A 56,489-nucleotide genomic window follows, 5' to 3' on the forward strand; every position below is an offset into this window, starting at 1 on the left:
ATCAGAAACAGACAACATGCTTTCCATAGGCGATTGACCTTCTTCAAGCGTCTTTTTGACATCCTGACAGTCTTTCACTTTGACACTGAATTCATTCATGGCATTTGCTGCGGTGTTCTGTAATACGTTGTACAAAGCTGGCATGGATTGCTGAAGTTTATACATCGGGAAACCCGCTACAGAACCCTTCAGGTTATCAATAACACCACCGGGAATATTCATGGCTGAAGATTTCATATCCTGAAAAGTATTGGTAATTGAAACCACTGGATTAAATCCGTTACAGGTAAATCCCAAGCGAGTATCAACATTACCGCCAATAGTAATAGTCTGGTCATTATTCACAGGTGGCACATAAAGATTTGATGAGCCTCCCAGCTTGTAATAATAGTCCGACTCATTGGGTAGCAATGAACTGGCAAGTACAGCCTGTGGAAGTATCAATGCTAATAAAATCATAGTTAATTTATTCATAACAGTTCCTATCGTTTTTGAGGTTGACCCACTTTGGGGAAAGACAAGGCACGCACCAGCTTTCCTTCATGCTGAATACAGCCCCTGTATTTACGCCAGACGACAAAGATATAATTGCCGTTCCCTGCTTTTTCATCCTCGATACCCATATCACTGGAATCATTAAAATTGATATTGCGGTTTTGGGGGTATACTTCCTGCCAAATGACATTTTTGTTATTGGCATCAAATATGACATTGGAAACCACACAATTAGAGCCGCAGGTATTGCTGGTACTTTGGGTAATATGCAAACTGTTTTTGTTCGTCACAATGTCTGCAGCATGAAGTGCGGCCACCATTGATGCCCTGAACCGTGAAGGATGAGTTACCCGCATGAGTCGAGGAATTTCATGACCCCACACTTGAGTTGCGCTGCCAATATCATGGTTAAACAATAATTGCGGATGGGTTGCCATATAAGTTATTTCAGCGATTTCAGTACGGTCAGCAACAGCATCGGCTTCGCTCAGGTAATAAGGATAGCCAAAACGTGTTTCACTCCAGTGCGACAGATAAGGAAATCGATATAAGCCTGCCGGGCTTCCTATTACATCCACTACACGAGTACGTTCTTCATTGATGTGCATAGTACTGGTTTGCCCGGCATCATCACCAAATCCAAGTTCAGAACCAGTCGCAAGTTTATAGGTTTGCTGATATAACGCCTGACTCGCTGGATTTTCATAGAGAGCTTTAGCCTCAATCCACGGATTGGTTTCAGGGCGATTGGCTACTGTCACAATCAAGTCAGGAAGAAATTGCTCGACTGATGGTACTGGAACCAGCTTGGGCGGAAGTTTTCCCACTGCCCAGGTGCAATTACCTATGATTTTATAATGACTATTGGTAAAGAGTTTACTAAATACTTTCGTTGCAATACCAATACTGCTTATAGGATGAGGCGGTTCAATGCTTTCAGCAGCGTGTAGTGAGCTTGCGCTAATCATCATAAAAGCAATCATCATGGCGTTGCTTTTGTGGTTTATTTTCCAGTCTTTGGGCAATAAGTTCAGCGGCTTTAAGGACATCATGTTCTTTCTCCAAGGTATATCGTTCTGCTTTTTCTGATTTTTCAGTCATTAAAAGAGCCAGCAGATAACGGGGTGGAATCACACGAAATAATCCTTGATAACGTGAACCTAACAAAACGGCTTCTGCATACAATCCTTTTTGTGAATCAATATCCCTGATTAAGGCTTCCTGTTGTGGGGTTAAATGTTTGAATTGCTTTACATCATTGATTTCTTTTTCATCCAGACCCAATAAAATCCATGTTTCTATCAGTGATAGAATTTTGGTGGCTTTCTCCGAATTCATATCGGTGACGTTTTGGGTAATTGCTACCAGCCACAATCCAAGTTTTCTTGCTACCTTTGCTACCAGCAAGCAACTGGTGACTACGCTTGGTATTTGAAATTGAAGATGGGATTCATCAATAAACATAAAAGTAGATCGGTTATCATTTTGAGTCGCTTCTGCCATAGCAAGGATGCGTGGCAACAAAGACACCATAACCAGGGCAAGTTTTCCGGTGTCATCTTTAATAGCTGAGATATCAATATGGAAAATATCAAAATCACCCAGTGGTTCAGTAGGTACGTTAAAAAAACGTGATTTGGAACTGTTAATGACGTAACTTTTCAGGCGGTCGTGCATATCAAGTATCCGGTCTTTCTTGCGTGCAACCGTTTCCCTGTTCATACGCCGTTCAAAGGCAGCGACCACATGTTCCGTAAGCATTTGTGGCACATCATTTTTAAACGACGTTAAAATTGCATCACTTAATACTTCAATTAACAATGTTTCATCGGCCTGCGTAAATTGTTCTTCTTCAATCGCATTAGCTTCGGTAATCATGGTACGAAGGGCAAGCGACAGTTCTGCAAGATAGCTGCGAGAGCCTTCATCACAGGCTTGCTCTAAATGGTTGGCTTGTTCTGCCAAACCTGATTTGATATCCATAATTTTTTGAGCGAGCTGGGTTGCCTGTTCTTCACTTAAACTTTCACTGATTTCGGATAAGGCTTTATAGGCTTCACAAAAAGGATTTAAAGGAACGGCTTCTCCTTTTTTATTGCTCAACAACAATTGCTTAGTTTTTTTGCCGTGGGCTTTAGCATGAATCAGCATCCTGTCGAATGAGTTTCCCATTTCAAAAAGCACAATACGGGCATTTTTAGTCGCCATCAGAGAATTAATCATCCAGCCTGTTGCCACTGATTTTCCACCGCCGGAATTAGCAAAAAGCGCCATGTGCGAGTTCTGGCTGATAAAGTCATGATGTAACACATCAAAAAGGACTGGTTCACCCAAACGGTTGAAGAAGGTAAAACAAGGTAGATGACGCGCTCCTTGATTACGCCCATAAACCGGCAACAAAGCTGCAAGTTCTGAGGCATACATCAGCCTGTCAAAACGTAAATATTGACGGGCATATTGAGGTATGAAGTTAAAAGGCAACGCGTTAAGGTAACTGTTTAGAGGATGAAGGTCGTAACAAGATGGAATGAGTGGTATTTTGGCTTCAATAAATAGTTCTTTTAAATCCTTTTCAATCTGAATGGCTTCTGCATTGGTTTTCGCTCGGTAGAATATGGCTTGATTAACCCAGAACAAACGGTTTCCCATGGATAATTCATCACGCGCTGTTTTGATATCATCACGTACCTGTTGTGGTTTTAAACTGGTACCTACAATACCTTTTTCCAGCTGCATCAAATGGACATCAAGTGCTTCATCGTTACTGAAAGTCACCTGTATGCTGTAAGTTGCACCTTCCGGCAATTTGTCTAAAAGCGCATAACGATGTTTGGGATTGGCTTGTGACTTTTCACGTGACAAAAGTCCAATTTCAGGGGCTTCTCTTAATCCGTCAATATAGAGAACTCGCTGCTGATAACCATCAAATACAAACCCTTGTTCACTACTCTGAGGTTCATTAAAAAGAATAGCCTGGCTTAGGGAAAAGCCCGCCGGTTTTTGGCTTGGATAAGGAAATCGTGCCAGTAGTTCTTCAATGTTACCTTCGGTTATTTCAGGATTGGGATTAAACCAGCGAATCCACCATTGATAGTAATCTTTTCCTGTCAGTTGTTTCAGTTGCAGACCGGGTGATTTTAGTTTGCTTTCAATTTGTGCCATCACTTCCTGATGTTCAATGATTGCTTGCTCACGAGTGGTTTGTATCTGTTGGTACAGACGATAAAACAATACCCGCACGCGTCTTCTTCTGCCGCGATAAGGCACATCAGTTTTAGGATCAACAAATAGCCCTTCCGGTCTTGTCATCTTGGTAAACAAATCATCGAGACGTGAAAGATAGTCTTGTGTAAATGGCGTATTGACGATAGTGGGTTGTATGCTCTTTTCGATATGATGCAACACGGGTTTCAGGCTGTAATCATCATTAACATACATTTGCATTACCCAGGGATCTTCCTTATGTAATGGCACAACGGCTGCAAAAGTATCTCTGATTTTGTTAAAGATGGATTCCAGATGAGAAGGAGAAGCCGCTTCGACAGGTATGCTTGCCAGTTCAAACCCGGAACCAATGCTTACTCCGTCATTCAATAGGAAGATGTTGCGCTCATCACAAAAATCAGCAACCGCCAGTTGATCTGAAAATGACGGCTTCTGATTTTCAAATCTTTTTTGAATGGCTTTTTCAGTGATTGCGGTATTATTTTTTTCGCTCACCAGCCAATTACTTATTTGATTGAATATCTGTTTCATAGGTTCCCCTTAATACTGCTCGGATGCCAAGGCAAACTGGTTTTGTTTATAGAGGAAAAATCCAGTGGTATATCCCGGCTTTAATAATTGCTCATCACCAATCAAAGCCACATGCGGGAACACGTAAATAGGAATTTGCGGGTTGTCCAACGGTTTAAACAGATTTTGAATCTCGTTAGACGCATCACGTGTGTAACCGGCATAATTAACTGGCTTGGTTTGTGTTCGTTTTACTGACCAGCTTTGCATGGGTTCGCCAAGGCTTTGCTGATAAATCTGGCTTACTGTCAGACCTCCTTCGGGAATGGCAGTAGAACTAATTGAGTTGGAAGCGCAAGCACATAAAGCCATCGTGCTACCTAAGACTAAAATCGTGTGCAGTTTGTTGTAAATGGCCATAATCTAATACTCTCCCATTGGTTTCTTTATCAAGGTTGATGGTTTGTGTGATATGAAATGAAAGTCTGGTTGGTTTGTACCCAATCGATGCGGGAACAAAAACCATGTCGAAGCTGCCCTGAATTCTTTTTTCAAGCCAGTCGGCAGCCTTTACCGTGCCTTGGGATAATGCGCCTCCCAAAGCGTAGTTACCCATAGAGCCTGTTGGTGTACCAGTGGCGCCATTGGCATTAGCGCTGTAGGTCATTTGCCATTGAGACAGCGCATTACCAAATCCTTTGATTCCGTCTGAGGCCATAAGTGCTGTAAGGACTCTGGGTGCATTGGTAAAATACTGGCCTTTAATGCAAGGATTACCAAAAGCCGTGGTTAGATACCCCAGACTTTCGTTATTCACCATCTCAGCGGTTCCGGTCATTTGCTCTTTGCCTACAGTGACAAAATGGCCATCATCAAAGACGAATAAAGCAGAGGTCACATAAGCTCGAACACAACTGATATTATCCAGAAATGATCCCACGCCTATGGCATAACCATTAACCTTCATGCCTGAAATATCAGGTGGTAAGGGAATGCCATTGGCAGCCATTAAATCCCCGCGATTAATAATGGCGGAAAATGGAAATAGCGGTTGCATTAATTTTCCCTCAACCGGTACTTCTCCAATCAGGGCAGATAACAAGGTAGTTCGACCAAGATCGGAGCCTGCTGGAATGGTGTAATAAGGGATAGATTTTTTGCTTTCACTTTTGGCTGTATCAGATTTGGTTTGGTGAGTAAGTGCATCGCCTTTTTCTTTCAGTCGTTCCCAATAAGCCAGTTCCGTCTGATTGTTTTCGTGCTTCATCAATAGGAGATCAATGTCTTTAATATTTTTCTCTTTTTCAGGCGAAGCCGCGGTTTCACCATTAACGACATAAGGTTTATCCTCTTGTGGCGTTTCATTAGCTGTTTTAAGCGAAGCGATTTCCTCTTTCAGTTTTTCCAAATCTTTGATGAGATCAGGATTGCTGTTTTCTGTTATCTCTGAATTGTTTGATTTAAGCCTGTTGTTTTCAGACTCAAGGCTTGCCAGTTTCTTCTCAGTTTCTTGTAACCTTGCAGCAACATCACGAATGTTGTCGTTAAACTGTCTGGCAATGGCTTCGTTCAGATTATTGGGATCGCTCTTTTGTTTGGCTGGTTCATTGGAATGATGGTTACTGTTCATTAAAATGAGTGCAGCCACACCAATCACAACACCTGTTAACACTTTTAATCCGGCATTTTTTTTCATCGTACATACTCCCGACTGTTGGCTAATGCCGTACTAAATGGTCTGTCAGAAACCAGAAAGACCGTGGTTGTATCTTCCTTGCCGCGTGCTGCTAAAGTATTGCTGGGGTAGAAAGTAGCGGTTTGCCAATTACCTACCATACGGCGAGGATCAACAATGACTTCCTTGTTTAACAGATTTTTCAGTTCCACTGCGGTGACATAAAAAGTGCCGCCATGCCATGAAATCAATGGTCGCGCTTCAATGCTCGCGCCATAAAACAGATTGATTTGCCGTCTGGTTTGCATGGGTGTTCTGCCTATACCTTCAGGAATCACCAGTAATCTTTGTGGTGCGTACAATGACTGAATAGCAAAACGGGTAAGCGTGATGGCATTTACATCAAAGGTATTAGCCGATTCTTGTGTGGCTGTTTCTTCCTTACTATCAAGCAGAATTTCAACAGGTTTTCCTGCAACGACTTTTTCTTTGACGGTGAGATTGAGGATAATGACTTCACCTTGGGGCATAAGCTGTACCAGCAAGCGTTTGTTTTCAAAAGCATCTTTACCTTTAAGGTATAAAGTATCCTGAACCTTGAGTACTGCAATTTTATTGCCTGCCTCATTGTCCACAATGCTGATGGCTTGTGGGAAATGTACCAGCCGTTCTTCGCTTAAAGATAAATCCAGTGGAATGGGCGTTTTATCCCATAACACATGCTCTGCATCGAGCGCGAAGGATTGAATACTGCAAGTCATGCTCATCAAAGCCAATAACCGTTTAAACTTTTTCATGTTGTTTTTCCTCCAAGTGAGTAGCTAACAAATCTTTAACCAGTGTTTCCGGTTGGGTATACCCATCAATGGCTAGCTGAAAGGGGTTTTGCAGGCGAGACAGCGTTACTTTGACCACACGAATATGGTAATCAACCACCTTGTCGGCAATGACCATGGGGCTGTCGTCTTTTAATCTTTGAGTTACTCGCAAGACCAAATGGACTTCCCAGGTATTATCATCCAGCGGTTTTACATCCCCGTCTTCCATGAAGCGATAAAGGCTTGCGACCTGAGAGCGGTTAAAGAGTTGAGCATCCTTATAAGCAATCATTGTTTTTTCCATTAATTGCTGATGGCGCGGGGTAAAATAATAATGAAAGCTGGCAAGGTTATTGGCGAACTCTGTTTTTCCTGTATTGGACCAGGTATTCAATGCAGGGATTAAAGTAGCAACAAAACCTTGCACATACTCTTTGGGAACCTGATTTTCTTTAATTAAACCGCCATTAATCGTCATGGCCGGTGTGAGCCAAAACTCAAAGCGATTGGGCAGCTTGGCAAGCGTAATAATCAACCCTGCTACAATCAAAATGAGTACGGTGACAAATGCCAGTAACAAGCGATTGATATGATTTAAACTGTCTACTTTTTTCCAGTAATTAAACATGGGATTTCCTCACGATTTTGGATTTTTGCCATGTACCGACATGGTGATGATATGGAGAGCGCTTTAAACCCAAACGTGTCAAAGTCAGGATGGTTTTTTTCATTAAATAACCATGGGGCTTTCCTGATTTCAGACGAGCGACACGTTTAGGGCATACGGTAATTGAGACAATAAACCCCACTAAAAAACCAACGCAGCCACAAGCCAGGGGAAAACCTGTAAAGGAACCGGCCAAGCTAAACAGAAGGCTCATAGATGGAGTGGTGACAACTACTATCCAGAATAGCTCTCTTAGGCTTAGCCCCTTGTATGCCTCATAATCATGAGACAAATGACGTGATGACGGTTGGTTCATGGGTTGGCACCTTAAATCTTGAACTTGGTTATCATGCTGTAGCCCACATAGCCTGCAACAATACTGATGGCAAGATATGTAATCCCCATGACAGCGAAGGTTCCGAAAGCGACCATTGAGCCATCATTTTTCTTGGATTCCTCAATACCATGCTGTACGGTAGTAATGAATTTGATAAAACTCATAACGGCAGCAATAAACAGCAATAATCCCAAGCCTTGTCTGACGTAATTTCCGGTAACAGTCATCATGCTTTTATTGCCGTCACTGATGTCATCTGCGTTGGAAATCTTCGGAAACCAGTTGTCAGCAAATAAGGCTGGCGCATAATTTAAGGCCATAAGCCCTAAACCCAGCCTTTGCCCCCATTGCTTTACTGTGGCGATGGTATTGTTCATAGTTAACTCCCCTTGACGATTAAAATAAGAATGAATAAACAAAATCCCGGAACGATGCGGATTAAGCGTGAGCCGAGAAGCACAAGAAAACCTTCCTGCTCTTTTTCTGTATGACTCATGAAATGGTTGATGCACCACATCACAGCAATAATGACCAACATAATGGCGATAAAACGAATGCAACCAGAGTAGGCACTTGCCGCAGTATCTCCTGCGGCCTGTTTGAAACTTGCTGCGAATGTTTTAGCGATATCAACTTTGCTCATGATTACTTCCCGATAAAATCAAGCGACAGCGGCTTAATTGTTTTAGGTTCAATGGCTGGCTTGTTGATGTAGTCAATCAAGGCATTTCTAATGGCCAGTAAATCGTTGCGAAGACCCGCGTGAGTTTTGCCATCGGCTCCTTCAAAAGATTCGATGTGCAATTGAATACGGGTGTTGGGTTCAATTTCACTTTGTGCTTCATCCAGTAAAGGCATGACTGCATTGATTTGGTTAATGACTCTGACCAATGTTTGGTTCAAGGCTTCTTCGCTGGCATGAGAGGCAAAAGGCAGACTTAGCATGAGTACTAACAAGAATCGTTTCATTTTTTCTCCTCACAAATATTTCTTAAAGCGGCTTGCGGTGACAGAAACCATCACACTCAACAAGATGCTGACTGGTACAAATACAAAAGCAGGTGTAATACTCACAGGGATTGCCAGCCATAAAGCCAGCAACATCAATAAACCACGTTTGAAGTAATAATTGAGTCGATGAAAAACATAAGAAGATTCGCGCCCTAAAGAGGCTGTGCGAATGGCGCGTTGATTAAGCCCATCAATAAGACCCGAAGTCATAGCCAGTATGAATAAGGGAATAGCTGCCAAAAGAATGAGGAGCTTTATCAACATGACCTGTATCGTAAGACTTATCAGCAACCAAACCTGTTTGCTGATATGAATTAAATCGTCTGCAATATCGTTTAATTCAGAAGTTGGTTCAGGAAGTACATTATTCAGTTCGTTTTTAATTAACAGTTGTGCTTGAGTTACCCTGTGCGTTACTTCATGCGCAGGTATGATTTCTAACCATGATTTAAGCTTCTCGGCTATCGCAATATCATTAAAATCAGTGATAGCCGTTGTTTGTTTTTGAGATAGCGTGGTTACCGAATTAAAAGCTGTATCAAAGCCTGAGCAGCACCAAAGACTTAAAACCCAACCCAATAAAATTAACCAGCCCAATAGAACAAGTAATAATAGGCTCATGATGAATCTTTTGGATTTTTTTTGAGTTTGAGTCTTTATTGCCATAGTTCCCCCTCGATAAACGCAAGTGGGTAATGGCTTTCTTGAAATATGGCCATTACGTCATCGACATTAGCGGGTAACAAAGGAGCTTTGGTCAGTTGTTGAAGCGCTTGTAATTGTTCGCTTTCTGTTATATTGGCAACAAATCCCAGTGCATTTGCTCCCTCTAGTTCCGCTAAATGCTCCTTAAGCCATTGGCGTGAAACAGCATCATCACCGATGATAAAAACAGGATTGGTAAAGTGGGTTAGTTCGAGTTTTCGTCTTTCCACTTTGCCGACAGTTGCCTGGCTTGATACAGGTAACCTTGCATCGAGTTTTTCCTGTAGCCTTAAAGACTCCTCAGTCAATTGGGATTGAGCTTCTTTGATATATTGTTCTGTATTGATGACTTGCCATGCGTAGCAAGAAGTAATCATCAATACACCTGCAATAATAGAGAGTTTTCTCATACTAAAACCTCCCCAAATCAACAATGCTGGAATGGCCGTTTTTGGACAGTAGCAATAATGGAGATGTTTTCTTCGCAATTTTGAGTGCCTGATAGCTGAGTTCACCATGGTTCAAACTGATTCGACCGCTATTCACAAGATGTTGTGGTATTTGGTGCTGATTAGCCCATATCTGGATAGACGCATCATCAAATCCCAGCAACATCAAATGCAGGCGTGTATCAGGTGTTTGTTCTATTGCATCTGTGAGTAGTAATAAAATGGTCTTGGCGGCATCAGCTTCTTTCACGAAGAAATAAAGCGTGTCGCCTTGAGTTAACTGCACTGGCTTTTGGGCATAAGGTGAATAAGGCGATGGATCAAAATCACCGACCACAGGCACATTGGCAAACAGCTTGTTATACGCTTTGTAAAAAGCATTGTTCCATGCAATATTCTTGCTGACCTTCTGTGCTTCTTGTGTTGCTGCAAGATCTGCAAAATGGTTACGTTCAGTTTCGTTTTTGGCATTAAGCCCCAGAACATCAATGGGTGTTTGTCTTAAACCTTCATAATAGAATTTGCTTTTGTTTTGCATGAGCAAGACATAGCGCTTTTCTTCATCAATCGTTAATCCCCATACCTTGGCTTCATGAAGCTGACTGTCGGTGAGCTTGATTTTATTGATGTCTTGTTCCGAGGTCAGATCATCTTCATTAATGGTTAGGCCTGTTTTAGCCAAGGTTTGATCCTGAATAGCCATAGTATTCAATGACTGCTGATTTAAACCTGGAATATTCAATTCAGCGTGTGTTGCTTCACACGCAAATAAAGCTAACATCAAGACTGAATATTTAAGCATTTTGATCACCAAGGTCAGCTTCCATAGTGACAACAACACGCTCTTTACTGCCGTTTTCAAGCTCTATACGTTGTTGGCCAAAATCAATTTGTAAAACAGACCAACCGGCTAATTTATCGCTCTTTTCAAGCGGAATGGTTTTAAAGTCATAAGTCACAGTTGCAACACTGACTTGCTGGATGCTGTCTATGCTGATGACCTTAAAAGGCAATGCGGTTGCAGGTAGGTATTTAACGGGATGTTGCTTTTTATCCAGTGAATTAATTACCTCGTGAAGTGCATCCAGTTTGTGAGATAGTTCTGCACGATTCTCGGTGATAAGCTGGTTTATTGTGTTGTCATCTTTGGATTTGAGTTCTTCAATCAGGGTAGCCAGTTTATTGAAATCCTGATTAATGGCGCTTAAATCCACTTTCTCATCAGGTTTTCTTGCTGTCTGTTGCAAGTTGCCGAGTTGAGCCTGAATATCATTTAAACGGGTACTGATAATCTCGGTATCGTTTGTTTTTCCCATATAATGGCATTTGATAAGAACAACACCGCCAATGAGAGCCAGACTCAAGCTCGCAATGCTAAGCTTTGTGATTAATTGGCGAGTAATCATTATTTACTCCTTGGTTTAACAGTTGGTTTTAATTGAAAATTCACCTGCCGTAGCAATGAGTCTTCAATCAGGGTAAAAACTTGTTGTCCAACAAGGACTTCCAGACCATCTCTAACGGTTAATGGCCCGAGGTTTCTGTCAATCTGAGGCAAAGGTTGGCGCATAACTGCTTGCAGGCTTTCAGGCTGTTTCTCTTTGGCAACCAGTGTAAATCCTGAGTATCTAAGCCACCATTCAACAGCTTGACCTATGGTTTTAACTTCTTGAGGAAAATGAATTTGTTGTACCGCTAATAAAGGATTTATCTGAGCAGCCAGTGGTTTATTGGCAACAGTGGCATAGCGATTAACTTGTGTGACATTAGCTGCATGAGTAGTTAAGGCAATGAAGCCAAGAGAAGTAACAAATAATAATTTCAACATAACAAGCTCCAGCCGGGCTTCATGCCCGGTTCTGATGATTAATTGGATTGCGGTGCCATTTCTTGACTGGTTTCATTCTGCGGATTTGCCAATTTCCTTAAATAAATTTCCTTGCGATCTACTTCTATACTGGATGGTGCTTTGATTCCTACAGCGATATGACCTTTGCGGACATATAAGATTTTTATTTCAATTTGACCTTTGTTTATGAAGATTTGCTCTCCAACGCGGCGGGTAAGTACTAACATAACAAGACTCCTGTTTTGATTATTTTTTTAAGAGAGAAAACATCGCTTTGATATTTTTTTCTGCGACCTCCATGTTTCGTGGTTTATTGGAATCATCTTTTATTCCGCAAGGGGTTTGACGATTTTTGAGGGCTTTACAACATTCATAGAATTGAGGAAGTGTTGGGGGATACTGCTTCTGAACACGGATCTGCAATAAAGCATCTTTTAGAACAAGGCTATCGAAGCATTGCAATGTTTCCGACCATTCTTTTTTAGCGAAGGCTAAGGCTCGTTCATTTTGATAAGCATTCGCCCATACATGGCCATAAATACCCCCTAGTCGGCTAAACAAGGTGTCGATGCGTTTGTCATAATCAAAGTTTGCTGAACTGGATGACATTTGCAGTTCCTTGCTGGGAGTTTGTATCGCTTTCGAAGTCGAAACTGGCTTCACCACATGACCCCCAGAAAACTGAAGAACCTTTTTTTGATTGATTATTTGTTGCATACTTCGCATTACATTTCTCCTTTGCTGTACTTGTAGTAATTTCATCATTCCAGCATTTTTGGGCTAACCAATTGGCAGGGTATTTCCAGGGAGGAAGCCATTCCCCAGCAAGTTGTTGTTCTTCTCTGTTTTTGATTTGTGCTTGAATAGCAGTGATGATGTGAGTGGTTAGAGCTTCATCAGGATTGATTCGTTCAAATTCATCCCATGCTTTCTGCCTAGATTTTTTATTGGGATAAAATGACCAAAAATTTTCGAATCGCTTAAATAAATATAAATAATCATTATTTATATGAGGTGTGTCGGCTTTATTGAGATCAGATATGAGCACATCTGTTTCATTTGATAGAAATTCTCTTTTATTTTCAATGAGATTATTGTTTTCGTAAGTGTTCTCTTGGTGTGACTGGTTCGTGACTACTTTTTTTGATACATAATAATTCTGACTTGCTAATAAACATTTTAAAATTAACTTGTACTCATCCGATTGAAATTTGATAAGCCCTACCCGTTCCAAGGCACCAAGAGCACGCCGTATTTGAGCTTTTGAGTAACTGACACTTTTAATTCCTTGGTGAGGCTCAATATACAATTGCTCTGCAATAGATTGATAGCTAATACCTCTCTCAATTCCAACCATGCCTGTTTTCACATTCATGTATGGCCTTATTCCTCGTAAATAAGCCAATTGCTGGGCATGGGGTAAACCACACAAGGCAGCCAACTCATTTTCATTAATAACAAAATCCATATTTTTCTCTAAATCCGGTTAGTTATATGATTCGCAATTTTTGATAAACTGCATTACAAAAAAACTCTATTCGAGCATTAATGCACGAAACGAGCACCAATAATTACAAACTAACACATTTTGATAATGAGTCAATATCTGTTAATATCTATTTTGAGTATTTTTTTAGCGTGGGTCAGGATGAATATTAAGGAAAAAATTGGACAAAGGATTAAGCAGGAACGTACTTCCAAAGGCTTAACCAGAAAAGCATTAGCAGAATTAACTGAAACTCTAAAGGTTTCCCGTATAAACAATTATGAACGTGGAGAAAGAACTCCGGGACCGGAAGAAATCAAACAACTGGCGCAAGCGCTAGAAGTAGCACCGGCGTTTTTAATGTGTCTATCCGATGATAAACAGGGAAAATTAAGTAAAATTCCAGGTCTGGGAATGCTTGTTCCTGTATTAGATTACAAACAAGCAGCCAATCCAGAGCCTTATATCATGGAAATAAAAAGCGCAGAATATTCTGAAAAATTGAGCTTTATTCCTGTTAGCCCAAATCTTGCAGAAAGGTTAAGTGCAAATGCATTTGCCTTGGAAGTTAAGGATGAGAGTATGCTTCCTGAATTTAAGCTAAATGATATATTAATTATTGAACCATCATTATCACCCAACCCCAGTGATTATGTTGTTGCAAGATGTTCTTCTGATGATGAAATAGTTATAAGAAAATATAAACAATTATCTGTTTCTAAAGCCCATCAAAAATTTGAGTTAGTGGCTCTTAATAGCGATTGGGCCAATATAGAAATTAATGAAAATTTTGAAATTGACTTAATTGGTTGTGTTATTAGTTTAAATAGGACAATTAAATTATGATTAATAATCAAAAATTCAGATTATTTAATGAGCACCCCATATATGATTTTCTCAGGCTAAATGATTCCCAAATTGAATATGAAATAGATAATACAGAGAAAAATGAGATATTAAATGCTGATCAAACAGCATATGTAAAATATTTAATTGAAAAATTTACAATCGAATTGCTGAATCTTCACATCGAAGACATATCTGTGGACCCAGAAGAGAGAGACATTCCTGCAGAACGTCATCCAAGAGATTTCACTGTTTGGAATTCTGGAATGGGTTCAGCCGCTATAAAACGTATGGTACTTAAATATTGTATTCCCTTTTCAGGTAATACAGAATTATTGCGTATACAGCCGAGTAGTCACTCAATGAGTTCAAGAGAGTTTTATATTCAAGACAATAACTTATGTTTCGATATAATCGATTTTTACAATAGTCCCCAAAAAATAAAAGATGAAGCTCAAATATATTTAAATTACGCTAAAGAATTTTCTTCTTATTTGAACAATGATATTAGAGGTTTCAATAGTGCTTTAGAAAATAAAATCACTCGACTTTTTACAGAAAGAAAAAATAAGCTTCTACAACAAGATAATATATTAGGGAGTCTTGGAGTACCAATTAAGAAAAAAGAATCAGGGCTGTTAAATATTCCTGTCACAAGAAGAAAAATCGTTATTAAACCAGTGCCAAATTTAAATGGATTTACACCTGAGCCAGCAATTAGTAATTCAGATTATATGTCAATATTAGGCGTAATAAATGAAATAGGGAAAAGCTACGAGAGATTACCCTCTAATTATACTGGCAAAGATGAGGAAGGCTTAAGAGATTTATTTCTCAGTCATTTATCTTTAGCTTTTGAATCAGCCTCTATTACTGGAGAAACATTTAACAAAAAAGGAAAAACTGATATTTTAATAAAATATCAAAATAATAATGTCTTTGTCGCTGAATGCAAATTTTGGCGTGGACCACAAAAACATACCGAAACAATAGATCAATTACTTTCTTATTTAACCTGGCGTGATTCAAAAACCTCTCTTATTTATTTTGTTGATAACAAAAATTTCCAGCCAGTTCTCGATGCTATAACTGCTGGTACCCCGCAACACCCATGTTATGTCAAAACTGTTGGAAACACTAACGAGGCTTGGTTTAATTATCATTTTTCAATGCTAAATGACCAAACGCGGGGAGTAGAAATGGGTATTCTCGTTTTCCATTTTCCTAAATAACCAATTAGCTGTTAATAGGAGTATTTAAATAATTGAGATGGATATTATGTCAACTATAAGCCCAGAAAGAGGAAAAACCACTTGATGAGCTGCTCTGTTTTTGTACTGTCCAGATAGTCTTTACCACTTAAAACCATGCTCAATAATATAGTATTACAACCGAGAACTTCTGACAGGGATATTAAATCATATCCACTATACGTTAACAAAAACTCTATAATATATTTCTGAACCTCTTTTTCACATTTAAAACCAACACCATTATCTGATGCCAAAAATTCGGCTATACATCCCATGTAAAACTCTCCAAATAAAGCATAAATACAGGCAGTTTAATACCTTATATCTGGAGTAAAACATAATGATGATGTTTATAAAATTAGTTTTTTTATATCGAAAAAATCAGTAATAAAATGCAAAAATGGCCATAATTAACACAAATAATTCTTATTCTTAAACCGTAATTTCCTCAGTCTTAATTTCTTCTTCATTATCAATAAGATTTTTAACCCTTCCCGAAATGAAATATAAGAATATAGCGCCAACCAAAGCCCAAATAGCAAGTTGATTAAAGACATGTAAAAAATCATTATTCGTTACTATCGGGTCTGCGGCCTCTGTTTTTACCATGGCATTAGAGAAATAATGAGATAAAGATGCAGATACCCCAGAAACCATCATCCAGGTTCCCATTAGAATACCTTGCAAATTTGTTGGCGAGATTTTCCCGATCATGGCATAGCCCACAGGACCAATTAATAGTTCTGCTACTGACTGTGTAATTAAATGCAATATTATCCAGCTTAAACTACTAAATCCCTGACTATCAGCAAATTCCACACCAATACTAAGAAAAAGGAACGATACCGCTAAAATCAAAAAAGCCCACACAAATTGCATTGATATTGAGAGATTAACTCCCTTTGCTTTCAGTCTATTAATAATCATAGACACAATAGGCGCACCGATAATTATTACAACAGCATTAATATTCATGATCCATTGAGTTGCTATTTCATAACCCAAGAAGTGTTTATCTACATTATTTTTTATAAACAAGGTTATACCCATAGGGCCAGTATAATAAATCATCCAAAAGAGAATGGACGTAATAGTTAAGATCAGAAAAGCTTTAATTTTTTGAAAGTCAGCTTTGTCCTTTTGTCTTTTACCCAGAAATAAAATCACCAAAAGCATGATACTGCTTAACACCACAACTACAGCATTACTCAAATGTGAAAAATGAAAACATACAATCATTAATGGAACCAGAACGGCAGTACTGACTATCCCTGCTAACTCCCTTTTTTTTCTACTAATCGACTTCGTTACCGCTTTTAAAGGAGTATGATTGTCTTCAAAACAAGACCAGTAAAAAAGTAAAATGAATGCCGTTATAAGACTGGTAGCGATGCTAATACAAAATAACTCTTGATATTCATTGGAATAATCATAAAAACCACTAAGAATATATCCTGAAAAAAAGCCAACATTCATTGCTGCATAACTAAGGAAAAATGCTTTATCACGTTGCTCTTCATCTTCCGGCTTAAAACGCTGGGTCAGTATACTGTTATAACAAGTGGTATTAAGCCCACATCCAACCAAAAAAAGACTTAGCCCAAAATAAAGCATGGAATGACCTGGTAAGATTAGAACCAAAATTCCAGCGCCCTGCATAATATTCGTGATAAAAAATAGCAATCGATTGCTTAGATATCGTCCGCCTAACACCCCACCCCATAAATGTAATACATAATTAAAGGCTAAAAATACACCGACAATATTATTAGAGATTGTATTACTGAAACCTAATTGTTGTGTGATATAAAGGGATAGAGAAGAATAGAGGATCGCAAAAGAAAAGGTGGAAAATGCTTGTATAAAATATAGGGGGGTTACTCCTTTTGGCATTTTTTTTGAAACATAACTCATTTTTGTCCATCCATTCCTTTTTTTGGTGACTCTATCATTAAAATTGGCTAATATTAAGTGTTTTTTAATCAGGTATGGATACTGTGGTAGCTGTTTTGTAGGAATGTAAGAATGAACAAGATTTGTAAAGTTTCATGGAAGGAAATAAAAAGTAAAGTTCTTGCAATCAACCCTGCGATTTATGCCGTAATTGAACAGATTATACCCGACAATGAAAATATACCGTTCTTTCTAGCAAAATATGATTACGGCGAACACTTCGGAATTAAAAACCAGGCATATTTACCCACATCAAGTGGTATCGTTGCACCCATTGACAGTAAGCACACTGATTCTGAATTATTTACACATCTAGGATACGGAAAAGAGAGTTTACCTTTGGGAATGATCCTCGATAAATTCTGTGAATGGCATTATATAGGGGAAAACAACCGAATATTTCCGGATTGCGTACAAGGTCCTGGTGCTATTTTTAACATGCAAGTAGTTTTTGACGAAGATAAAACTGTTGAAAATAATGTACTATCAGTATCCGCTGGTACTCTATCAGCATTTTTACTACCTAATATAGGATGCAAAAGGAAACATTCTAAAATACAAAAACAATTTAATGTTTCTGTACAGGCACCTAAATCACCCTATGAGCATCATCAAATATTTAAAGAGATCTTTCAAAACAAAAGCATTCATTCAGATTGGAAAAGCGAAATACTATATTTTTCAGAGCAATTTGTTAATGAAGTCAAATATAATGAAAAGTGGCTTAAATTAAAATTATTTTTTTCTGAAGCACTTAGGAAAAAACTGACTCAAAACACTTATGATGCATCGTGCTATGAGCTTTTTTTAAGCGCAAAAAAAATTAATCGATTTCGTCCTACACCTTTTATAATGGATACAGCCAAATATATTTTCAATATATGCATGGGATCAGGTATAGGTGTCAAACCAGCTATAAACGAACAATTCATTCCAATAAATGATATTCAGAATATTTATCATGAGTTTTACGGCCTAGAATACACCCCTACTGTAATGGTACCGTCTGCGCTTAATGAAAATGATAGTGTATATTTCCCCTTGCAATGTCCATTCACAAAAATTAATACCTTTAAAACAAACCAAAGCAATAGCACATTAACGGAACTGGAAACTTTAAAAAATGTTATATTAGCCTACCAGGAAGAGTTTACAGATGAATATAGTGATGCGTTTGGGAGCCCATTATACCATGTGAGCAAAAATACAAATTTTTCCTTTTATCATTATCAATCAGTTAATAATAATGGCATTAGACATCCGCAGTCTCTATTGGAAATGGATGAAGGCTTTTCCTTTTCTTATTGTTCGAAACCCACAGTTTTTTCCAGTGATGCAAAACTATTTCGTGGGTGTGTCCGGCTTAGTAGATAATTTAAAATCCTGCGTCTCAATATCTAACAGAGTGAGATATTTTTTACTCAGTATTTTTTTAGGAACCGGGGGAATATAAATAGTGGAAACTGAATTAATTTTAACATAATTTAATTCATGTAATTTAATCCAATCCATACGAGCTGATTTCAAAGGTAATGTAGATGCCTCATAAATACACATTGATTGTTCATCAGTGTAATACTCCCTTAAATAACTACTCAAAACATCAATTTTGGAAGTTTTCTGGGTATTACTCATTCCTAGATTGGCAATTTGCCAAAGGATCAAATGAGCATATACATCAATATGTCTTTCATAAATTAAAAGTTCGGTTACATCAATTGCAAAGCAACCTTGATCACCGGGATCTATTTCCAGATCTGCAAAAAGACAATCCATTGAGGAGATGGCCGGCAATATAATAGCCTTACCATTTTGTTCTTTAATTCTTCTCACAGCATTGAGAGCTGATTCTGCAAAAACGGTAGGATGGCCATAGAAAACTACACAGAGATTTTTAACTTGCTGATAAGTGTCAATAATATAATTAGTAATGTTAAGATAAGCGTCCACTCTTTTTGGAGTAGCAAAATAAATAGGTTCAAGGGATTCTGATTCTTTAGCTTCTCGTAGAATCCAGGATTTTAAATTATTCTCATTAACCAGAAACAACACCTTATCAGCTTGCTGTATAATTTTTTTTGTTTCTTCAGTTAAATGAGAAACAGATTTTATTCCTGATCCTACAACAATTAACATGTATACCTATCTGATGATTACAATTTTATTAGCATCAGGTTGGACTATTGAATCCAATTCAATATCTAAGACTTGTTTTTCAATGCCTAAATCCGAAAAATTTAGAGCATCAAAATATTCTGCGCCAACTGCAATTTCAATAAAATCCAAAGAGTTCATCCTTAATTCCTATTTGTATATATCCTGTAGTGCATTGTATAAACAAAATACTCAAAGGTATAGCGATTTTGACAATATATTAATGAGAATTAAATTTTCAAAAAAAGCAAACAATGCAATAGAAATCACAGACCAACATTAGCTGCAAAAGACTCATATTTTACATATAGCCTATTCGTAATGCTCTCTCATAAATGCTTGAATGTGTGACATATCCAAACCCTTGGATATTGAAAACTCTATAAGGTCCCTTTCCAAAGATAATGTTAGTGAATGAGCTTGTTCAGTGATACCTTTGATTTTCTCGAAGAATCTATAATTACCCCTTTTAGAATACCCAGGTATAATTTGATGCATACTTTTATGTACTAACCAGTTCCTTTCCAATAAGAAAAGTTCCAGTTCATGTTGTAATGATTCATGATACAGCCCCTTTTTTTTAGCCAGCTTAACCGCTCGTCCGAGAGTATACGTACGATAACCATCTAAAAGCTCATTGGCTTTTTTTAAAGGTACGCTATAAGGTTTTTTAACATCATTTTTTAAAATGATTGAATGATTAAGTGCATCCTCCAAAAATTGAATAGTGCATAAAGCCTCTCCAATTAATGAATACAAATTAACTTCATCTGAATTTGCAGGTCTGATTCTGGAGTTTGGTGACATGAAAGTTATCATTGAATATCAAAAAAATTAATAAGGATACGATAATACAATTTAATCAAAATAACGGCTATTATAGCGGACTTAAAAATGACGAAAACGTGACGTAACTGTGACCGCGCTACGCCGTTTCAGGCAGTTTTAGACCGTTTTTCCGAGATTTGACGCATCGGAAGTTGTTGATTTTTAACGAATTTAAAAGTCGTAGACAAGGCTTCGAACCAAGGTGTCGTGGGTTCGAGTCCCTCTGAGCGCGCCATTTAAAATCAATCAATTAGCTCTAGTTTGTGGGATCATAGAGCGTGGCGCCATATGCTACAAACTTAAATTAAATACTTTCTATATTATTGTGAATATACCTTAAAATATTTTGAATATGCTTCCTCGGTAGAATACTCAGCTGTATCAATTTTTAATATTGCAGAATCCCATGCTTCATAATCTCGTGTTCTTATCTCCTCTCAAGTGGGCAAGTTATGGCCAACTATATCTGGGGCTCTTGTTTCTGCTCTTTTTTTATGCTCATTGAGATCTGAACAAATAATCTCAATCTCCAGAAATTTCACATTAATAGATTTTGCTCCTTACTGCCAATCTTGGCGAGTTATTGCAATGGGATTTACGGAGTCTGCAATAACTGTAAGACCTAAGGCTAAGTTTTCCTTAGCTATAGCGTAGCTAATCAAATATCCTTCTGGCCCTATGAAATCCATTTCTAAATATCCAGAGTTCTTAATAGCTTGCTCTTACAGTATCAATACGCAAATAAACTGCTTTTAAATGCTTTGCAAGCTCTCTTGCAATAGATGATTTCCCTGTTCCGGGAAGACCACCAAAGATAACGAGCATAGATCTGTATTCTCCTTTAGCCTCTGTAATAATATTTCCAATAAATGCGGTTTTACCGAAATTATCGATTTTGGTATGATTTAATCATTTAAGTACTCTTAAACATACAGTCTTATGAATAATACCCATCTTTCTACAAACGATCATCATGCAATAGACCGATTATTCGAAAAAGCTGCTTCTTATGTTGAAGAGGCAAGAAATCGTGTTCAACGTTCTATTAATTCTGAAATGGTGCAAGCCTATTGGTATATCGGAAGGGATATTGTTACAGAGCCAATACTCTGTTAAAATTTTGGACGATCCTAAAACATTTGGTATCGGGACAAGAGCTTTTAGTGTTCCTGATCTCTCAGGGAATGAGGTTGTATTTACTTACCATCCATCTATGATATCTGATTGACTTGAAGGATGACAGAATTTCAATAAACTATTCAATTAATTAAATCTCCTTAATAAAGCCACTGGACTGGTGTGTCCAATAATTATAATAAGCGCCCTTAATCGCTAACAATTCATTATGTGTTCCTGACTCTACAATATGACCATTTTCAAGGACTATGATTTTATCCATTGCTTTTAGTGTAGATAATCGATGGGCAATAATGAGAGCAGTTTTATCTTCCAATAATGTTTCCAATGCCTCCTGTATCGCTTGCTCCGTTGCGGAATCCAACGCAGAGATTGCTTCATCAAACAATAAAATAGGGGCATTTTTTATAATAGCTCTCGCAATTGCAATTCGTTGTCTTTGGCCACCTGATAGTTTTACACCCTGCTCACCGATAATGATTTCATATTGATGTTCTAATGAAGTAATAAAATCATGACATTTGGCTTTTTGGGCAGCATTAATGACTTCCTCTTTACTAACATTCTCACAACCATAAGCAATGTTTTCAAAAATGCTACGATGAAATAAGTTTAAGTGTTGGGGAACAATCGCAATTTGTCTACGCAAAGAATCCTTAGTAAAATCAGCGAGGTTGATGTCATCTATCTTAATACATCCCTGATTATTCTAAATAGTTAAGTATGATGCAAGGTCAATTTAATTTTGCATCATGATTTTTAATCTCGATTAAACCCATTGTATAACTAGTAGTCGCATTTTATACCACTATACCTAAGAACGAGCCAATACCTGCACTTACAAACATCGCTATTGCTCCCCAAATTACAACACGAAATGATCCCAATAATATTCGAGCACCACCAACCTTTGCAGCCACCGCTCCGAGTAATGCCAAAAATAAAACCGCCATTATTGATACTGAAGGAATAAGATAGGCTCTAGGAACAAGAAAAATGATTAATAGCGGCAATAACGAACCAAGAGTAAAACTGCAGGCGGAAAAAATTGCTGCCTGCAGTGGACGTGCACTTGTTACTTGTGTAATACCAAGCTCGTCGCGAGCATGTGTGCCTAATGCATCCTTAGCCATCAATTGCTTTACAATTTCTTCAGCAAAATCACGCTGCAATCCACGATTAATATAGATAGTGGTTAATTCTTCTATTTCATTCGGTAAATTTTCTTGAAGTTCTTCCTTTTCACGTTTTAAGGCAGCTTTTTCGGTATCTGCTTGAGAGCTTACGGATATATATTCACCTGCAGCCATAGACATGGCGCCAGCAATTAATCCTGCAATACCTGCTACAAATATTCCATTATAGGGTGTATGAGCTGCAGCAACCCCAATCAATAAGCTCGCAGTTGAGATAATACCGTCATTTGCACCCAATACCGCGGCACGTAACCAGCCAATTCGTTCAATTCGATGATATTCTTTATGTTGCATATAGATCAGAACTCCTATATGGAATCAATCTTCGTCAATTTATTTTAGAGTTACTCTTGTGGCGTATCAGATTTCTGTTTATATGCCGCATTTCTCGGGATATCAGTAGCTGAATAGACGCTAATTATTTTGAATGGCTTCTTCGCATTGAGATTAATAAAATTATGAGGAACACCCTGAGGGATAAAAATCATATCACCCGCTGTAACCGTTGAGGTTTTGCCATTAAGAACAGATTTAGCTTGCCCCTCAACAATAAATATGACTTGATCAAATTGATGTGTTTCGATCCCAATCTCATTGTTGGGGTTGGTTTTAGGAGTGATATTCATGAAAACAACCTGCGCATCTTTACCTGTCACCAGTGCTGATTTCCAGTTTTCATTCTTTTTTGCCATTTCAAAAACTTTGGGGGAAATGACTGCGTTTATTTTATTATTAACGGCAGTTTCTTTAGAATTTGCGTATAACGATGGTGAGATTAAACCTGATACTAATAATGTACCGATAAATGCTATTTTTATTCCGTTTGTTCTCATAAATGCTCTCCATAATTTAAATTTGCTACTTACAATATATCAATTTATGAGCTTGTTTAAAACTGATAGATATCTTAACCTATAAAGATGGCTAAGGATTAAAAAAACAGGTTGAAAAGGAACTATCATGGAGAACAATAAAAATTGGCATTATGACACCATCACTAGATTGCTTCATTGGATAATAGCGTTCCTTTTGATAGGGTTAATCAGTTTAGGTTGGTATATGATGTCCATCGAAGATCAGCCTAATAGTGGTTGGTATTTTAACCTTCATAAGTCATTTGGCCTTATCGCTGCAATGCTGATTTTTTTTAGATTGATATGGCGGTTAACACATAAACCGGCCCGACTTCCATCAAGTGTTCCACATTGGCAAGCCATTGTATCAAGAGTAATTCATTTGCTGCTTTATTTGTGCATGCTCATAATGCCAATTACTGGCTTTATTGGAGCTTCATTTAGCAAGTATGGTATTAATTTTTTTGGAGTAGAATTTCCAAATTGGGTCAATCAAAGTCATGCTATATCAGAACAGTTTTTCGAAGTGCATGAGGTGGTTGCATGGATTTTAGTTGGATTAATCACACTTCATATTCTTGCTGCAATTAAACATCTTATTATTAACCGAGACAAAGTTTTTCAACGTATGTGGTTATAAGAATACAACTTATACCATCCAGGGAGTGAAAGGAAGATATTGATTCTTTGGTCGTTCAATGACTATCTATGAGGAGGTTCATCTTCAAAAGCATTATGCAAATAATACCTTTCACACCCATTTTTTAAGAAAATTACGCTCCATTCTTCCTGAGAACTGTCGTCCTATCGTTGTTACAGGTTGTGTCGCAAAAATTTTTCCAGAAGCTAAACGAAATTATTTTGAACGTAGTTAAGCCGCTAGTCCGTAGAACTGTTCAAAAATAGTCATACTCCTGATTTCTGATGTTGGTTTTTCCTCTACATATGGTGTAGCCTATTGGTATATCGGAAGAGATATTGTTACAGCGGAACAAGAAGGACAAGCTAGAGCAGCCTATGGAAGCCAATTACTTCAAGAATTGCCTACTCGATTAACAAAAAAATATGGTAAAGGGTTTAGTGTCAGTACACTCCGAGATATCAGACAGTTCTATCTTGTTTATCCTAACATTGAAATTCACCACGCAGCGCGTAGTAAATCTTCTAATGAATTATCATTAAGCTCTAATCTAGAGCTGGATCCACTATCGCGCATTGATCGCCAGGAAACAAGACAATTTTATACAGTAGAAGCTGAAAAAAATGCATGGAGTGGTCGAGAATTAGAGCGACAAATTAATAGCCTACTGTTTGATCGTCTAGCCAAAAGTAAAGATAAAGAGGGATTATTAGCTTTGTCTCGGGATGGCCAAGAAATCAATCAACCTGAGGATGCTATCAAAGAGCCTTTGATTCTTGAGTTTTTAGGATTGCCTGAGCCACACCGTTTGGTAGAATCGAAGTTAGAAGAAGCTTTAATCAATAATCTGCAGAAATTTTTGTTAGAATTAGGCACCGGCTTTTCATACATTGGTAGACAAAAACGATTAACTTTTGATGGGGATCACTACTACGCCGACTTAGTGTTCTATCATGTCATATTAAAGTGTTATATCATAATTGATTTAAAGACCCGAAAGTTAACTCATGCTGATCTCGGCCAAATGCAACTTTATGTAAACTATTTTGACGCAGAGATAAAACAGGAAGATGATAATCCCACTATCGGTTTAGTCCTATGTCACAAAAAAGTAAAACAATGGCTAAATATTTACTTGGCGAAAAGACAAAACAAATCTTTGCTAGCAGATATCAATTACATTTGCCCTCAGAAGAAGAACTTAAAAAAGAGATCAAACGAGAAATCGATATAATACAAAATACAGAGACCAACAAAATCAACAAAAATTGAATGTGGGGATTTTGAGTATTTAAGTACAACGTTGCTGTAGCAAATGAAGATATCTGAGACGACTATGAAAATCCGTGCAACTGATGAACGAAACTGGATAATATTAAAAGAAATTTGACTCGCGGCCCTTCTTGATAGCCCAACGGCATTCGGTGTAAGTTACCAAACAGCTATCACTTATAGTAATGAACAATGGAAACAACGCGCATCGTCCGAAACACAACCTAAATTTTGGTTGGCCTTCAAGGATGAGAAAGCAATAGGAATGATTGGTGCTGGCGTGGACCCAAAAGACCGGTACAATTTGATCGCTATGTGGGTTGAACCAGCATCACGTGGATTAGGTATTGCAGATCACTTAATAGATGCAGTCAAGTTTGGTATTAAAAAAAATCCTTATATTCAATTTAAGACAAAATGATTAATTTTTTACTGTGATCAAAACGTGTCTCAACTGTGGCGACACTACGCTGTAGTAGGCAGTTTTAGGCAGTTCCTGATGAATTTAACGCTTCACAATGCATTGATTTATAACGAATTTAAAACAAGAGCATCAGGCTTCGAACCAAGGTGTCGGGGGGTTCGAGTCCCTCCCAACGCGCCATCGTAAAATCAAGCACTTAGCTGGCTTTCCCCATTTAAGGGGCAGATTTAATCACCCACAGAGCACCCTAACACGTACTCTATAATTTTCAAAATTTCTAAAACCGTACGCCCTTCGCTGAATGAGTTTCATTTTGCGATGAAAGCATTATGTTATTCCATGTGACTTATTAAAACGCCACATTCTGGCGACCCCATCTTTCCAAGAACCAAGTGTTTTTCCTAATGAGGCTAACTCTTTAAATGCGCTCTGCTTCAATTCAACACGCATATCCAAGAATGTAGGAATTACTTTACGGCATGCTCATTAAGTTAATACCCTCTTTTGATAGATGAATCACAGAGTTAGATTATTATAATCCGGTTAAAGTGCCCCTACATTTGGCGTAGAGCCCCATCATTTCTTCTAGACTTATCAATTTTTTTGATATGACATATAAAATAATCTAATTGGTCAAATATGAGAAACATTGTTCTAATTACCCCACCAAGATCCAATCAAGAGAAATGGAAAAAAGATGACGTTTGAATTATTTAATCAATTACCACCAGAGCTTAAAATAGAAATATCAAAATACCTAACACCCGATGATTTAGTACATCTCGCAAAGACTTCAAAAAATCATTGGGCTTTATTTCAACCTTTGGCTGAAGTGCCTAAATTCTTGCACTATGTTGTACGTGGTGAGCATGAAGCAATCAAGTTGATGCTACATAAAGATATTAGTCTCATTTTTAAAAAAAGTAGTGTGACTGATTGCTCGGGACGAATTTTTGAGAAAATCAGTGGTTTTGAGTATGCGCTGTGGGCTCTGGATAAACACATGTGGACGATAATGCTTGAGTGTATTTCCAAAAATGAAGAAGATAAAGATGAACGAAATAAAGTAGTTGCAAAATTGATTGCCCAATACAACAAAGTCCACTCAGACGGAGTCACGTACAGACATAATGGAAAAACAAGCATTGAAAAGCATTTTGATTTCGAAAATACCATCATTAAAGAATTGCAAACGCAAGTGGATTCGATTTATGGGCCTGGGGCTATAAATTGGGGTGTCATTGATAATCAGTGGCGAGTAGGTGTTGGTGGCGCACAAAAGTTACTGCCTCTGCATGCTGTTTATGAGTATTGCTCTGAAGAGGCTTTGTATCCTCTACCTAAATTTAACGCTCAGCCAAAATCATCGAAACAATTTTACAATTGTACTACTGATAAGTATGAAGATTGGTTTAGTGCTCACTCTAAATTAGGTCTCGATTTCGCTATATATAAAGGATGGCGCCAGCCATGTTCTTGCCCGGGTCGCTCACAATCACGCGCGTTTTTTTTGCATATCGATTTGGATGCTATGAAGGAATTATACAAAGTAAGAACAAACGATTTTATCAATCTAAAATCAAAACTTGAAGAGCAAGCAAGCTTGGATAATTATCGTCGATTTGCTCCGATGTGACGCAGTTGAGCGTGTGTCGATGATAGATCCACGCGGCAGCTGCCTCATGCTCATCATCGCATACCTCCAAAAACTGTTAAATACTAATTACATTTCATGGTACATATTTTGTATTTTAATCAATGCTGCTCGCTTTAACTTATTAATGCTCTCCCTGCTGAGTTTTAATAACTCAACCGACATATTTTTAATCTGTGCATTCATCTGGATGATGTCTTGATTTTTATCAACAACCGTAGTCAACAAAATAAATTTGTTAATCATATATGATTCCTTCCGGGGTATCTTGTCAGTATTTATGGATTAATTATTTAAATTAAAAATCTTCCAACTAATCTTTCATTATTGTTAAAACATTTTTTTATTTTTTAATCTAATTCATAAACTTATTGAGGATAATTACATGCAGAGATACAATTATTCTAGAAATTAAATACACTATTTCATGGACACGGCACTCTTCGAGCAGCTGATTTAGCTCTGCTCCACAAGTAAAGATAGAATACTTACTTACCTATAAATCTATGGGAGAACATAGGCTTTACAATGTGTCTTTCTTTAAATAAATGAACAACCAAACAGAAAAAGGAATTATTTTTGAAGAAAAGGATTGCAGTAATTGGCTCGGGAATTTCTGGTTTAACGAGTTCCTATTTATTAAGCAAAAACCATGATGTTTCATTATTTGAAGCAAATGATTATCTTGGTGGTCATACACATACACTATCTGTAGAAATTGAGGGGGCGAGTTACTCAATTGATACGGGCTTCATCGTTTTTAACAAAAGAACATACCCCAACTTCTGCAAATTGCTTAAAGAGTTAAATGTACCAATTCAATCCAGTGAAATGAGTTTTAGTTATCGCTCTGATCCTCGAGGACTTGAGTACAGCGGCCATAACTTAAATACTCTTTTTTCAGATCGTCGTAACCTATTTAAATTAGACTTTTATCACCTAATCAAAGACATTATTTTATTTAATTCCGACGCCAAAAAATTCTTGGGTCGAACAAGCGATCTCGAAATAACTATTAATGACTTCATCATCGAAAACAGGTACTCAGAGCAATTTAAAGAATGTTATCTTATTCCAATGATGGCAGCTATTTGGTCAAAAAACAAAGAAGATGCCCTAAATTGTTCCGCTTCCTTTATATTACAGTTTTATAACAATCATGGACTTCTAGATTTGTTCAACCGTCCTATGTGGTATGTAATTCAACAAGGCTCAAAAAACTACATTATACCGATGGTTGAGCGGCTAAAAGATCAAGTTTACCTAAGTTCCAAAGTAGAACGAATAATACGAGAACCTAATAATATCAAGATAATCGTGAATTCTGAAGAGCTCATCTTTGATGCGGTCGTATGCGCTACTCATAGCGATCAAGCATTAACGATGCTCGAGGAGCCTACTCCTGAAGAAATCAACATTTTGTCAGCAATAAAATATACTGAGAATGAGGTGGTTCTTCATAAAGACAGAAACGTAATGCCCAAAAATAAAAGGGCATGGGCAAGTTGGAATTACCTCGATAACCTAAGCACTGCACCAACACTCACCTACTATATGAATCGATTGCAATCAATTTATTCCAAGCATGATTTTTTTGTATCGGTTAATCTTGCAAATGAAATTGCTGACAATCAAATAATCCAATCATTCAACTATGCGCATCCCTGTTTGGATGTGTCAGCGTTAAAAGCTCAAAAGCAAATTAATTTGATTAATGGGATGAATAATACATACTATGTTGGAAGTTATTGGGGTTATGGCTTTCATGAAGACGGCGTCAATAGTGCGATTCATACTTCTAAGCTGCTAGGAGTCTAGAGGATGAAACATCTCACTTTTACAGGTCATGTACGACATCGGCGCTTTTCTCCAAAACAACATGAATTTTCATATAAGTTATTTATGTTCTGCTTTGATCTGGCTAGCATAAACACCACCTTCAAAAACATCAAACAGGTTTCCATAGAGAAGTTTAATTGGTTTTCATTTAGACGAAAAAATTATCTGAATAAATCGACTATTCCTCTTGATGAATATACTCGTCAATTAGTTATGAGTCGGTACGGAACTTACCCAAAAGGAAAAATCTATTTATTAACCCAACTGAGTTGTTTAGGGTATTGCTTTAATCCCATCAGTATTTATTTTATTTTTGATGAAGCAAATCAAAATTTGGATTATTTAATTTTGGAGGTCACCAATACCCCCTGGGGAGAACGACATAATTATGTGCTGAAGCATTCGGCTAAACCTAAAAATGAAATTTATTCGTATCAATTTCAAAAGGAACTGCATGTATCTCCCTTTATGTCCATGAATTATACTTATCAACTAAATTTAAAATTTAATAAACAAAAAATAGTGATTCATATGGAGAACTATTGTGAGGGAAAAAAGGATTTTGATGCGACATTAAGTTTAAAAGCTCAAGAAAACTCATCAGTGGATAAAGTATTATGGCACTACCCGCTGATAACTTATAAAATTGCAACGGCAATTTACTGGCAAGCATTAAAACTATGGATTAAGGGCACTCCATTTCATGCTCATCCAGGCTCAAATAAAAGGACGTCTGATGGACAAAAATAATCATCAATCTACCCAGAGCGCAAGACTTTCCAAAAAGGTATTTTTCAAGTTATTAAATGGCATCACCCACGGAACCATCAAAGTCAATGACGTGAATGGTAGCTATGTATTTGGTAATGAAAATGAGAAAAATGATTCCATTGCTTCCATCACTATAAACAACCCCAAGGCCTATAAAGCCATTCTCGTGGGAGGATCTGTTGGTGCTGGAGCAAGTTACATAGCTGGTGATTGGGATACAGATGACCTACAAAAATTAATTGAGATTATTATTAAAAATGACTCCCTCTTCAATAATATTGAAAGTCCAATCGCCCGTTTGTTTAATCTCATTAGAACAATACACTATAAATTAAAATTTAACTCAATTCGTCGTGCTAAAGAGAATATTTTAGCCCATTATGATTTGGGAAATGATTTCTTTAAATTAATTCTTGACACTTCGATGATGTATTCATGTGCTCTTTATAAGCCCTCGGAAATCAGTTTAGAGGAGGCTTCTATAAAAAAAATTCAGGCCATTTGTACTGCATTGCAACTCAAACCCAGCGATCATATTTTGGAAATAGGTACAGGATGGGGTGGATTTGCATGTTTTGCCGCGCAAGAATATGGATGTAAAGTCACCACAACGACGATTTCAGAAAAACAATATCTTTATGTCAAAGACAAAATCAATCAATTGAACTTAAATCATCAGATTGAATTATTAAAAGAAGACTACAGAACGCTTTCCGGACAATATGATAAAGTAGTTTCAATCGAGATGATTGAGGCCGTTGGACATAAATATTTTGATACTTTTTTTCATCAGTGCCATCAGCTGCTAAAACCTGAAGGCTTATTTTTCTTACAAGCAATTGTAATTAACGATCAAGTCTATGAAGCTGCAAAAAATGAGGTTGATTTTATTAAGAAATATATTTTCCCTGGTGGATGCCTTCCCTCAGTGTGCTCCATAAGTCAATCAATTGCCAGCCAAACAACACTGCAATTGTTGTCATTCGAAGATATAGGCCATCATTATATCTCTACTTTGAACGATTGGCATAAAAAGTTATTAGCAAACAAACAGGAAATTTGTGCCCAAGGATTTCCTGAATCGTTTATTCGCACGTGGGAATTCTATTTTTGTTATTGTGCTGCAGGCTTTCAGACCAATTACATTAGCGATATCCATGCCTTGTGGCGAAAAAGACGATGAATACATTACATTACCTAATTCATACAACGGCCTATTATTTTGCTTGGTTTGCATGCATCACTCTTGCTGCTCGCGGATATGCATGGATAAGCCCTCTTATCGTTGTTGTTTGTGTTGTGTTACAATTGTACTGGCAACATCAATCAGGAAGAGCCCTACAAGGGTTATGGCTTTTATTAGCGATAATCGTCTCTATCAGTACTCTAATCGATAGTGCTCTAGTTTATAAAGGAATTGTAATTTATGCAGCAAACCCCTTTTCTCCATATTTTACCTCTCCTTGGATGATAACAATATGGATAAGTTTTACGGTTGTTTTATATGCCACATTAAGTAGCCTATTTGATCACCTGTTTTTGCTCGGTTTATTGTCATGCGTAGGTTTTGCCTTGGCATTTCGGATTGGGGCAAGCTTGAGCGCTGCTTTCTTTCCTTATGGCAGCAATACGACCTGTCTTTTTATCGGGGTACTTTGGTCTGTTTTATTGCCATTTTGCGTATACTGTTATCAAAAGATAAAAGGATAATCAATAATGTACTCTATTGCTGTTGTAGTAATTTATCTTTTTTTACAAATGAGTTTTATGTGGGGATTATATCGTATTCTAAAAAACCCTTCTGTTGTTGATGTCTCTTGGTCATTAGGATTAATGGTTTCAGGATTAATTTATTTAAGCGTTACATCTTTAAGTTTTCGTACTCTGATTATTGGCATTCTTCTCATTCTATGGGCTTTACGCCTGGCATTCTATCTATGGTACACACGAATAAGAAAAGGACATGTTGATAAGCGTTATCTAGAGCTGAGCACCAATTGGAAAATAAGCCCTTCTCTTGGTTTTTTTATTAACTTTCAACTCCAAGGGCTACTCATTTTTATTATTTCAAGTGGATTTTTTCTGATTAGTAAATCAGGACTGACTCATATTACCATGATTGATATCCTTGCATTTTGTATTATTGCAGTAGGAATAATCGGGGAGACTTTAGCAGATTTGCAACTGCAACGTTTTAAAATGCAACATAAAGGTGAAGTATGTCACATAGGATTATGGAGTTACTCACGCCATCCCAATTATTTTTTTGATTGGTTGAGCTGGATGGGATTCGCTTTATTTGCGATACAGTCCAACATAGGATACCTGTTCTTCCTTTCCCCTTTGATGCTTTATGTTATTTTTACCCGTATGACAGGCCCCTTGACAGAAAGAGGCTCGATACAATCAAGAGGACAAAAATACATTGAGTATCAAAAGCAAACTTCAATGTTTTTCCCTTGGTTTAAGAAAAAAATCGGTTCTGAATGAAGACAGCAAATAAACTACTTAGTCCACATAAAAGCATTCCCCAAATAAAGTCGATTATTGTGATCTTCCAGGGCCAACTCGCAAGAATTGAGTAATTAGTGAAATCATAGATACCATAAGTGACAAACCCAAGGACTACTCCTCCAGCTAGTGCTTGCAGGTAATTACCTTGCGCGCCAGGCAGGACAAAATAAATGATGCCTAAGGTAATGCAGACATAAACAACTGCTGCTGCCCACCAAATAGGCGCCATGCCCTCGCCTGATGTACGTAGCAACGTGCCGATGTTTTCTGCATATATAGTTTTGGCAATGAAACCTAGCCAAATCATATCCAAGACAAAGACCCAGATCATCGTCAGAAAAAAAAGCCCTATAAGTTTCATCATAGTTCCCCATAAATATCAGCATCTATTGTTTCATCAAGTTCTGCTTTAATACAGATTTGGGCACCGATTTAACATCCCAGACGATACCCATGAGTTCTAAAAATTTGATTAGGTAATAAGTAATATCAATTTCCCACCATCGAAAGCCCTGACGCGCTGATGCGGGGTAATGATGGTGGTTATTATGCCACCCTTCACCAAGCGTAATAAGAGCAAAAAACAGATTGTTTTTACTGTTATCCGACGTTTCATAACGCCTTGTACCATAGACGTGGCATAGAGAATTGATAATAACAGTTGTATTAAACACTGCCACTAGGGAAACGCTGAAGCCCCAGACTAACATTTCACCAATACCAGTATTCCATTGCGGTTGATAAGTCTGGAGCATCCAACCGATCATGAAAAGAACAAGAAATAATAATGCTGGCATTAAAATATCATAACGCTCAAGAAAAACGAGTTCTGGATATTGCTCTAAATCCCTAACTCGCTCCGGATTGTAGTGATAATGCTTTTTTGTTAGAAACCAACCCACATGACTGTACCAAAATCCATGTTGCACTGGTGAATGTGCATCCTCTGGCATATCAGACACCATATGGTGCTGCCTATGATGTGCTGCCCACCAAAGAGGTCCGCGTTGGGCTGATGTCCCTGCAAGAGCCGCAAAAATGAATTGCCAAAAGCGATTGGTTTTGAAGGCCTTATGGGAGAAGTATCGATGATAAAAAGCACCAATGGTAAACAAACGAAAAAAATACAGAATCATTGCGGTACTAATGGCAATCCAGCTGAAGCGTACATAGAAAACCAGAATACAGCTAAGATTGATGAGAAAGAAAGGAATCGCTCGAATCCAATCAATTTTATTGCTCAATGGCTCATCAGGGTTGTACTTATTTTCACTGACAATCCAACTGTGTATCAAATTTCCTAAAGACTTCATCAAATTAATCCCTAATTTTTTTCTAAATCGAAACCATTCATCTACTTAATAACTAATTATTTTTAGTGTGCTTATTCTTTGAATAAAGAGGTATATAATCAAAAGTCTGTGGCCCACTTTCTGAGCCACATTCATCGTAAGTATTATCTGCACACAGAAAAAAATCCTCTGCACCATATTCTGCTGCTCGAGACATCGCTTCGTCAATAGAATTAAAATGCCAGAGCTCTTTTCCTTTATGAATAAATTCATCAGAATCTTTAGCAATAATTTCAACAATATATTCATGAAGTTCGATTGGTGAATATATCAAAGCGATTACTTTAGAACCACTCTTAGCCTGGTTAATTAAATTTTCACGCGTTTGATTTGCCATGATTCTATTCCTCATGAAATGGTATTCTCTAAATTATAGCTGCCATTGAGCATTGAAACCGTACCTAATGGTAATGCTCCTCTGTTTTACCTCTGAAAAGAAAATAGGCATATAAGGTATAAGCAAGTAATATAGGCAGCATAATGGCGACACCGACTAATATAAATGTAAGTGTCGAAGATGGGGCTGCCGCTTCCCAAATGGTAATCTGATGTGGAATCAAATAAGGATAAACACTAACAGCTATGCCAATGTAAGAACACAAAAAAATGATAATGCTGTAAATAAATGGCTTGCGTTCGTTATTAGAATTTAAAGACAGGTTTCTCCAGGTTAGATAAATGGCAAATGCTGTAATCAAAGGAAGTGGACTTAACCATAAAAAATTAGGAAATTGATACCAGCGATTAAAGACTTCTTCACTGTGCAAGGGGGTCCAGATGCTAACAAAAGCTAAAAAGAAACTCACACTAATCAGTAACCCTCGGGCATAGTGGACCATTTTGGCCTGAAGTTTGCCGCTGCTTTTGATAATCATCCATGTAGCACCAAGAAGCCCATAACCACTTACCAGAGCAACCCCGGTAAATAAGCTAAACGGAGTTAACCAACTGGATTGAGTAATTGCCATAGTCTGAGGATTCATTGAAAACCCTTGGACAAAACATCCAAGTATGACCCCTTGGAAAAATGCTGCTGCAATCGAACCGATGGCAAATAGCCAGTTCCATACAGGCTTCGACTTATCGGCTTTAAACCGAAACTCAAAACTAACGCCGCGGAAAATCAAGGCAATCAACATGAACATGAGAGGAATATAAAGAACGGGCAAAAGAGCCCCATAAACCTGAGGAAATCCTCCATACAATATGGCGCCGCCAAAAACAAGCCAGGTTTCATTGCCATCCCATACTGGGGCAATTGAATTCATCATCTTATCTCTTTCCTTTTCACTGCTGGTAAAAGGAAATAAAATACCAATCCCTAAATCAAAACCATCCAAGATAACATACATCATGACAATAAAAGCAAGTAATACAGCAAATATAAGTGGAAGCATTATTTTTTCTCCACATTTAAATCAGTCATGTATTGAAATGCATGATGTTCGACTTGATCTTGCTCAATGACTTCTGGACCTAAACGAATGAGTTTCAATAAATAATACATGTAAAACCCAAAAACGACTCCATAAGCAAGCACAAGCAGTATAAAAGAGATTATCACATCCTCGGCACTGATTGCAGAGATTGCATCATGAGTTTTTAATAAACCGTAAACCACCCAGGGCTGTCTTCCAATTTCAGCAGTGAGCCATCCCGAAATACTGGCTATAAAACCGAGTGGCGTGATTGCAAAACACCAATAATGAAACCATTTTGCCTGATAAATTTTGTTTTTATAACGAAGGAATAAGCCTAAAATTGCTGTTGCAAACATCAGAAGACCGATGCCTACCATAATTCTAAATGAGAAAAACACAGGGGCAACTCTTGGTTGCTGGTCAGGTGCCACGGAGTCTAAACCGACCATTTTGCCATCCCAGTCATGAGTATTGATAAAACTTGCAAGTCCAGGAATTTCAATAGCATAGTTATTTTGTTGTTTTGCCTGAGAAGGCCAAGCAAATAATACTAAAGGTGCACCGTTCTGCGTATGCCAAAGCCCCTCCATGGCCGCTGTCTTAAGGGGTTGATACTCTTTAACCATAAGCCCCACAATATCACCAACCACAATTTGGACAGGAACAAGAATCAAAGCAGCCCAAAGCGCAAAAGACATAGTTTTCCTTGCTACATTAATTGCTTTTTTACGAAGCAAATAATAAGAAGCCACCCCCATGATGACAAAGCAAGTTGTCACATAAGAAGCTAGAATCATATGTATAAAGCGAGGCATAAACGATGGGTTCATCACTACAGCCCACCAACTGGCAACTACGTATTTCCCAGCAACCATCTCATATCCACTGGGCGTTTGCATCCACGAATTAGCAGACATAATCCAGAAAGCAGAAATGGTTGTCCCAATGGCGACAAGTAAAGTCGCAATAAAATGCAGTAGCGGTGGCACTTTTTTCCAACCAAAGAGCATTACTCCCAAAAAACCTGCTTCAAGAAAAAAGGCTGTTAGTGTTTCATAGGCAAATAATGCACCTAAAACGTTGCCAAACTCGGTGATAAATGGACCAAAATTCGTTCCAATCTGGTAAGCAAGTACAATGCCTGAAACAACACCCATTCCAAAGGTAAGAGCAAAAATCTTAGTCCAAAGTTTACATATCTCGAAATAAATTGGATTTTTCGTTTTTAGCCAAAAGAATTCCATGATGACTAAAAAGACGGCCAAACCCAAATTCAATGTTGGAAATAAAATATGAAATCCAATACTAAAACCAAACTGGATGCGTGACAGAATTTCCACAAGCATTTCATCACTCCGCTCATTACTAACTGAGTTTTGTAATACAGCTGCTTATATATAATCAGGAAGGGGCATTTATTTATGAAAATGCCTATCTGCATTTTTTATAATGCAGAATTACTGCATTACTGTATCTAATGTTAAATTATCGTATAGGTACAATAAATTATCAAATATGTGACCGCTATTATTTAAAATAAATAATTAATAATCTTAGTATGACAAGAACTGTCACTCCTATATGCATCTTAAAATAGGAACCGTCCTTATATTTGTGCTTAAAAAGCAAATAATCCAAACCCCAAAGTAGCAAGTAAATTGGCACTAAAGATAGGGAATAAGCCAATGTCTTACTACTGATCCACAAAATATAGAGAATTAAAATAATTATGGCACTTGCAAAGAAAATCAGGTTGCAATTTTATTTTGATAAACTCTAAAATGAATTAACTGTCCTTTTCAAGTTAACAAAAAATATTGAACTTTTAAATTTCATCAAGCATAGTCAATCTAATCATCTTAATTATGAGATTTACTATGGCCCGTTACTTGATTATCGCGGCAAGCAGTGCAATTGGACAATCGCTTACCACTTTTTTGATAAATCGTGGCGACACGGTATTCACTACCGCAAGGGATAATCGTAAAATTAATCCGGATTTTTTACTTGATGCCTGTGATTTTGATGCAGTCAGTGATGTTTTTCGCAATATTGGCAACATTGATGGTGTAGTTAATTGTGCAGGTTCATTACTGTTGAAAAGTGCCCATGCGACAACATTTGAAGAGTTCCAGGCCTGCATTAACGCTTCGTTAACCACTGCATTTGCAACAATTCGCGCTGCGGGTTTGATGATGAAAAAAGGCGGCTCAGTAGTATTAATTTCATCAGCAGCAGCATTGGTTGGACTTGCAAATCATGAGGCGATTGCTGCAGCAAAAGCGGGAGTAATAGGTCTTGCTCAAGCTGCAGCAGCTACTTATGCCCCAAATAACTTAAGAGTTAATGTTGTAGCGCCAGGAATGGTTAGTAGCCCCTTAACCTCTTCCATATTAAATAATCAGTTTGCTTTTAATGCATCCAAAGCGATGCATCCTTTGGGACGTATTGGAACACCAGAGGATATCGCTCAAGCGATTATTTTTTTATTAAGTCCAGAAAATAGTTGGATAACTGGGCAAGTTCTTGCAGTGGATGGGGGCTTAAGCCATGTTCGCCCCAAAATGAAAATTTAGCTAACTAAGAAAAAACAATTTATGACAAAACTCTGCTTTATTTTAGGCGATCAATTGAGTGACACTTTGTCTGCACTTCGTGAAATCAATAGACATGATGATGTTGTCTTGATGTGTGAAGTGACAGAAGAGGCAACGTATGTCCGTCATCATCCTAAGAAAATTGCATTTTTGTTCTCTGCAATGCGCCACTTTGCTCAAACACTCACGATTAAAGGATATGATGTCCGCTATACAAAGTTTGATGATCCAGACAATCAAGGAAGTCTGGTCAAAGAACTGATGCGAGCCGTTGAAGAAATAAAACCTTCAACAATAAATCTTACTCAGCCAGGGGAATGGCGCGTTCTTAAAATGTTTGAGGACTTGAAAAGTAAATTACCCGTTCCATTAATAATTTACGAAGACAATCGCTTTTTATGCACTATAAATGAATTTAAAGCTTGGGCCAAAGGAAAAAAACAACTACGCATGGAGTTTTTTTACCGGATGATGCGTCAAAAATATCGCATTTTAATTGATAGTAATGATAATCCAATCGGGGGCTCCTGGAATTACGATGCGCAAAATCGTAATCCTGCAAAACACATTCCCTCATTTCCAAAACGCTTGAATTATCCAGAAGATGAGATTACTGTCGAAGTTTTGAGATTGGTGAAAAAAAAATTTCAAACAATTTTGGGCAATTGATTCCCTTTGAATTGGCAGTGACTCGTGCTGATGCCTTATCGGAAGCACATTATTTCATTGAACATTGTCTTATCTCTTTTGGCGACTATCAGGATGCGATGTTAACCCATGAAACCAGTTTATTTCATTCAAGATTGTCGTTTTATCTTAATGCCGGACTGTTATTACCTATAGAATTATGTCGTATTGCAGAACAGGCTTATCTGCAACAAAAAGCACCTCTTAATTCAGTAGAAGGATTCATACGTCAAATTCTAGGATGGCGAGAATACATTCGTGGTATTTATTGGTATTTTATGCCTGCCTACAAAGAAATGAATCACTTTCAAGCAACAAGGGCTTTGCCTGCTTTTTTTTGGGGATCAGACACTAAAATGTTTTGTATTAAAGAAGTAGTTCGCCAAACGTCGGTAGAGGCTTATTCGCATCATATCCAACGACTCATGATAACCGGTAATTTTGCGTTACTTGCAGGCATCAATCCCAAAGAAGTCTGTGAATGGTATCTTGCTGTTTATGCTGATGCCTATGAGTGGGTAGAGCTCCCCAATACTTTAGGTATGGCACTATATGCTGATGGTGGTTTGATGGCAAGCAAACCTTATGCTGCCAGTGGGAAATACATTCAGCGCATGAGTAATTTTTGTGAATCATGCTCCTATAAGCCAAATACATTATTAGGAGAAAAAGCATGTCCATTTAATGCATTATATTGGAATTTTCTTAAACAAAATGAAGACAAGCTTAAAAATAATCCTCGACTTCATTATGCTTATATGAATTGGCAAAAAATGCCCTCTGATAAAAAAGAAGCAATACATGCTCAGGCTCAAGAAATTTTATCTTCTTTAGATTCAGGACGTCTTTAAGCTCGCGTATTAAGAGCCCAAATGATCTCGTTGAGAACATTTGAAAAAATAAGCCACAAAAAATAGGGTGATACTAATTAGGTACTTGCTCTACCCTTATTTTCATCAACGGTAAAAAATCATGTTTATCGAGTTGTCTTTAGAGTTTCTTTCAATCAGTATTGGTGGAACACCCCGCAGTACATTTTTTATCTTACTTTTCCAAATTCGTTGAAGAAAAGAAACGTACCATATCTTTTAACTCTTCTTGTTGAACCTGGGCATTTATCCAATTAAGTTGCACCTGGGTGGTTACCTGCTCTCGTTGATTCACTAGAAATAAGGTACTGTCTCCTTCATAGAATTTTTGTGTCTCTCCTTGTTGCACCTTAAGTGCCAAATGATACTCCTTCTTTAAGAAAGCTACCTGCTGATGGATTCTTTTTATCCCAATATAAAGATTGGTAAGTTGATTTTTAAGCTGCTCATACATAAACTTTTTTTCCGCTCTTATTTGCTCGAGTTCACCCTGTGTACGAATTAACCTCCCTTTGGCCTCTCGACGTAAAACAGGAAATTTGAAAGAAACCCCGATAAAAGCTGCCTCTGGGATTAACGAAGAATATCCTCCACTGCCGTATTGCTTAAACGTATATGCAGTAGCATCCAAATTGGGCAGTAACTCATTTTGCGCCAAGTCACGCTTAAGCTTAATTATTCTTGAGTAATTTTGTAGTTTTTTTAAAGAAGGATGGCGTGCTAATTGAGATAATCCTTGCGCTAATTGACCTTGCTGCATCAAAATATGCGAAGGGAGATTCCTTTCCAAAGGAATTTTAGGATTTCCCTTTTCATCTCGATAATACAAAGATAAATTAATACCAGCCTGTTCAAATATCATCATCCCTTGGTTAAGTAATTGCTCTCTCTGGATTATTTGTTGCAAGTTTTCGGTTATGGCGAGTTTTGGCAAATCACCTTGATTTGCTTGTTGCTCAATTGCCACTTGCCGCTTTTGAGCTAATTTTAATAACTGCCTAAAAGTTTTTAATTGCAATCCTGCTTCTACCCATTGCCAATAAACTTTAATCGTTTCTTGATATATCTGAATTTTAATCGCTTCCGAGTCGTGCTGTTTCATTTTAATTGACTCCGCGGTAGTCAATAAATTGGTTCGCTCCTTATCAATTGTTCGGTCACGAAGTAAAGGAAATGAAAGTCCGGCTCGATACTCCCCGCCTGAATTCGTTAAGTAGTTTTGATAATAAATGGGCCAGTCTCCATTCCCATTTCGATAACCTGCAAATAATTTAACTCCATTGTAAAAGGTGGGAACAGTAAGTTGAGTATCTCCGTAATTGTTAATATAGCCACCTAGGGGCTGTGATCGGGTAGTTGCATCAAGTGAAGGATCAAATCTTCCCAATGCACTCAAATGCTCGCCTTGAGCCTTGGTAATTTCCAGACGCGCTATTTTAATTTTTGGATAATAATGTGCAACACTCTGAAGCACCTTGTCCAGGGTTAATTTATTTTGTTCGCTTGCCTCGCTGACAACCGAAAGGATGAAACAAATAAAACCTAGTATAAGCTGATATTTAAATTCGGTATGAGCAAAAAATCGGTTCATGGTTGACTCTTCTCTGGGGTACTTTCGGGTGGAAAACCATTAAATTGCCGCCACAGTTCGTACCATAAAGGCACTTCTCCCAATTGAATCCAACCATGAACACGCACACCCTGCCTTAAAAATCGAGTTTGAGGCCAAGGTTCATCAGGAACAATGACGGCACGAAATAACCCCAGGCCATTGTCTGTGGGATCTATAAAAGAAACAGTTCCCCCAAAAGTGCCTACGGCAATTTCAGGCCAACCCCGAAATTGGATTGCAGGCCATCCCTCGAACTGTAAGCGTGCTTTTTGATGAAGTCGAACAAACGGAATATCATTACCATCAATCCATAGCTCCACAGCGCGTGATTGAGTCTCGGGAATAATTTGTGCCAAAACATCTCCCGCTTTAACGACTACACTCTCTTGGCCTGTCAATCGTTTAAAAATTACTCCTGCCACATGGGCTTTTATGAGTTGTGTTTGCTGACGTGCAATACGTACATCAACATCCACCATGTCAATATTTGCTTGCGCTAACTCACTTTGGTATTTGGAATATTCAATTTGTGCCAATTCAAATTGACGTTTTGAATTAATTCCTTGCTGATATAACCTTTTTTGTCGTTCCAGATTAGCTTTTCCGGCTACTATTGATTGTTCTGCTGCCTCTATCCGCAGTGCAATTGCTTTCTTTTCTAACTCCAATCGCTTCAATAACCCAGGATCATTATCATTGATTTCAACTAGAAGATCGCCGGGTTTTACCTTCATCCCCTCATCAACATACCATTTTTTAATACGTCCATTGATTGGTGAGTTTAATGTATGAAGCCTTTCAGTTGGTGAATACGCAATCACCTTACCATCACCAAGAGCAAACTGTTGCCATGGAGTAAAACTTAAAAATAAAACGATAACTAGAGTGATAATAAAAATTATTTTGGCGATTTTTTGTGGCTTTGGGAGTTTTGCAATCATGGTATAGGCATGTAATCTCATGGAAGCACCACGCAATTTGTCATTTCTTTGAGTTCATGGGTTTGAGTGACTAAAACCAAAATGGTATTATTCAAGTTCAGCAATCGCTCCATGAGCAAGTCAATTTTTTCTCTCTCTAATCCATCAAAAGTTCGGTCAATAATGAGTAATTGTGGCTGCAACAAGACAGCTCGAATAATCATTAGGGCAATAAGCTCAAATTCTGTAAATTCATTGTGCCAGTCATAAATAATCGTTTTTAAGCCATTAGGTTGATGCATTAGTTTTTCAGCGAGTCCGAATTGATTAAATTGTTCAATAATAATCTTGGTTGATGTATTTTTATGGTTTAACACCAGATTGTCATAAATGCTGCCGGCAAACCACTCCGGATTTCGCAACAATAAGCTGTATTGGCGAAGTGCTGTTCGATGCTCTTCATTACAAATACTTTGGTTCACTAAAAGGTCCATGTTACATTTCACTCCAAAACCCAAAAGTGATTCGGCAAATGATTTACAGGATTCTGCATTTTGAGAATAAACTACTAATGGCTTTTCCAATGCAGCATTTATTTTGATCTCATCAAAGAGCCGAATTTCGATTGTTTTCATAGGTAGAAATAAAGTATCAAGCTCATTTTTGATTTCCTCCAGAGGTAAATTAAGGACTGTATCAATCTTACTTTCTGAGGACACTAAATCGTAATAGTTTTCTAAAAGGACACCAAAGCGTTTAAATGCATAAATCAGCGCACCAAGTACAATTTCAGCAGCTACAAGCTGCCCTAAACTCAATTGATTTTTAATAACAAGATATCCTCCTAATCCTAGCAGGATGCTGCTTGAAAATGCAGAAAGGAGATAAAAACCAATTTGATGCTTGATGAGTTGCTTAAAATGAGTATTCCTTGCATTTAAAAAAGAAACCAAATGCTTGTCAGATTGTAAAATGGCATAGTTATTGTAATTACTGAATCGGAATAAAAATCGATTAATTAAAAGTTCTTCAAGCCAGGCACCTACTTGATGTTTCTGCGCACACTCTTTTTTTGCGCTCTCTAATCCCTTACGATATGGGATGAAAATAATTAATACGATACTGATAATAATAAAAGCGTCAAAGATGATAAATAAGGGGTGATAAACCATAAGAAGTAATAACCCCAAGAAAAGCTGCAGACCTAGATTAACCCCATATAGCAAAAGACTGGCAAGTGATTTTTTGATGGTAACCACTTCAAAAAAGCGATTCACAAGTTCAGGACCATGATGCGTTGAAAAACTATCTAACGACAAGCGAGTAAAATGGTTCGTTAGGTTTAGACTTATTTTTACCATTAATTTTTGCTGAATCACCTCGAGAACTACGGTTTGCCAAACATTTAAGGCACCAAGAGCTGCCATCAAGATGAATACAATGAGGCTCAAAGTGACTACAGGCTGCATTAATTTTCCAAAGGCAATTAAATTAATTAATGTTTGTGCTGCAATCGGGATGCTCAAAGTCAATAAGCTTGCTACCAGACTGATGAGCGCAATTGATACTAATGTCGGTTTATCTAAAACTTCCTTAATAGAATTCATTTCTTTTCTAATTATCCTTTTTTATCTTAAGACATTAATGTTTTAATTTCTTTAGTATGAAAAACTCAAGCGATTCAATCGCTTTATTGTGTTCTTTCTTTTTTAACAAGGATACATGAATATCGCTCAATTTTGGTAAGAATCCCTCATCAAGTCGATCAAGATCGTTGGGAATCATACTGCGTTGTATCGCAGTAATGCCTAGCCCTGCGCGCACTGCAGCCATTTTTCCAGCATAGCTTGGACTGCTGAACACAAGACGCCAGTTTAAATGGTGATTATCGAGAGAATCAATAACATTTCCACGATAGACACAAGGTGTTGGCGAGAGAATCAGCGGAACTGGTGTGGTATTATTGAATTGAGTTAGAAGTTCCCTCTTCCCTACCCAGTCTACTGGCTCATTCCAAACATCTACGCCCTCAGCTATTTGATTTCTTTGATTTGTTTTGATTAAAATCAAATCAAAATCGCCATGATTGAAGCGCTGGATTAAATTAAGAGTCAGCTCACACTCAACATTCAGCATCACCCTTGGATGAAGCCGTGAAAACTCAACCAGTACATCCGACAAAATCATTGAAGCAAAATCTTCAGGCAAACCAAAACGAAGCTCCCCATGAAGCTCTGGCGCTTTAAACCGGTCAAGTGATTCGCGATGAAGTTCATAAATCCTTTTGGCATAGCCTAAAAAAAGCTCTCCGTCAGGGGTGAGAGACAACTCACGTCCGCGAAGAATTAAAGGTTTTTCAATCAGTTGCTCAAGTTTTGCAATCTGCTGACTGATCGCGGATTGAGTGCGCCCCACTCGAAGGGCTGCTTTTGTAAAACTCTGGGTTTCTGCAACCGCCAAAAAGCATTGCAAAGTCACTGTATCAAAACTCATTAGAACTCCTAATGAAATGAATAAAAATTATTAATTTCACTTATATAAGTTTATCTAATATATTTCGATTGTAGCAAAATAATTTCTAATGATGAATACTGTGAATACGATAACAAATTTTTTATTTGTCGCTCTTCTGGCATCCCCAGCCCTCGCTCTGATCATTAACTGCTTTAGTGGCAGGAAAAGAGCTGTATCTGCAGCTGCATGGGGAAGTTTTTCTATTGGTTTTGGATTTATAATTGGTCTCATTTTATTAAGCCGCTTGAGCTTATCAGAAATGCCGGTGACCTATTTGCTCATCAGCTTTAATACCTTAAGTTTATTATTATGTAATTTAATTTTACTGGTAAGTTTTATCGTTCATCGATTTTCTTTAAGGTACATGGACGGCGACCGAATCTATTCACGTTATTTTTTTACCCTGGCAGCGATTACCCTTAGCGCTGTAGTCATGGTTCTTGCAGATAACCTCTTTCTCTTTTGGTCTTTTTGGTCACTCAGCAACCTGCTATTAATCGTGTTAATGGTTCATAAAAGCGAATGGACTGCGGCAAGAAACTCGGGGCGGCTCACCCTAAATACCCTATTGATAGGTAGCATCAGTTTATTATCCGCTTTTACTTTAATCACCTTAAGCAATGACACCGCTTCCATTAACGCTTTAAATGAGAAGGAACTAGCAGGATCCTCTGTTTTTGTCCCTGCTATGACTCTGATTATGCTCACCGCATTAACTCAATCCGCTATTTGGCCCTTTCATCGCTGGTTGATTAGCTCTTTAAATTCGCCAACTCCTGTTTCTGCTCTGATGCATGCAGGCCTTGTCAATGGAGGTGGCATCCTCATTGTAAAGTTTGCCCCACTTTTTGCAGCATCGAGTTACTTACTGATGACTGTATTCGTTCTGGGAGCCCTTTCAGCTTTCTTAGGAACTTTTTGGAAGCTCATGCAATATGATATTAAAAAAATGCTGGCTTGCTCTACTTTAGCGCAAATGGGATTCATGATGATGCAATGCGGTCTGGGACTATTTGCCGCCGCTGTAGCTCACTTGTGTTGGCATGGTTTATTCAAATCCTATTTATTCTTAAGCTCAGGCTCGGTCGTTGCCCAAAGAAGTCATGAGCCTAAAATAACGGCGTACAAACCAATTGTCGTTTTAATTGCTAGTATTGGCGGCATCTTAGGCATGTTTGGTTTTGCATTTATGACGAATAAGCCAATCCTGTCTCTGCAAGCAACCTCATTCTTGCTGGTATTTGCATTCATTGCAGGAACGCAAATGATGCTCACAGTAATGAGCAATCGCTTGTCCATCATCAATATGGCGATTGGACTCTTGATGTCTTCCTTAGCTGGCTTAGTTTACGGCGCAAGCATTCATCTGATTGAATTAACTCTTCCTAACTTAACTCAGTTTTACTTACCCAAGTTATCAATCCTGCACCTGATTACTTTAGTTCTGCTTGTTTTACCGTGGTTTCTTTTTAACCTTGGGTTAATGAACCGAATAAAAGAATCGAATTTCTGGTGCAGGATTTACATAAACTTATTCAACCAAAGTCAACCCTCTCCCCAAACGGTAACCACACTACGGTCTGATTATAAATACTAATTATTCTAAGGAGTAACCATGAGTACAGCAAAATTAATGGCGAATAAAGAAAAAACAAATGAACTCTCCATGAAAAAGAATACTTCAATCAAAACCCAAAACAAGAGAGTCGAAATACGCGTGTTAGTGGAAAATGCAGCCCAACGGATTGCACCGGTTTGGCCTTTAGAAACATTTATCGCCTGCAATCCCTTACAAGGGCTTGAAGCACAAAGATTTGAAGTGGCCATAGCGCAAGGTGATTTTCAACGAAAGGAAGTTCCACGTAATCGTGCTTTAGAAGACGTGAACCTGCAGATGATTAAATGGTGTAGCGCCTTTTACGATGCCGGGCAAGGTGCTATCGAAATGCCGCATCGAGACAAAGGATTCTATTTTGGATTTTTAAAATTAGCGTGTTTTGACAAAAAGCTGCATAAAAATAAAAAAGAAGCAAAACAATGGTTAATGACTTTGCCTGGGTCTGCAGAAGAAGCAATTATTCTTTGTCTGCAAAAACTTAAAGTTCCCAAGGAAAAAGCCGAAAAATTCATCTCCAAAACCTTTCTTTATTTACCAGGATGGGCGGGGTTTGTGAAATGGAAAGCCCATTGGCACAATCCAACAACAGCAGACAAACAACAGGCGACACTCATCGACTTTCTTGCGGTTCGTTTGGTCATTACCTGTTTGCTCTGGCCTGAAGCAGGACAGGAGAAAATAAGCGAAGAAGATGCTTCTTTGGTTCAGGACGTTCTTAAAGAAATAAAAAGCAATGAAAAACACTATGAGCAGGAATTGGTAAAAACACTGCTGCCTGAAGTCAAGCAAGTGCCCACCAAGCCCCAAAGAGCGGATGTACAACTCGTGTTTTGTATTGATGTTCGCTCAGAACCCATACGACGCGCTATCGAAAAGCAGGGAAACTATGAAACTCTAGGATTTGCTGGCTTTTTTGGCATCCCCATTCAAGTACAGGAATTTGAGAGTGGTAAAACAAAAGACTGCTGTCCTGTATTATTAAAACCACGTTATCGAGTTGATGAAAAACCAAGTGCAGCAAATAACTTTTTAATGGAACAACACCTTCAGGGCAAGACGATTAAGACTACCCTTGGCAAAATCTATCAGGAATTAAAATATAATTTTGCAACGCCTTTTGCTTTGGTTGAAACCCTTGGTGCCTGGTGTGGCCTGAAGATGCTTTTGCAATCGCTTGCTCTGGGTTATACAAAAAAAACAAGTCAAACATTAAATCATTTGATTGCACCTCCACTTCAAACAGAGCCATCGTTAGAATTAAATGGGGATAATTTGGAGCATGGTATTGCTCTAAGTGAGCAGATTGATTATGCCGAAACTGTATTACGACTTATGGGGCTCACTTCAGGTTTTGCAAAATTGATTGTTCTTTGCGGTCATGGAAGTAGCACCGAAAACAATCCCTACGCGTCTGCTCTGGATTGTGGTGCTTGTGGTGGAAATCATGGTGGAACCAATGCCAAGCTTTTAGCCAAAATCCTAAATAAAATAGACGTTCGAAGAGCTTTGGAAGATAAAGGAATTCACATTCCAATGGACACGCTTTTTTATGCCGCGCTTCACAATACCACCACCGACTCTATTAAGCTTTATAACTTGAACACAAGTAAGGTACTTTATCCAGAACTAGTCAATCAGTTACTTGTTGATTTGGATGAGGCAAAGTCGAGCAACAATTCAGAACGAGGTCGAAAATTAAATTCAGTCCATCCTGAACAAGACATTCAGCGAAGAAGTCAGGATTGGTCTGAAACACGACCTGAATGGGGGCTTGCGCGCAATGCTGCTTTTATTGTTGCCCCACGTTCATTAACAAAAAACATCAATCTTGATGGCCGATGCTTTCTACATTCTTACGATTGGAAACAAGACCCAGAAGGGAGTTTCCTTGAAACCATTCTGACTGCACCCATGGTGGTTGCGCAATGGATTAATACCCAATATTTGTTTTCAACCATCGATAATGTCGCTTACGGAAGTGGTAGCAAAATCACTCACAATGTCACGGGTAAAATGGGCATCATGCAAGGCAATGGCAGTGATTTAATGCATGGTTTGCCTTTGCAATCCGTGATGAGTAGTGATGAAACATCATACCATCAGCCACAACGTTTATTGACTGTAGTCTATGCACCACAAGCACTCATATCAAATATTATCGAGCGACAAGCTATTTTAAAAACATTGTTTTTCAATGAATGGGTTCATCTCATCATCATTGAACCCAATAATGGTCAAGCCTACAAACTGAATCAAAATGGCAATTGGATTTTAGCACACTAAAAACGAGGAGAAAAAAATGAATGTTATCAAAGTTCAGGAACGAAAGGATATTGGTATTAACCTCCATCCTATGAAAAAAATTGAAATAATAGTTTCTGGGGAGCATGAACAGCTTATCAGCTCGATGATGGAAGAAGCAAAAGTTACCGGATTTACGTTATTCAGAAACATTTCAGGTAAAGGCCATAATGGATTTCATGAAGGAAAAATATTATTCAACGACAGGGCCTCACTGATTATGTTTCTTGCCGTAGCTCCGGAGGAAGTCATAGCAACCCTTGCTTTAGGAATGAAAACTTTATTTCAACAGAATTCGGGTGTAATGTTTGTTTCTGATGTTGATGTCGCCCGAATGGATTATTTCCACTCAATCACTGGAGCTTAATCATGCATTATCGCAATCAGTCGGTTTTGCTTGCCTCAAAACATGAAAAAGAAAAAGCAATTGCTGAAGTATTTTTTAATAAACTCTCGTGCACACTGGCGGTGCACGAATTTGATACCGACCAATTTGGGACTTTTACTGGTGAAATCGCAAGGACATTAAGTCCCTATGATACTTGTATGTTAAAAGCAAGGCGCGCTGCTGAACACTACGGTTATGATTTAGCAATTGCGAGTGAAGGCAGTTTTGGTCCGCATCCTGCATTTCCCTTTATTCCCAGTGACCATGAAATCATGGTACTTGTAGATCGCAAAAACAATTGGGTAATTGCAGAGCAGTATATTACACCCAAAACAAATTACCGCATGATGACCATAACGCCCCAAACAGAGCTCCACGATTTTTTAGAAAAATCAGGCTTTCCTGAGCATGCCCTCACCCTGCAAACCAATAGCGATAAAAAAGTGATTGCAAAGGGGATTAGAGACGTCAAATCGCTCAAGACTGCCCTGTCCCGTGGTTTTCAACAAGAAAAAGAGCTCTTTCTCGCCACCGATATGAGAGCAATGATGAATCCTTTGAGGATGCAGGCGATTTCTGTACTCGCTGAAAAATTAGTTAATCGAATTCAATGTTGTTGCCCCCACTGCTTAACTCCTGGTTTTGGGTTTAAAGAAACCAAAGGCAATCTTCCTTGCAATGAATGCACATCCCCCACTTCGTTATACCAGCAAGAAATCTGGGGGTGTATTCGATGTGATCATCAGGAAAAACACCCAAGAAAAGACGGTTTACAGTCAGCTGATCCACAATATTGTGACTATTGTAATCCCTAAAAAATAATCAAATTAGGAGTAAATTTAGTAAAAGCGAAATTGTGTAGCGACAATTATTTTTGCGTTTAGAGAACAGCAATAAATTAAGCTAAAATAATTGTCGCTACACATTTTAATGTGAGAAGAATCCATTCTGAAGCTAAAGTACTGTTCTACATGCAGAAACGAAGATATTTTTTGAACACCCCAATAGCGGGCTAGGAACTGATAGGGATTTTCCGGTTACCCTCTAATAAGGAACTCAATCAACACATCAAGCTTCTTCCGCAAGAAATACAACTTTTTACGAGCAATTTTTGATGCTCCACTATTACGAAGCAGCGGAACTTATCCTGGAGTTGCATCCAATCTTGAGGTAATGAGTTGTCTAGAAAAACAAATCACGGTTATAAACAACGGGTTCGGCTGAAAGATGAATTCAAACAGTTTATGAGTAATACAGCTTGCTATTGTGCTTTCACTGAAATATCTCCAGTATAATCTGCAATATTACGTTGTTTATGCACATTTGAATAATATCTACAGTCATCTGAAGTTTATTTATGCATGCTGGCTCCAATTAATTCAATAATATGATCAATAAAGTTCTTATAGTAACACCTAATTCAGAATTCGATGAAAATGATCAACGCATTTTAGCTCAATTTATCCAATCTCAATTGCATCAAGGGATTCGAAACTGGAAAAAAGACACTGTGTATACAGATGATCAGGGCAATATGATTTTTTTCATCATGATGTAATTCAGATAGACAGAAAAAGTGCGTTAGATAAAAAAACCAACTTACCTAGACAAAGCATTCGTTTAAGATTCTCTACTGAAACGTCCTTGGGTAAAGACGGTTTTGGTGAAGTAGTTACATATCCTGGCGTCATAGCCATTCATAACAATTCCGTTGTTTAAAAAAAAAAGAAAGTGCCCTAAAATTTGGTGGCGATGATGTCAATGTTCCAGCATCAACGTCAAGCCCTCATCTTGGTAAAAAGGAACCAACTCAACTTAAGAATCATACAAAAAAATATGCCGTTGCGATGAAGCTAATTAAAGGATTTGATCTATCGGATATAAATGCAAAAATAAACTTATCTATCGCTGAAAAAATAGAATTATCTCAAGCCTTATTAAAAGCGTACCAAACACAAATTAATAATCTGAATATGGTTCATAGAGATATAAAACCTCCTAATATAAAAGTTGAATATGTTGAAGGTAAATCCATTGTAAATTTCATAGATTATGATAACTACACTCTGGAAGGAACTATGCCCCAACAAAATATAAATAGCCCAGGGTTTACTCCACCTGAGGGCTTAGGTGGGACTGCAAGTTACGCACAAGATATCTACTCTCTAGGAAAAGTATTAAATCAACTATGGACTCTTGAGCTTAGAAACAATCATTTATCAAGTGAAACGGGTATAGTTATCAACGCCATCGATAATATGATTCAAGAGATGACTATGAAGGAGCCTGGGCAAAGAGTCACGATTGAAGATTTGAACAAAAAAATGAATGACATACACTTTGATAATCCGATTGATAATACCGAAGAACAAATAAGGAAACTTAATAATGCTAGGAGATATGAAAACAGTCAATAAGCTACTCGAAGAATTTAAAAGGAATGAAGTTAATTATTTAGGCCAAGATGCACAGGGAAGAACGGCATTACATTATACTGTTATTGTACATAATGACAAACTTGTTTCATTTTTTTGGAGCAAGGTAGTAATCCAAATATCAAAAACAAAAATGGAATAACCCCTTTGGGTTACGTGCAATTTGAAAAGGAATCTTCATTTCAAATTTTGAAAAATCTCTTAGAACATAAAGCGGGTCCTAATATTTATAAAGACGCCCCCCTTTATGGCTTGCTATAAATAAAAAATCTCCATTACATGTCGTAGAATTATTATTAAAACATGGGGCTGATCCTAATGGTAAATATTGGAATTCGACAGTTTTTTACAATATATTATTCGCAAATGAAGATGCTATGTCGAGGATAAAAAATACACCCTATGTCCTTAATGTAGCTAACCTATTGTTAAAAAACGGTGCCCAGATTAATGAAGTGAGTATTTGGAATAAAAGTTCTTTTGTTGTTTGCTTTGAAATGTTGCATTTATATATGAAAGATAAATAATTTACAAATGCACTCAAAAGCAATGATAAATTTTTAAATAATTTGGTCGAGAAGATGCATCAATTTCAAAGTTTCTTTGCGACGGAGATTGAAGAGTATGACGAATTAGAACGTGAGTATTATACCAAAGTTAATGAGCTATTATCACAGCTTCAACTTAAAGATACTGATTCAAATCTTGAAACATATAATAAGTTTAAAAAATTAACTGATCAATTAGAAGAGTTAGGGAATAGTCTTAATCAATATAACAAAAAAGATCCGATACAAGCAGAGGCTAATGCTGAATATTTCTATCCTATGAAAAATACTTGTGAACGATTTTTACTTATGAGTGAGCAGTTGGGTATAAAAGAAAATCAGTTGCTCGATGAAAGCCTAAATCAAAATGAAGATCATATTTTTACCAATAAACGTTTTGGTCTAAAATAATCCAAATTTAATGCTAAAAATGGATCAATGCCAAATGTTGCAACAGAGTTGCTTGCCTATGTTGATGCTCACTATTTTGATATTTTAATTTATCACTAGCAAAACCAAATCGTCTAAGGCATTCCCCAAACAGGGTGCAAAGCATCCCAGAAATTATATTAATTTTGAACGAATTGATTTTTAAAGAACGCGCTATGGTATTTAATTGAAATCTTATAGCATCCGGCAACTCAAAAATAGCAACGGGTCGAGTGGTGGATTTAAAATAAGTGAAGATACAGCATCAGAATCGAAATTTTGAGCAAGTCTTACTAAAACCACATTGGGACAAATTTTGCCGATCTCTGGTTGTTGGATTAAATCATATCGAAAATCGATAATGGGGTTTCATTACAGGAAAACCTTAGTTGGCGTCATTATGTGCTGTCAATGCGATTGGCGATTCTTTATGAAATTGCAAAAAAATCAACACGATTAACAATTTCTTTTAAAGCAGCATGCGTCTCTGAAGACTGTGATAGATATTTCGGCTAATACCCTGGAGTTAACGATTATATCAACTGACCAGGTCTTCTTATGTTAAGCATTAAACGAATACTCATCACAAAAAGTTTGACACTCTATAAACAGACTTATCCACAGAAAATGTGTATAACTTACGAAAATATATTTTATCTAAAATATGGATATACTTGATAAAACAAGGATTTTAAGAAATATTCATATTATTTAAATAATATGAATTAAATAAATATCCACAGGATTTGGATATGCAAAAAAAGTTAAGGCTTAGCAAGTTTAACCAAACTAAAAATAAAAAAACAGTCTTGACTTGGACTATTTTTTCTAGGCTATTCCATATTGGGATAATTTCATTACAACTTTTCATAAAGCGCAAAAGCCTATTAATTAGCCAATTGATATAAAATTTGTCAAATTTACATTAGCAAGAGAATTCCATGTCTTTAATTGCATTGCACTCTCAATCAGTTTGCGGGAAAAATTGTTTAGCTGAAACCCGAATGGTGCTACTATTGGCAAAAACCCGAGTTTAAATCATCCGTCTTTCAAACAATATCTGATTCCATTATTAATAAACCCTATGTTGATATTCCAGATTACTTGATAAAACATGGGGCTTAACTATTTTTCATCCCAACCATGATACCGCCCATGCTATAAGACAAGCAACAAATACTCGGTTTTTTTTAAACCTGACCCTATTTCATGGGCTTCCCTTTCAAAAAGAAGCCGCAGACCATTATAGTTCAGAATAAAAGCGGCTCTTAAGCCAGCAGGATTTATATTTCGAGCTGCTAGAACAAATGAATTACCAGGTCCCAGTGACATGCAAACTGCTGCTCGCTCTGCCGAATTGTTTCAAATTATTGCACTAGAGCTTGGATTTAATCGAAAATTAGTTTCGTCCATTTTTCATTGCATTTCATATACTTATACCCAACCCAATCCCCAAGACATTTCCAGCCTTCACGAAGGTTTTTCAGGTGAACAAGGGCTTGCAAGGAATAAATTTAATCTAGTAAAACGCATACTCCATTTAAGCCATCACGGTGATTTAGTACGTGTCTATCCCGATTTGAAACAGTTAAATGATTCAAATAAAGAAAATTTAAAATCATTAATTGGTTCCGATAAGATGGATGCGCTGCTGATGCCGCTTTAAATTATGCCAGAGCAAATTGTGAATTAACTGGAGCGCCCTATTATCTCCATAACAATACCATTGAAAGAGTATTACCCCCTCTCTACCTGAAAGCTGTAGCAGTTACTCATATAAAGAAAACACTTTCTACTATAGAGTAGTTTATCGAAAGAGTTTATTCATGCGAGTCAAGGCCAAGATTCAACGGCGCCACTTAAAAAAGTCCAAGTAAAAAATAAGTTCTCTCCCAAAAAAGTGGCGGCAGAACTCATTATACAGCGGAAGTTCTTTAAACAGCGAACCCATATAATCACCAACCAATCGGTAAAAATATTACCTACAGAGGCATCAAGCAGCAATATACGTCACATAATAAATGAATTAAAAAGCGGAGATGGGTTAACCCCGGAGGAAAAAAACGTAAAAAAGAAGCGATTCTTTTACCCGAAGAACAACCACTATTCGATTATTTGGTTAATGAACTTGAATGGATATTAAAACATATTACATCAAGCTATGGCCACATTTTACAAGGGGAAAAGTTTTAAAATCGCTACATCAACGTAATCGAGAATGTACTTTTTATTGACATTCGCTCTACCAGCGATTTTGAATGGAGCCACATACAATCACCCTGCTAATAAAGCTATACTCGCCTATTTTAGTTTAAAAAAAGCGCCGACAAAATGTTTGACTATTTAGTTGAACATGCTGATTTTATTGCGTTCTTCGGGCAACATGGATACGCCTCATTCTGCCTGTCGCATCTCCAGTTAGAATTCTCCGTCTCAGAAACCAAGTCACGTGGCATAAACTTATCCGAAACATTACGTATATTGCATAAAGCCTCTCGGCTATTCATATTTATAACATGGTTGCAACTTCATTGCGATATTTACTATGCTTGTGATTGGCTTATATTTCTCCAAAAGCTCCTTTATACGTCTACTCTCAATTCTTTAAAACCTGCGCTTGAGCAAACATTCAAATTAGATGGTTGATTTTATATTAAAAAAAAATTTCTCCAATTTGTTTCCTTTTCAACTATTTTTAAGTTAACTAGTGTTAATTTCAAAAGGGGAAAAAATGAAAAGACTAGAACCTAGTCAGTTGAAGTCACATATTGGCTATCGAATGCGAGTAGTCTCAAACGCGGTCTCTCATTCATTTGCACGAAAGCTTGCTGCAAGCGAGGTAACCGTTGCTGAATGGGTTATTTTACGTGAAATGTACTCAAGTGAAATCACCACTTCACCGAGTGCAGTTGCTGCCATTACCGGGCTCTCGCGCGGAGCGGTATCGAAACTTATAGACCGTCTGTTGGCAAAGAATCTTGTAAGTCGTATGGAGTCAATAAGTGATCGCCGCTATCAAGAGATAAAACTCACCGCCAAGGCAATCCAACTTATACCGAAACTGGCTATTATTGCCGATGAAAATGACAACCATTTCTTTTCTGTGCTTACAGCATCAGAGAGAAAAAGTCTCTTAGAAATCCTCACAAAACTGGCCGATCTAAATAAACTCAATAAAAACCCTATCGACTAAATAAGGAGAATAGCAATGAATCAAATTATAGAAAAACTAACAGAAGCACTAAAGTATGCAATATCAATTCGTCCAAATATTGGAGGATTTCCAATTATTGCTGAAGTTCTTCGACAAGCTGGTGTCGAAACGAATCGCTGGTCGTTGCCTTCTTGCCAATCGATTTACATTATGAGTGAGGGCTCAGTTGTTCAAGTGGGAACGCCTCTTGTCACTGGAATGTATGAAGTCCCTAAATTCGATCGTGATGCACTCATAGCAGCGATTAGAACCGATCAAGAAGGTAAAAGCACTTTCCCCGAGTTTCTGCATTCTGCGTGGGATGCCGGAGTAATTGGCTATGATGTAAATTTTGTTGGCCGCGAAGTCGTTTACTATGGTGTCAATATATGGTGTCAAGTGAGAGATATGTGGAGAAGTATCCTGCCGTTGAGGTAAAAAGAGAAGCATGAGATAAGTATAAAGCGTGTTGACAATTCATCTCCACCACCTACGTTCCACGACTTGTTCCTGAGAGATGGTCTCAAAAAGTAAGCATAACTTTTTGAAAAATATGATGAATATTTTTGAAGTGCATGAAAATATGTGATCCAATAGTGTTTCCGACATTATAAGGTTCACCTTCATGCTTAAGAACAGCCCAACCTAATCCCCACAAAGAATGAATATCTTATTACTGGTGGCCCCTCAGATGTGATTATATTTTGTGAGGATCTCTCAGGAACAAGTCGTGGAACGTAGGTGGTGGAGATGAATTGTCAACACGCCTTAGAATTTCGGACTAAAAATTTAACCCAAAAATCAATGGATTAGCACTTTAAAAAAAGTTCTATTGTAGCCCCTGTTCTGAAAATTTACGCTATACTTATTTGTAATTCTTCAATTTAGGATGCCCGGCAGATCATGGAAGATATTATAGATGAAGACATAATTAAGATACTTCAAAAAAATAATTTATTTAATTCGCTATCAAACAAACAACTAAATGATTTAATACCCCTTGTGAGGATTATTGATTTTGATGCTAATCAATTAATAATTTA

At 37.6% G+C, this 56,489-nt stretch carries 66 protein-coding genes and 3 pseudogenes (2 of these 69 cut by a window edge); 29 read left to right on the forward strand and 40 right to left on the reverse strand.

Going from position 1 to position 56,489, the window contains the following annotated elements:
• The 19 genes in view from EKG34_RS14715 to EKG34_RS14805 are tightly spaced (at most 38 nt apart) and all read right to left on the reverse strand, a layout consistent with a single transcriptional unit that may run on beyond the window.
• Positions 1-474 carry the 5' end (the start) of an integrating conjugative element protein gene (locus tag EKG34_RS14715; RefSeq protein WP_080619700.1) on the reverse strand. Its footprint begins 912 nt before the window's first position, so 474 of the gene's 1,386 nt are visible here — the first part of the coding sequence; its start codon is at positions 472-474; the stop codon falls past the left edge of the window.
• An 8-nt stretch (positions 475-482) separates the two neighbouring features.
• Positions 483-1,481, reverse strand: coding sequence for a TIGR03756 family integrating conjugative element protein (locus EKG34_RS14720; RefSeq protein WP_080619699.1), 999 nt, complete (start codon positions 1,479-1,481; stop codon positions 483-485).
• Positions 1,456-4,251, reverse strand: a complete 2,796-nt coding sequence (locus tag EKG34_RS14725; protein ID WP_080619698.1) for a conjugative transfer ATPase — start codon at positions 4,249-4,251, stop codon at positions 1,456-1,458. Before EKG34_RS14725 ends, EKG34_RS14720 begins: the two co-directional genes overlap by 26 nt.
• Before the next feature lie 9 nt (positions 4,252-4,260).
• Positions 4,261-4,650 carry a TIGR03751 family conjugal transfer lipoprotein gene (locus EKG34_RS14730; RefSeq protein WP_080619697.1) on the reverse strand — a complete coding sequence of 130 codons (390 nt, stop codon included), beginning with the start codon at positions 4,648-4,650 and terminating at the stop codon, positions 4,261-4,263.
• Positions 4,607-5,926 (reverse strand): TIGR03752 family integrating conjugative element protein, encoded by a 1,320-nt coding sequence (locus tag EKG34_RS14735; protein WP_080619696.1) that lies wholly within the window; start codon positions 5,924-5,926, stop codon positions 4,607-4,609. The genes EKG34_RS14730 and EKG34_RS14735 overlap by 44 nt, the downstream gene beginning before the upstream one ends.
• Positions 5,923-6,702: a TIGR03749 family integrating conjugative element protein gene (locus EKG34_RS14740; protein ID WP_080619695.1), complete on the reverse strand. Its 780-nt coding sequence runs from the start codon at positions 6,700-6,702 to the stop codon at positions 5,923-5,925. Before EKG34_RS14740 ends, EKG34_RS14735 begins: the two co-directional genes overlap by 4 nt.
• Positions 6,689-7,351, reverse strand: a complete 663-nt coding sequence (locus EKG34_RS14745) for a DUF2895 family protein (protein WP_080619694.1) — start codon at positions 7,349-7,351, stop codon at positions 6,689-6,691. Before EKG34_RS14745 ends, EKG34_RS14740 begins: the two co-directional genes overlap by 14 nt.
• Positions 7,344-7,706 (reverse strand): TIGR03750 family conjugal transfer protein, encoded by a 363-nt coding sequence (locus EKG34_RS14750; RefSeq protein WP_080619693.1) that lies wholly within the window; start codon positions 7,704-7,706, stop codon positions 7,344-7,346. Before EKG34_RS14750 ends, EKG34_RS14745 begins: the two co-directional genes overlap by 8 nt.
• Positions 7,707-7,717: 11 nt before the next feature.
• A complete protein-coding gene (locus tag EKG34_RS14755) occupies positions 7,718-8,104 on the reverse strand; it encodes a hypothetical protein (RefSeq protein ID WP_080619692.1) in 387 nt (128 codons plus the stop codon).
• A 2-nt stretch (positions 8,105-8,106) separates the two neighbouring features.
• Positions 8,107-8,370 (reverse strand): hypothetical protein, encoded by a 264-nt coding sequence (locus EKG34_RS14760; protein ID WP_080619691.1) that lies wholly within the window; start codon positions 8,368-8,370, stop codon positions 8,107-8,109.
• A gap of 2 nt (positions 8,371-8,372) precedes the next feature.
• Complete coding sequence (locus EKG34_RS14765; protein WP_080619690.1) at positions 8,373-8,696, reverse strand: hypothetical protein; 324 nt, start codon at positions 8,694-8,696, stop codon at positions 8,373-8,375.
• Between the two features lie 9 nt (positions 8,697-8,705).
• Positions 8,706-9,404, reverse strand: coding sequence for a TIGR03747 family integrating conjugative element membrane protein (locus EKG34_RS14770; protein WP_080619689.1), 699 nt, complete (start codon positions 9,402-9,404; stop codon positions 8,706-8,708).
• The gene (locus EKG34_RS14775) at positions 9,395-9,853 is read right to left on the reverse strand and encodes an integrating conjugative element protein (RefSeq protein ID WP_080619688.1); all 459 of its coding nucleotides are present in this window, start codon (positions 9,851-9,853) and stop codon (positions 9,395-9,397) included. Before EKG34_RS14775 ends, EKG34_RS14770 begins: the two co-directional genes overlap by 10 nt.
• Position 9,854: 1 nt before the next feature.
• Positions 9,855-10,694, reverse strand: coding sequence for a TIGR03759 family integrating conjugative element protein (locus EKG34_RS14780; RefSeq protein ID WP_080619687.1), 840 nt, complete (start codon positions 10,692-10,694; stop codon positions 9,855-9,857).
• Positions 10,687-11,298, reverse strand: coding sequence for a hypothetical protein (locus EKG34_RS14785; RefSeq protein ID WP_080619686.1), 612 nt, complete (start codon positions 11,296-11,298; stop codon positions 10,687-10,689). Before EKG34_RS14785 ends, EKG34_RS14780 begins: the two co-directional genes overlap by 8 nt.
• Positions 11,298-11,720, reverse strand: coding sequence for a PFGI-1 class ICE element type IV pilus protein PilL2 (gene pilL2, locus EKG34_RS14790; protein ID WP_080619685.1), 423 nt, complete (start codon positions 11,718-11,720; stop codon positions 11,298-11,300). The genes EKG34_RS14785 and pilL2 overlap by 1 nt, the downstream gene beginning before the upstream one ends.
• A gap of 38 nt (positions 11,721-11,758) precedes the next feature.
• Positions 11,759-11,968 carry a carbon storage regulator gene (locus tag EKG34_RS14795; protein ID WP_040186081.1) on the reverse strand — a complete coding sequence of 70 codons (210 nt, stop codon included), beginning with the start codon at positions 11,966-11,968 and terminating at the stop codon, positions 11,759-11,761.
• A gap of 19 nt (positions 11,969-11,987) precedes the next feature.
• Positions 11,988-12,350 carry a hypothetical protein gene (locus EKG34_RS14800; RefSeq protein WP_040186079.1) on the reverse strand — a complete coding sequence of 121 codons (363 nt, stop codon included), beginning with the start codon at positions 12,348-12,350 and terminating at the stop codon, positions 11,988-11,990.
• Positions 12,325-13,209, reverse strand: coding sequence for a Vir protein (locus tag EKG34_RS14805; RefSeq protein ID WP_080619684.1), 885 nt, complete (start codon positions 13,207-13,209; stop codon positions 12,325-12,327). Before EKG34_RS14805 ends, EKG34_RS14800 begins: the two co-directional genes overlap by 26 nt.
• Before the next feature lie 180 nt (positions 13,210-13,389).
• Here EKG34_RS14805 and EKG34_RS14810 point away from each other — a divergent pair, with 180 nt between their 5' ends.
• Entirely contained in the window at positions 13,390-14,073 is a 684-nt protein-coding gene (locus EKG34_RS14810) for a helix-turn-helix domain-containing protein (protein ID WP_080619683.1), read from the forward strand.
• Entirely contained in the window at positions 14,070-15,305 is a 1,236-nt protein-coding gene (locus EKG34_RS14815; protein WP_040186074.1) for a hypothetical protein, read from the forward strand. Before EKG34_RS14810 ends, EKG34_RS14815 begins: the two co-directional genes overlap by 4 nt.
• Before the next feature lie 53 nt (positions 15,306-15,358).
• Here EKG34_RS14815 and EKG34_RS14820 read toward each other — a convergent pair whose 3' ends face one another.
• Complete coding sequence (locus tag EKG34_RS14820; protein WP_040186071.1) at positions 15,359-15,601, reverse strand: hypothetical protein; 243 nt, start codon at positions 15,599-15,601, stop codon at positions 15,359-15,361.
• 157 nt (positions 15,602-15,758) lie between these two features.
• Positions 15,759-17,240, reverse strand: a complete 1,482-nt coding sequence (locus EKG34_RS14825) for a peptide MFS transporter (RefSeq protein ID WP_080619682.1) — start codon at positions 17,238-17,240, stop codon at positions 15,759-15,761.
• 111 nt (positions 17,241-17,351) lie between these two features.
• On the opposite strand from EKG34_RS14825, the gene EKG34_RS14830 reads away from it, so the two are divergent.
• Positions 17,352-18,653: a hypothetical protein gene (locus tag EKG34_RS14830; protein WP_080619681.1), complete on the forward strand. Its 1,302-nt coding sequence runs from the start codon at positions 17,352-17,354 to the stop codon at positions 18,651-18,653.
• On the opposite strand, the gene EKG34_RS14835 is transcribed toward EKG34_RS14830, so the two are convergent.
• The 5 genes from EKG34_RS14835 to EKG34_RS18425 form a co-directional block, all read right to left on the reverse strand.
• Positions 18,621-19,415: an SAM-dependent methyltransferase gene (locus EKG34_RS14835; RefSeq protein ID WP_080619680.1), complete on the reverse strand. Its 795-nt coding sequence runs from the start codon at positions 19,413-19,415 to the stop codon at positions 18,621-18,623. The genes EKG34_RS14830 and EKG34_RS14835 overlap by 33 nt on opposite strands.
• A 6-nt stretch (positions 19,416-19,421) precedes the next feature.
• On the reverse strand, positions 19,422-19,574 hold the full coding sequence (locus EKG34_RS18290; RefSeq protein ID WP_165391551.1) for a hypothetical protein: 153 nt from the start codon (positions 19,572-19,574) through the stop codon (positions 19,422-19,424).
• A gap of 171 nt (positions 19,575-19,745) precedes the next feature.
• A complete protein-coding gene (locus EKG34_RS14840; protein ID WP_080619679.1) occupies positions 19,746-20,240 on the reverse strand; it encodes a hypothetical protein in 495 nt (164 codons plus the stop codon).
• 581 nt (positions 20,241-20,821) lie between these two features.
• Positions 20,822-20,950, reverse strand: a complete 129-nt coding sequence (locus tag EKG34_RS18870; protein ID WP_003636589.1) for a hypothetical protein — start codon at positions 20,948-20,950, stop codon at positions 20,822-20,824.
• A 19-nt stretch (positions 20,951-20,969) separates the two neighbouring features.
• Positions 20,970-21,086 carry a P-loop nucleotide/nucleoside kinase family protein gene (locus EKG34_RS18425; RefSeq protein WP_003636588.1) on the reverse strand — a complete coding sequence of 39 codons (117 nt, stop codon included), beginning with the start codon at positions 21,084-21,086 and terminating at the stop codon, positions 20,970-20,972.
• A 114-nt stretch (positions 21,087-21,200) separates the two neighbouring features.
• Between EKG34_RS18425 and EKG34_RS14850 the strand changes: the two genes are divergently transcribed.
• Positions 21,201-21,377 carry a DUF1016 N-terminal domain-containing protein gene (locus EKG34_RS14850; RefSeq protein WP_003636586.1) on the forward strand — a complete coding sequence of 59 codons (177 nt, stop codon included), beginning with the start codon at positions 21,201-21,203 and terminating at the stop codon, positions 21,375-21,377.
• Between the two features lie 151 nt (positions 21,378-21,528).
• Here the strand turns inward: EKG34_RS14850 and EKG34_RS14855 are convergent, their stop codons facing one another.
• The 3 genes from EKG34_RS14855 to EKG34_RS14865 all read right to left on the reverse strand — a co-directional run bounded on the left by EKG34_RS14855 (position 21,529) and on the right by EKG34_RS14865 (position 23,427).
• The gene (locus EKG34_RS14855; protein ID WP_080619678.1) at positions 21,529-22,092 is read right to left on the reverse strand and encodes an ABC transporter ATP-binding protein; all 564 of its coding nucleotides are present in this window, start codon (positions 22,090-22,092) and stop codon (positions 21,529-21,531) included.
• Between the two features lie 106 nt (positions 22,093-22,198).
• Positions 22,199-22,888: a VIT1/CCC1 transporter family protein gene (locus EKG34_RS14860; RefSeq protein WP_003636582.1), complete on the reverse strand. Its 690-nt coding sequence runs from the start codon at positions 22,886-22,888 to the stop codon at positions 22,199-22,201.
• A 50-nt stretch (positions 22,889-22,938) separates the two neighbouring features.
• Complete coding sequence (locus EKG34_RS14865; RefSeq protein ID WP_003636581.1) at positions 22,939-23,427, reverse strand: cupin domain-containing protein; 489 nt, start codon at positions 23,425-23,427, stop codon at positions 22,939-22,941.
• Between the two features lie 127 nt (positions 23,428-23,554).
• Here EKG34_RS14865 and EKG34_RS14870 point away from each other — a divergent pair, with 127 nt between their 5' ends.
• The 4 genes from EKG34_RS14870 to EKG34_RS19020 all read left to right on the forward strand — a co-directional run bounded on the left by EKG34_RS14870 (position 23,555) and on the right by EKG34_RS19020 (position 25,781).
• Positions 23,555-24,088, forward strand: a complete 534-nt coding sequence (locus EKG34_RS14870; protein ID WP_003636579.1) for a cytochrome b — start codon at positions 23,555-23,557, stop codon at positions 24,086-24,088.
• A gap of 58 nt (positions 24,089-24,146) precedes the next feature.
• Positions 24,147-24,323, forward strand: a complete 177-nt coding sequence (locus tag EKG34_RS14875; RefSeq protein WP_003636578.1) for a hypothetical protein — start codon at positions 24,147-24,149, stop codon at positions 24,321-24,323.
• A 90-nt stretch (positions 24,324-24,413) separates the two neighbouring features.
• Positions 24,414-25,322 (forward strand): PDDEXK nuclease domain-containing protein, encoded by a 909-nt coding sequence (locus EKG34_RS14880; protein ID WP_223800141.1) that lies wholly within the window; start codon positions 24,414-24,416, stop codon positions 25,320-25,322.
• A 210-nt stretch (positions 25,323-25,532) separates the two neighbouring features.
• A complete protein-coding gene (locus tag EKG34_RS19020) occupies positions 25,533-25,781 on the forward strand; it encodes a GNAT family N-acetyltransferase (RefSeq protein ID WP_197532034.1) in 249 nt (82 codons plus the stop codon).
• A 234-nt stretch (positions 25,782-26,015) separates the two neighbouring features.
• On the opposite strand, the pseudogene EKG34_RS14890 reads toward EKG34_RS19020, so the two are convergent.
• A pseudogene (locus EKG34_RS14890) lies at positions 26,016-26,264 on the reverse strand (transposase); the annotation flags it as partial.
• A 217-nt stretch (positions 26,265-26,481) separates the two neighbouring features.
• Here EKG34_RS14890 and EKG34_RS14895 point away from each other — a divergent pair.
• Positions 26,482-27,420: an F-box protein gene (locus tag EKG34_RS14895; protein WP_003636570.1), complete on the forward strand. Its 939-nt coding sequence runs from the start codon at positions 26,482-26,484 to the stop codon at positions 27,418-27,420.
• A gap of 87 nt (positions 27,421-27,507) precedes the next feature.
• Here EKG34_RS14895 and EKG34_RS18295 read toward each other — a convergent pair whose 3' ends face one another.
• Positions 27,508-27,684 (reverse strand): hypothetical protein, encoded by a 177-nt coding sequence (locus tag EKG34_RS18295; protein WP_003636568.1) that lies wholly within the window; start codon positions 27,682-27,684, stop codon positions 27,508-27,510.
• Positions 27,685-28,017: 333 nt separating this feature from the next.
• Here EKG34_RS18295 and EKG34_RS14900 point away from each other — a divergent pair, with 333 nt between their 5' ends.
• From EKG34_RS14900 to EKG34_RS14920, 5 genes are read left to right on the forward strand one after another with little or no spacing between them, the layout of a single operon-like run.
• Positions 28,018-29,256 (forward strand): NAD(P)/FAD-dependent oxidoreductase, encoded by a 1,239-nt coding sequence (locus EKG34_RS14900; protein ID WP_003636566.1) that lies wholly within the window; start codon positions 28,018-28,020, stop codon positions 29,254-29,256.
• 3 nt (positions 29,257-29,259) lie between these two features.
• The gene (locus EKG34_RS14905; protein WP_003636565.1) at positions 29,260-30,027 is read left to right on the forward strand and encodes a DUF1365 domain-containing protein; all 768 of its coding nucleotides are present in this window, start codon (positions 29,260-29,262) and stop codon (positions 30,025-30,027) included.
• Positions 30,014-31,231, forward strand: a complete 1,218-nt coding sequence (locus tag EKG34_RS14910; protein WP_080619676.1) for an SAM-dependent methyltransferase — start codon at positions 30,014-30,016, stop codon at positions 31,229-31,231. Before EKG34_RS14905 ends, EKG34_RS14910 begins: the two co-directional genes overlap by 14 nt.
• Positions 31,228-31,758 carry a DUF2878 domain-containing protein gene (locus EKG34_RS14915; RefSeq protein WP_003636563.1) on the forward strand — a complete coding sequence of 177 codons (531 nt, stop codon included), beginning with the start codon at positions 31,228-31,230 and terminating at the stop codon, positions 31,756-31,758. Before EKG34_RS14910 ends, EKG34_RS14915 begins: the two co-directional genes overlap by 4 nt.
• Positions 31,759-31,764: 6 nt before the next feature.
• Positions 31,765-32,538, forward strand: coding sequence for a DUF1295 domain-containing protein (locus tag EKG34_RS14920; RefSeq protein ID WP_003636562.1), 774 nt, complete (start codon positions 31,765-31,767; stop codon positions 32,536-32,538).
• On the opposite strand, the gene EKG34_RS14925 is transcribed toward EKG34_RS14920, so the two are convergent.
• The 5 genes from EKG34_RS14925 to EKG34_RS14945 form a co-directional block, all read right to left on the reverse strand.
• A complete protein-coding gene (locus tag EKG34_RS14925; protein ID WP_012979244.1) occupies positions 32,513-32,926 on the reverse strand; it encodes a DUF2177 family protein in 414 nt (137 codons plus the stop codon). The genes EKG34_RS14920 and EKG34_RS14925 overlap by 26 nt on opposite strands.
• 22 nt (positions 32,927-32,948) lie before the next feature.
• Positions 32,949-33,875, reverse strand: a complete 927-nt coding sequence (locus EKG34_RS14930) for an acyl-CoA desaturase (RefSeq protein ID WP_012979245.1) — start codon at positions 33,873-33,875, stop codon at positions 32,949-32,951.
• 52 nt (positions 33,876-33,927) lie between these two features.
• Positions 33,928-34,251, reverse strand: a complete 324-nt coding sequence (locus tag EKG34_RS14935) for a hypothetical protein (protein ID WP_003636558.1) — start codon at positions 34,249-34,251, stop codon at positions 33,928-33,930.
• 64 nt (positions 34,252-34,315) lie between these two features.
• Complete coding sequence (gene cydB, locus EKG34_RS14940) at positions 34,316-35,311, reverse strand: cytochrome d ubiquinol oxidase subunit II (protein ID WP_080619675.1); 996 nt, start codon at positions 35,309-35,311, stop codon at positions 34,316-34,318.
• The gene (locus tag EKG34_RS14945) at positions 35,311-36,681 is read right to left on the reverse strand and encodes a cytochrome ubiquinol oxidase subunit I (RefSeq protein WP_003636556.1); all 1,371 of its coding nucleotides are present in this window, start codon (positions 36,679-36,681) and stop codon (positions 35,311-35,313) included. The genes cydB and EKG34_RS14945 overlap by 1 nt, the downstream gene beginning before the upstream one ends.
• A 531-nt stretch (positions 36,682-37,212) precedes the next feature.
• On the opposite strand from EKG34_RS14945, the gene EKG34_RS14950 reads away from it, so the two are divergent.
• A complete protein-coding gene (locus EKG34_RS14950) occupies positions 37,213-37,911 on the forward strand; it encodes an SDR family NAD(P)-dependent oxidoreductase (protein WP_003636555.1) in 699 nt (232 codons plus the stop codon).
• Positions 37,912-37,932: 21 nt separating this feature from the next.
• A pseudogene (locus EKG34_RS18905) lies at positions 37,933-39,470 on the forward strand (cryptochrome/photolyase family protein).
• A gap of 193 nt (positions 39,471-39,663) precedes the next feature.
• On the opposite strand, the gene EKG34_RS14960 reads toward EKG34_RS18905, so the two are convergent.
• Genes EKG34_RS14960 through EKG34_RS14975 form a run of 4 tightly spaced genes read right to left on the reverse strand, consistent with a single transcriptional unit; the run spans position 39,664 to position 44,513 of the window.
• Positions 39,664-41,079, reverse strand: coding sequence for a TolC family protein (locus EKG34_RS14960; RefSeq protein WP_080619674.1), 1,416 nt, complete (start codon positions 41,077-41,079; stop codon positions 39,664-39,666).
• Positions 41,076-42,062 (reverse strand): HlyD family secretion protein, encoded by a 987-nt coding sequence (locus EKG34_RS14965; protein WP_003636551.1) that lies wholly within the window; start codon positions 42,060-42,062, stop codon positions 41,076-41,078. Before EKG34_RS14965 ends, EKG34_RS14960 begins: the two co-directional genes overlap by 4 nt.
• A complete protein-coding gene (locus EKG34_RS14970; RefSeq protein WP_003636549.1) occupies positions 42,059-43,627 on the reverse strand; it encodes an ABC transporter transmembrane domain-containing protein in 1,569 nt (522 codons plus the stop codon). The genes EKG34_RS14965 and EKG34_RS14970 overlap by 4 nt, the downstream gene beginning before the upstream one ends.
• Before the next feature lie 34 nt (positions 43,628-43,661).
• Positions 43,662-44,513: a LysR substrate-binding domain-containing protein gene (locus EKG34_RS14975; RefSeq protein ID WP_080619673.1), complete on the reverse strand. Its 852-nt coding sequence runs from the start codon at positions 44,511-44,513 to the stop codon at positions 43,662-43,664.
• Positions 44,514-44,613: 100 nt separating this feature from the next.
• On the opposite strand from EKG34_RS14975, the gene EKG34_RS14980 reads away from it, so the two are divergent.
• From EKG34_RS14980 to EKG34_RS15035, 13 genes and pseudogenes are all read left to right on the forward strand, one after another.
• Positions 44,614-46,131 carry a proton-conducting transporter transmembrane domain-containing protein gene (locus tag EKG34_RS14980; RefSeq protein WP_012979246.1) on the forward strand — a complete coding sequence of 506 codons (1,518 nt, stop codon included), beginning with the start codon at positions 44,614-44,616 and terminating at the stop codon, positions 46,129-46,131.
• Between the two features lie 18 nt (positions 46,132-46,149).
• Entirely contained in the window at positions 46,150-48,435 is a 2,286-nt protein-coding gene (locus EKG34_RS14985) for a DUF2309 domain-containing protein (RefSeq protein ID WP_080619672.1), read from the forward strand.
• Between the two features lie 16 nt (positions 48,436-48,451).
• Positions 48,452-48,820, forward strand: a complete 369-nt coding sequence (locus EKG34_RS14990) for a P-II family nitrogen regulator (RefSeq protein ID WP_003636542.1) — start codon at positions 48,452-48,454, stop codon at positions 48,818-48,820.
• Positions 48,821-48,822: 2 nt separating this feature from the next.
• Positions 48,823-49,656: a DUF6671 family protein gene (locus EKG34_RS14995; RefSeq protein ID WP_080619671.1), complete on the forward strand. Its 834-nt coding sequence runs from the start codon at positions 48,823-48,825 to the stop codon at positions 49,654-49,656.
• A gap of 1,032 nt (positions 49,657-50,688) precedes the next feature.
• On the forward strand, positions 50,689-51,258 hold the full coding sequence (locus EKG34_RS15005) for a protein kinase family protein (RefSeq protein WP_080619670.1): 570 nt from the start codon (positions 50,689-50,691) through the stop codon (positions 51,256-51,258).
• Positions 51,242-51,418: a hypothetical protein gene (locus EKG34_RS18300; protein ID WP_165391552.1), complete on the forward strand. Its 177-nt coding sequence runs from the start codon at positions 51,242-51,244 to the stop codon at positions 51,416-51,418. Before EKG34_RS15005 ends, EKG34_RS18300 begins: the two co-directional genes overlap by 17 nt.
• Before the next feature lie 109 nt (positions 51,419-51,527).
• A pseudogene (locus tag EKG34_RS19025) lies at positions 51,528-51,587 on the forward strand (hypothetical protein); the annotation flags it as partial.
• A 66-nt stretch (positions 51,588-51,653) separates the two neighbouring features.
• Complete coding sequence (locus EKG34_RS18680) at positions 51,654-51,803, forward strand: hypothetical protein (RefSeq protein ID WP_003636530.1); 150 nt, start codon at positions 51,654-51,656, stop codon at positions 51,801-51,803.
• 54 nt (positions 51,804-51,857) lie between these two features.
• Positions 51,858-52,235 (forward strand): hypothetical protein, encoded by a 378-nt coding sequence (locus EKG34_RS15015; RefSeq protein ID WP_080619668.1) that lies wholly within the window; start codon positions 51,858-51,860, stop codon positions 52,233-52,235.
• A gap of 1,303 nt (positions 52,236-53,538) precedes the next feature.
• Positions 53,539-53,919 carry a SidE phosphodiesterase domain-containing protein gene (locus EKG34_RS15020; protein WP_242616757.1) on the forward strand — a complete coding sequence of 127 codons (381 nt, stop codon included), beginning with the start codon at positions 53,539-53,541 and terminating at the stop codon, positions 53,917-53,919.
• Positions 53,920-55,032: 1,113 nt separating this feature from the next.
• Entirely contained in the window at positions 55,033-55,446 is a 414-nt protein-coding gene (locus EKG34_RS15025) for a MarR family winged helix-turn-helix transcriptional regulator (protein ID WP_242616755.1), read from the forward strand.
• A 15-nt stretch (positions 55,447-55,461) separates the two neighbouring features.
• Entirely contained in the window at positions 55,462-55,884 is a 423-nt protein-coding gene (locus tag EKG34_RS15030) for a DUF1398 domain-containing protein (protein WP_223800040.1), read from the forward strand.
• A 465-nt stretch (positions 55,885-56,349) separates the two neighbouring features.
• On the forward strand, positions 56,350-56,489 hold the 5' end (the start) of the coding sequence (locus tag EKG34_RS15035) for a cyclic nucleotide-binding domain-containing protein (RefSeq protein WP_003636518.1). 1,120 nt of this gene lie beyond the right edge of the window; 140 of the gene's 1,260 nt are visible here — the first part of the coding sequence; it begins with the start codon at positions 56,350-56,352; its stop codon lies off the right edge, out of view.

The organism is Legionella longbeachae, from assembly GCF_004283175.1.
Classification (GTDB): Bacteria; Pseudomonadota; Gammaproteobacteria; order Legionellales; family Legionellaceae; genus Legionella; species Legionella longbeachae.

Excerpts from the sequence above, each read along its gene's own strand:
- EKG34_RS14720 (WP_080619699.1), bottom strand. The coding sequence starts at position 1,481 with ATGATGATTGCTTTTATGATGATTAGCGCAAGCTCACTACACGCTGCT.
- EKG34_RS14725 (WP_080619698.1), bottom strand. The coding sequence starts at position 4,251 with ATGAAACAGATATTCAATCAAATAAGTAATTGGCTGGTGAGCGAAAAA.
- EKG34_RS14730 (WP_080619697.1), bottom strand. The coding sequence starts at position 4,650 with ATGGCCATTTACAACAAACTGCACACGATTTTAGTCTTAGGTAGCACG.
- EKG34_RS14735 (WP_080619696.1), bottom strand. The coding sequence starts at position 5,926 with ATGAAAAAAAATGCCGGATTAAAAGTGTTAACAGGTGTTGTGATTGGT.
- EKG34_RS14740 (WP_080619695.1), bottom strand. The coding sequence starts at position 6,702 with ATGAAAAAGTTTAAACGGTTATTGGCTTTGATGAGCATGACTTGCAGT.
- EKG34_RS14745 (WP_080619694.1), bottom strand. The coding sequence starts at position 7,351 with ATGTTTAATTACTGGAAAAAAGTAGACAGTTTAAATCATATCAATCGC.
- EKG34_RS14750 (WP_080619693.1), bottom strand. The coding sequence starts at position 7,706 with ATGAACCAACCGTCATCACGTCATTTGTCTCATGATTATGAGGCATAC.
- EKG34_RS14755 (WP_080619692.1), bottom strand. The coding sequence starts at position 8,104 with ATGAACAATACCATCGCCACAGTAAAGCAATGGGGGCAAAGGCTGGGT.
- EKG34_RS14760 (WP_080619691.1), bottom strand. The coding sequence starts at position 8,370 with ATGAGCAAAGTTGATATCGCTAAAACATTCGCAGCAAGTTTCAAACAG.
- EKG34_RS14765 (WP_080619690.1), bottom strand. The coding sequence starts at position 8,696 with ATGAAACGATTCTTGTTAGTACTCATGCTAAGTCTGCCTTTTGCCTCT.
- EKG34_RS14770 (WP_080619689.1), bottom strand. The coding sequence starts at position 9,404 with ATGGCAATAAAGACTCAAACTCAAAAAAAATCCAAAAGATTCATCATG.
- EKG34_RS14775 (WP_080619688.1), bottom strand. The coding sequence starts at position 9,853 with ATGAGAAAACTCTCTATTATTGCAGGTGTATTGATGATTACTTCTTGC.
- EKG34_RS14780 (WP_080619687.1), bottom strand. The coding sequence starts at position 10,694 with ATGCTTAAATATTCAGTCTTGATGTTAGCTTTATTTGCGTGTGAAGCA.
- EKG34_RS14785 (WP_080619686.1), bottom strand. The coding sequence starts at position 11,298 with ATGATTACTCGCCAATTAATCACAAAGCTTAGCATTGCGAGCTTGAGT.
- pilL2 (WP_080619685.1), bottom strand. The coding sequence starts at position 11,720 with ATGTTGAAATTATTATTTGTTACTTCTCTTGGCTTCATTGCCTTAACT.
- EKG34_RS14795 (WP_040186081.1), bottom strand. The coding sequence starts at position 11,968 with ATGTTAGTACTTACCCGCCGCGTTGGAGAGCAAATCTTCATAAACAAA.
- EKG34_RS14800 (WP_040186079.1), bottom strand. The coding sequence starts at position 12,350 with ATGTCATCCAGTTCAGCAAACTTTGATTATGACAAACGCATCGACACC.
- EKG34_RS14805 (WP_080619684.1), bottom strand. The coding sequence starts at position 13,209 with ATGGATTTTGTTATTAATGAAAATGAGTTGGCTGCCTTGTGTGGTTTA.
- EKG34_RS14810 (WP_080619683.1), top strand. The coding sequence starts at position 13,390 with ATGAATATTAAGGAAAAAATTGGACAAAGGATTAAGCAGGAACGTACT.
- EKG34_RS14815 (WP_040186074.1), top strand. The coding sequence starts at position 14,070 with ATGATTAATAATCAAAAATTCAGATTATTTAATGAGCACCCCATATAT.
- EKG34_RS14820 (WP_040186071.1), bottom strand. The coding sequence starts at position 15,601 with ATGGGATGTATAGCCGAATTTTTGGCATCAGATAATGGTGTTGGTTTT.
- EKG34_RS14825 (WP_080619682.1), bottom strand. The coding sequence starts at position 17,240 with ATGAGTTATGTTTCAAAAAAAATGCCAAAAGGAGTAACCCCCCTATAT.
- EKG34_RS14830 (WP_080619681.1), top strand. The coding sequence starts at position 17,352 with ATGAACAAGATTTGTAAAGTTTCATGGAAGGAAATAAAAAGTAAAGTT.
- EKG34_RS14835 (WP_080619680.1), bottom strand. The coding sequence starts at position 19,415 with ATGTTAATTGTTGTAGGATCAGGAATAAAATCTGTTTCTCATTTAACT.
- EKG34_RS18290 (WP_165391551.1), bottom strand. The coding sequence starts at position 19,574 with ATGAACTCTTTGGATTTTATTGAAATTGCAGTTGGCGCAGAATATTTT.
- EKG34_RS14840 (WP_080619679.1), bottom strand. The coding sequence starts at position 20,240 with ATGTCACCAAACTCCAGAATCAGACCTGCAAATTCAGATGAAGTTAAT.
- EKG34_RS18870 (WP_003636589.1), bottom strand. The coding sequence starts at position 20,950 with ATGGATTTCATAGGGCCAGAAGGATATTTGATTAGCTACGCTATAGCT.
- EKG34_RS18425 (WP_003636588.1), bottom strand. The coding sequence starts at position 21,086 with ATGCTCGTTATCTTTGGTGGTCTTCCCGGAACAGGGAAATCATCTATT.
- EKG34_RS14850 (WP_003636586.1), top strand. The coding sequence starts at position 21,201 with ATGAATAATACCCATCTTTCTACAAACGATCATCATGCAATAGACCGA.
- EKG34_RS14860 (WP_003636582.1), bottom strand. The coding sequence starts at position 22,888 with ATGCAACATAAAGAATATCATCGAATTGAACGAATTGGCTGGTTACGT.
- EKG34_RS14865 (WP_003636581.1), bottom strand. The coding sequence starts at position 23,427 with ATGAGAACAAACGGAATAAAAATAGCATTTATCGGTACATTATTAGTA.
- EKG34_RS14870 (WP_003636579.1), top strand. The coding sequence starts at position 23,555 with ATGGAGAACAATAAAAATTGGCATTATGACACCATCACTAGATTGCTT.
- EKG34_RS14875 (WP_003636578.1), top strand. The coding sequence starts at position 24,147 with ATGACTATCTATGAGGAGGTTCATCTTCAAAAGCATTATGCAAATAAT.
- EKG34_RS14895 (WP_003636570.1), top strand. The coding sequence starts at position 26,482 with ATGACGTTTGAATTATTTAATCAATTACCACCAGAGCTTAAAATAGAA.
- EKG34_RS18295 (WP_003636568.1), bottom strand. The coding sequence starts at position 27,684 with ATGATTAACAAATTTATTTTGTTGACTACGGTTGTTGATAAAAATCAA.
- EKG34_RS14905 (WP_003636565.1), top strand. The coding sequence starts at position 29,260 with ATGAAACATCTCACTTTTACAGGTCATGTACGACATCGGCGCTTTTCT.
- EKG34_RS14910 (WP_080619676.1), top strand. The coding sequence starts at position 30,014 with ATGGACAAAAATAATCATCAATCTACCCAGAGCGCAAGACTTTCCAAA.
- EKG34_RS14915 (WP_003636563.1), top strand. The coding sequence starts at position 31,228 with ATGAATACATTACATTACCTAATTCATACAACGGCCTATTATTTTGCT.
- EKG34_RS14920 (WP_003636562.1), top strand. The coding sequence starts at position 31,765 with ATGTACTCTATTGCTGTTGTAGTAATTTATCTTTTTTTACAAATGAGT.
- EKG34_RS14925 (WP_012979244.1), bottom strand. The coding sequence starts at position 32,926 with ATGATGAAACTTATAGGGCTTTTTTTTCTGACGATGATCTGGGTCTTT.
- EKG34_RS14930 (WP_012979245.1), bottom strand. The coding sequence starts at position 33,875 with ATGAAGTCTTTAGGAAATTTGATACACAGTTGGATTGTCAGTGAAAAT.
- EKG34_RS14935 (WP_003636558.1), bottom strand. The coding sequence starts at position 34,251 with ATGGCAAATCAAACGCGTGAAAATTTAATTAACCAGGCTAAGAGTGGT.
- cydB (WP_080619675.1), bottom strand. The coding sequence starts at position 35,311 with ATGCTTCCACTTATATTTGCTGTATTACTTGCTTTTATTGTCATGATG.
- EKG34_RS14945 (WP_003636556.1), bottom strand. The coding sequence starts at position 36,681 with ATGCTTGTGGAAATTCTGTCACGCATCCAGTTTGGTTTTAGTATTGGA.
- EKG34_RS14950 (WP_003636555.1), top strand. The coding sequence starts at position 37,213 with ATGGCCCGTTACTTGATTATCGCGGCAAGCAGTGCAATTGGACAATCG.
- EKG34_RS14960 (WP_080619674.1), bottom strand. The coding sequence starts at position 41,079 with ATGAACCGATTTTTTGCTCATACCGAATTTAAATATCAGCTTATACTA.
- EKG34_RS14965 (WP_003636551.1), bottom strand. The coding sequence starts at position 42,062 with ATGAGATTACATGCCTATACCATGATTGCAAAACTCCCAAAGCCACAA.
- EKG34_RS14970 (WP_003636549.1), bottom strand. The coding sequence starts at position 43,627 with ATGAATTCTATTAAGGAAGTTTTAGATAAACCGACATTAGTATCAATT.
- EKG34_RS14975 (WP_080619673.1), bottom strand. The coding sequence starts at position 44,513 with ATGAGTTTTGATACAGTGACTTTGCAATGCTTTTTGGCGGTTGCAGAA.
- EKG34_RS14985 (WP_080619672.1), top strand. The coding sequence starts at position 46,150 with ATGAGTACAGCAAAATTAATGGCGAATAAAGAAAAAACAAATGAACTC.
- EKG34_RS14990 (WP_003636542.1), top strand. The coding sequence starts at position 48,452 with ATGAATGTTATCAAAGTTCAGGAACGAAAGGATATTGGTATTAACCTC.
- EKG34_RS14995 (WP_080619671.1), top strand. The coding sequence starts at position 48,823 with ATGCATTATCGCAATCAGTCGGTTTTGCTTGCCTCAAAACATGAAAAA.
- EKG34_RS15005 (WP_080619670.1), top strand. The coding sequence starts at position 50,689 with ATGAAGCTAATTAAAGGATTTGATCTATCGGATATAAATGCAAAAATA.
- EKG34_RS18300 (WP_165391552.1), top strand. The coding sequence starts at position 51,242 with ATGAAAACAGTCAATAAGCTACTCGAAGAATTTAAAAGGAATGAAGTT.
- EKG34_RS18680 (WP_003636530.1), top strand. The coding sequence starts at position 51,654 with ATGTCGAGGATAAAAAATACACCCTATGTCCTTAATGTAGCTAACCTA.
- EKG34_RS15015 (WP_080619668.1), top strand. The coding sequence starts at position 51,858 with ATGCATCAATTTCAAAGTTTCTTTGCGACGGAGATTGAAGAGTATGAC.
- EKG34_RS15025 (WP_242616755.1), top strand. The coding sequence starts at position 55,033 with ATGCGAGTAGTCTCAAACGCGGTCTCTCATTCATTTGCACGAAAGCTT.
- EKG34_RS15030 (WP_223800040.1), top strand. The coding sequence starts at position 55,462 with ATGAATCAAATTATAGAAAAACTAACAGAAGCACTAAAGTATGCAATA.